The sequence below is a fragment of the Actinoplanes sp. NPDC049681 genome (genome assembly GCF_044465265.1).
Lineage (GTDB): Bacteria > Actinomycetota > Actinomycetes > Mycobacteriales > Micromonosporaceae > Actinoplanes.
The window spans coordinates 230,687-287,101 of sequence record NZ_JBITLP010000007.1 but is presented as its reverse complement, the minus strand read 5'-3'; the positions used below and the strand labels follow the sequence as shown (position 1 = coordinate 287,101).

Genomic DNA, 56,415 nt, shown 5'->3' with positions numbered 1-56,415 from the left:
CGGCTCGACCGCCTGGCGACCAGCCCGCTGCTGTCCGGCCGGCTCCTCGCGCGCGTCTCCGGCGGCCGTACGGCCGAAGCACTGCGTACCGTCGTCGAGGAGGCCGCGGCGACGCTGGCCGACTCGCCCCGGGACCGGTCGGCCTATCGCGCCTTGCACCACACGTATCTGCAACCGGCCGGGACGCAGCAGGCGGCCGCCGATCTGTTGCGCCTGCCGATGAGCACGTACCGCCGCCACCTCGCCGCGGGGGTGGACCGGCTGACCGAGATCCTCTGGCAGTGGGAGTCCACGGCCGAGCCCTGACCGCCGGCCCTGCGAGTTCGCAGGGCCGGCGACCGATTCAGCGACGGAACAGCTGCCCGCGGACCGCACCGCCGGGGAAGTCGGCGGTGTGCAGGTTGGCGTAGAAGGCGCTCGGCTGGTGCTTGATGTGCCGGACGATCACCGGGTCCACGCCGGTCGCGCGCCCCGAGACCGCGATGACCGTGCTGGGCATCGGGGTCGTGAACAGCGGGACGACCACGTCGCCGTTGACGCCGGCCCGGCCCTTGTGGATGTGGCCCAGGGTGGGCCGGATGCCGACCCAGGCGAAGGAGTAGCCGACGCTGGTGGCCCCGTACGGCTGGACGAAGGAGACCGCCCGGCCGGTCGGGTCGCCGACCGCGGGGCCCCCGCGCGTCGGCACCTCCTGGTCACCGGAGAGGAACGCCTTCAGCGTGCCGCCGTGCAGCAGCCCGAGCACGTCGGCGCGGCCGCGGAGGCTGTGCAGTTGCCCCCGCACCGCGCCGCCGGGGAACTCGGCCGTGTGCAGGTTCAGGTAGAAGCCGTCCGGCCGGGTACGGAGCGCGTCGGCGATCGCCGGGTCGCTCACCGTGGTGACGCCGGCGGCCGCGGTGACCGTCTTCGGCATCGCCGTGGTGAACAACGGGACCTTCACGTCGCCGTTGACGCCGCTCCTGCCCTGGTGGATGTGACCGAGCGTCGGCGCTCCGATGTGCTTCCACGAGAACGCGAAGGTGACGCGGTTGCCCTGGACCCGTACCAGGCCGGTGGCCCGGCCGTCCTTGTCCCCGACCGCGGGTCCACCGGCCACCGGCACCTCGTTGCCGCCGCGCAGGGCCGCCACGAAGTACCGCGGACGCTGGCGCGAGCGGCGTACCCCGGAGGCCAGGTCCTGGGTGGACGGCGACGCCGCGGCGGGCGCCGTGTGGTCCATGCCGGCCATCGCGGAATGGTCCATGCCGGCCATCGCGGTCGAGCCGGGGGCGGTGGACCCGCCCGTGGCGGCGGACGCCGGAACGGCCGCCGGGCCCAGCACGAGGCCGGCGATACCGAGCGCGAGCGCGGTGACGGTGACGGGCAGTTTCATGAGTTCTCCAAGAATTCGACGGCGTTTCCGGGCAGCACACGCGTCGTCGTCCCGAACGGTTCAGGGGAATTCACCGGAACATGAGCTGGATCACAAACGACGTCCGTACCTGAACCGCTTTCCCCGCGGCAGCCGTTCGGGCCACGTCACCATCGAGAGAGGAAACGTCATGCGCCGGAATACGGGAACCACCATCGCTCTGATTCTCTGTGGAGCGGTCCTCGTTGCGGGGACGGCGGCGTGCACCGGCGGTTCGGCGAAGAACGCACCGAAGTGGAACGCGGCCCCGGTCAGCGAGCAGGCCGGCCGGCCCACCGGCATTCAGGTCCAGAATTCCGCGGTGGGACCCATTCTCGCCGACCAGAACGGCCGTACCCTTTACGCGTTCACCAATGACAAGAACGGTACGAGCAGCTGCACCGGAACCTGCATCGCGACATGGCCCGCGCTGACCAGCGAAAAGGCGGTCGCCGCCGCGAGCGGTGCGAACGCGGCCCTGCTCACCACGATCTCCCGGGCCGAAGGCGCCGCCCAGGCCGTGTACGGAGGCTGGCCGCTGTACTACTACGCGGGCGACCTCGGCGCGGGTGACATCGACGGGCAGGGCGTGGACGGGGCATGGTTCGCGGTCGGCGCCGACGGCAAACTGATCAAGTCCGATCCGGCGGGCTGAGAACCCACGAAAAGGGCCGGCCCGGCGGGCCGGCCCTTTTCGTGAACGGATTCAGCGCAGGCTGTCGACGTCGATGACGAACCGGTAGCGGACGTCGGACTTGAGGACCCGCTCGTACGCCTCGTTCACCGCGTCGGCGCCGATGACCTCGACCTCGGGCGCGATGCCGCGTTCGGCGCAGAAGTCGAGCATCTCCTGGGTCTCGGCGATGCCGCCGATGCTCGAGCCGGCGAAGGACCGCCGGTTGCCGAACAGGGCGAACACCGGCACCGGCAGCGGCTGCGGCGGGGCGCCGACGCTGACCAGCGTGCCGTCCAGGCGCAGCAGGCCGAGGTACGCGGCCATGTCGATCGGGGCGCTCACGGTGTTGATGATCAGGTCGAAGCCGTTCCGGAGCGCCTCGAAGGTGGCGGGGTCGCTGGTGGCGTGATAGTCCCGGGCGCCGAACGCGAGCCCGTCGTCCTTCTTGCCCAGCGTCTGCGACAGCACGGTGACCTCCGCACCCATGGCAGCGGCGATCTTGACGGCCATGTGGCCGAGGCCACCCATGCCGACCACGGCGACCTTCGTGCCGGGTCCGGCTTTCCAGTGCGACAGCGGCGAGTACGTGGTGATACCCGCGCAGAGCAGAGGCGCCGCCTTCTCGTACGGGATGGAGACGGGCACCCGCAGCACGAAGTCCTCGTCGACGACGACGTGCGTGGAGTAGCCGCCCTGCGTGATCGTGCCGTCGGCGTCGACGCTCGCGTACGTCCCGGTGTTGCCGTTGAGACAGTACTGCTCCTGGCCGGCCTTGCAGTTGTCGCACTCGCGGCACGAGTTGACCATGCACCCGACGCCGACCCGGTCGCCGACCGCGTGCTTGCTCACCTCGGCGCCGACCTCGGTGACCTGCCCGACGATCTCGTGGCCGACGGTCAGCGGGTACGGCACCTCGCCCCACTCCCCCCGCACGGTGTGGATGTCGGAGTGGCAGATCCCGGCGTAACGAATTTCGATGAGAACATCCCGCGGCCCCAGATCACGCCGCTGAATCGTGGTGCGCACGAGCGGATCGGTGGCAGAAGTGGCGGCGATGGCGTTGACGGTAAGAATGACGTACTCCTCTTCAGCGTTTGATGGACGGTTCACGGGCGCGGCAGCGTTGGTCTTCGCAATACCCCTTCCTCACGCTCGGTAACGCGGGACCCGCGCGACGACGAGCAGGCCGATCATCGACAGTGCGGCCCCGCCGGTCATGAGCAGCGCCATCGGCAGGGCGGTCCGCTCGCCGCCCAGGCCGGCGATCGGAGCGATCGTTCCCGCCGCGAGCCACTGGACGAAGCCGAGCATCGCCGATCCCGTACCCGGATGCTGCGGCACCTCGGCGGAGGCCAGCGCACCGGCGTTGGGCCCGATGACGCCCTGCGCGGTCATCATCACCAGGAAGCAGATCATCGCGAGCAGGACCGGCGTGCCGCACCACACCGCGCCTGCGACCATCGCCACACCCGCCGCCAGCGCCGCTACCTGCCTGGTCAGGATGACCGTACGAGTGGCGACCCGCCCCGCCAGCCGGGCGGCGACCAGCGCGGCCACGGTCATCCCGGCGGCGTTGGCGGCGAAGTCGATCGAGTACGCGACCGGCGACATCCCGTTCATGGACTGCAGCACGAACGCCGAAGTGGCCACGTACGCGAACAGCGCCCCCATCGCCGAACCACTGACCAGCAGGTATCCCACGTAACCACGACTTGCCAGCACCTGCCGCCCGGCCACGGCGAACGTGCGCAGGCCGCCGCCGTGCCGGCGCTCCCTGGGCAAGGACTCCGGAACCGCGAGCACCGTGGCGAGAGTCATCGCCGCACCCATGGCCGCGACCACCCAGAACGACAGCCGCCAGTGCGACAACTGGAGAATGGCGGCGCCCAGCAGCGGGCCCACGATCGGCGCGATGCCGCCGACCCCGGCGATCACGTTCAGTACGCGGACCAGCCGGGCCCCGGTCGCCAGGTCCACGATCACCGCCCGGCCGATGACCATCGCCCAGCCACCGGCGAAGCCCTGCACGAACCGGGCCGCCATCATGACGCCGATCGACGCGGTTCCCGCGCACACGATCGAAGCACCGCTCATCAGCACGAGCGCGGCGATCAGCAGCCGGCGCCGGCCGTACCGGTCGGAGACCGGGCCGCCGACCAACTGCCCCAGCGCCATGCCGACGAAGAACGTGGTCAGCGTCACCTGCACCTGGGTAGCCGTCGCCGACAGGTCACCGGCCACGCGCGGGAACGCCGGCACGTACATGTCGGTGGCCAGCGGCGCGATCGCCGTCACGAGGATGACGGTCGCGATCAGGGTGCCGGTGAGCCCCGCCCGCCGACGGGCGGCGCGGTCCGGTGGCGCCTGCTCGGCGAGGACTGCGGTCATACGTCGAGCACACCGGACCGGCACACCGCGGAGAAGTCACGGACGATGGGTGTACCAGTAGTACATCCCAGTTCGCGGCCGCCCGTCGTACCGTCGAGGACGTGAACAACCGAGCCGAGGTACGCGATTTCCTCACCTCGCGCCGCGCCAAGATCACGCCGGAGCGTGCCGGGATTCCCACCGCCGGGCAGCGCCGCGTTCCCGGGTTGCGCCGCAGCGAGGTCGCGGCCCTGGCGGGGATGAGCGTCGAGTATTACGCCAAGCTCGAACGCGGCCAGCTGGCCGGCGTCTCCGCCGGCGTCCTCGAGGCGATCGCCCGCGCGCTGCAGCTCGACGATGCCGAGCGCGCCCACCTGATGCGCCTGGCCCAGGAGGCCAACGGCAGCAACGCGCTGCTGCGCCCGAGCCGCCGGCCCCGGCAGTGGACCGTACGCCCCAGCCTGCAATGGTCCCTGGACGCCATCACCGCGCCGGCGATCGTGGTGAACGGCCGCCAGGATCTGCTCGCCGCGAACCTGCTGGGCCGGGCCATGTACAGCGACATGTACGCCGACCCGTCGCGGCCGCCGAACTTCGGCCGGTTCACCTTCCTCGACAGCGCCGCCCGCCGGTTCTTCCCCGACTGGAACCTGTTCGCCGACATGACCGTCGCCAACCTGCGGACGGCCGCGGGCGTCGACCCGCACGACAAGGGCCTGCACGACCTGGTCGGCGAGCTGTCCACCCGCAGCGACGACTTCCGCCGCCGCTGGGGCGCGCACAACGTGCGCATCCACGGCACCGGCGTCAAGAACTTCCACCACGGCGTGGTCGGCGACCTCGACCTCGCGTACGAAAGTACGGCCCTGATCGCCGAGCCGGGACTGGTGCTGACCATCTACGCCGCCGAGCCCGGCTCCCCCACCGCGCACGCCCTCTCCCTGCTCGCCTCCTGGGCCGCCACCAGCGACACCGATACTCTCCGCGCGTCGTCGGTGAGGCAGCCCTAGCCGGGTGGGTCCGCCAGCCGTTCCAGCCGGGTCCAGCTGCCCCAGCCCCGCTCGCGCATCAGCTCCCGCAGCCGCCGTGCCCGTGGGTCGGACTCGTCGGCCAGGGCGTCGAGCAGGTCGAACGGCAGCTCGTCCTGCGTCTCCTCGGGCCGCATCACCGCGCCCGCGGCATAGGCCTCCCCGGCCAGGGCGGCCATGATGTCGGCGGCTTCCGCCAGCAGCGGTTCGTGGGCCGAGTCGCTGCCGAGGATCTCCGACAGGATCCGGTAGAGCCGCACGACCCGCGGATCCGCGAGCTGGGTGAGCTTGTCCGGTATCCACTCGCTGATGCGGTCGGGCCAGCGGGCCGCGATGAGGATCCACCCGTCCCGCTCGGCCTGCACCATCCGCTCCGACACCCCGATCTCCCGGAGCCGGTCGAGATAGGCGATCGCCGCCGCGGGAAGCGCCGCGCTGTCGCCCGCGGTGAGCTGGGCGATCTGCTTACGGCTGGCCTCCAGCCGCTGGATCTCCTCGGATATCCGCCGGTCGATCACGTCGATCGCCGCGTCGAACGCCGCCGGGTCGGCGGCGAGCATCGGACCGATCCGGGACAGCGGCACGCCGGCGTCGGCGAGGGTGCGGATCTTGATGAGGGCCACGACGGCCGTCGCGCCGTACCGTCGATATCCCGAGGCATCGCGTTCCGGTTCCGGCAGCAGCCCGACCTGGTGGTAGTGCCGCACGGCCCGCACCGTGACGCCGGCGTAAGCCGCCAGTTGACCGATCGTCAGCATGCTCACGACCTTCGCCGGTAGGTCATGGTGGCGAGCAGGTACGCGACCGCGAGGATGCCGACGCACCAGGCCAGAGCGGTCCAGATGTCCGCGCCGACCGGCTGCCGGGCGAACAGGTCCCGGATCGCGTCGACGATCGAGGTCACCGGCTGATTCTCCGCGAAAGCCCGCACCGGGCCGGGCATCGACGCGGTCGGCACGAAGGCCGAGCTGATGAACGGCAGGAAGACCAGCGGATAGGAGAACGCGCTCGCACCGTCCACGGACTTGGCGGTGAGGCCCGGAATCACGGCGATCCAGGTGAGGGCCAGCGTGAACAGCACCAGAATGCCGCCCACGGCCAGCCACGCCGGCAAGCCGGCGCCCGAGCGGAAACCCATCACCAGGGCGACGAGGACGACCACCACGAGCGAGATCACGTTGGCGACCACCGAGGTCAGGACGTGCGCCCACAGCACGGCGGGCCGGGCGATCGGCATGGATCGGAACCGCTCGAAAATACCGCCCCGCAGATCCAGGAACAGCCGGTAAGCGGTGTACGAGATACCCGATGCGATCGTGATGAGCAGAATTCCGGGCAGCAGATAATTCACGTACGAATCGGTACCCGTCTCGATCGCGCCCCCGAAGACGTACACGAACAGCAGCATGAACGCGATCGGCATCACCGCAGTGGTGATGATGGTGTCCGGGCTGCGCAGGATGTGCCGCAGGGAACGACCCAGCAGCACGGCGGTGTCGCCGACGACATGCCTGTTCATCGTTCTCCCCCGGTCGTCCGGGCACCGACGAGTGCGAGGAAGACGTCCTCCAGGGTCGGCTGCTTCTCGACGTACTCCACCTTGGCCGGCGGGAGGAGTTGCTTGAGCTCGCCCAGTGTGCCGTCGACGACGATCCGGCCCTCGTGCAGGATGGCGATCCGGTCGGCGAGCTGCTCCGCCTCGTCCAGATACTGGGTCGTCAGCAGCACCGTCGTACCGCCGGCGGCGAGTTCCTTGACGGCCTGCCACACCTCGAGGCGCGCCTCCGGGTCCAGACCGGTCGTCGGCTCGTCGAGGAAGATCACCGGCGGATCCCCGATGAGGCTCATCGCGATGTCCAGCCGCCGGCGCATGCCACCGGAGTACGTCGCCACCCGCCGGGCCCCCGCCTCGGTCAGCGAGAACCGCTTCAGCAGGCCATCGGCGATGGCGCGGGGATTCTTCAGGTGCCGCAACCGGGCGATCAGGACGAGATTTTCCCGCCCGGTGAGGACCTCGTCGACCGCCGCGAACTGCCCGGTGAGACTGACGGACTCCCGCACGTCGGCGGCCTGTGAGGCGACATCGAAGCCGTTCACCCGGGCGGCTCCGGCATCGGCCCGGAGCAGGGTGGCCAGAATCCGTACCAGGGTGGTCTTGCCCGCCCCGTTGGAGCCGAGCAGGGCGAAGATACTGCCCCGCGCCACCTCGAAGTCCACGCCGCGCAGCACGTCGAGGTCCTTGAACGATTTCGTCAGGCCTTGCACTCGGATCGGGATATTCATGGCAGCCAGCATGGAGGGTTGACGCAGCGTCAGGGTCAAGCCCTTCGCCTCAGGTCTTGAAGCGGCGGGCGAGGGCTCCATGCCGCCGATACCTCACACGCCGCGTGGCAGCGGATCAGCAGCTTGCCAGCTCAGTAGCGGTCGATCTCGGGGATCAGCGGGTCGTTCGGGTCGTACTTGCCGGCGGTGACCTTCCACGCCTTCATGTACGAGCCGTCGTGGAACGCCTCCTCGAGCGTGTCGTTGATGAAGTTCCGGAAGTCCTTGTCGCCCTTCTTCACGCCGATGCCGTACGGCTCCTCCGTGAAGGCGCTCCCGACCAGCGCGAACTGGTCCGGGTTGGTGGCGACGAAGCCGGTGAGGATGACGTTGTCCGTGGTGACCGCGTCGATCTTCCCGGCCTTGAGGGCCTCCACGCACTTGTCGTAGCTGTCGAAGAGCTCGAGCTGCTTCGCCTTGTTCTTCAGGTACTTCTCGATGTTGGCCGCCGGCGTCGAGTTGGTCACCGAGCAGACCTTCTTCGTGCCGTCCTTGAAGGAGTCCGGGCCGGTGACGTCGGTGTTGTCGCTCTTCACCATGAGCGTCTGGCCCGCGACGTAGTAGGGGCCGGCGAAGTCGACGACCTCTTTGCGCTTGTCGTTGATGGTGTACGTCGCCACGACCATGTCGACCTTGCCCTGCTGGAGCACCTGCTCGCGGATCGTCGACGGCGTCTCGGTGTATTCGATCGCGTAGTAGGGGATGCCCAGCTTCTTCGCGATGATCTTCGCGATCTCGACGTCGAAGCCCTTCGGCAGGCCGCCGGGCCCTTCGAGGCCGAAGCCCGGCTGGTCGAACTTCGTGCCGACCCGGATCTTGTGGGCCTCGACGAGCCGCTGCATGGTGGACCCGGCCGGGAAGCCCTGACCCTCGCCGGTGGAGCCGGTATCGTTCCCGCCGCACGCCGCCGAGGTCATCGCCAGGACCAGTACGCCGGCCGCCGCGGTCAATCGGGTGAAACGCATCTTCATGCTCCTCGTGCTGATACGGCGATCCGGCCCATCTCGTGGGTTCCACGACCATGGTCATTCCCCCGTGGGCGAGCCACGTCGTGATGTCGGGCAGCCCGCCGACCATCTCCGGGCCGAGCCCGCCGCTCCTTGGCCTCGCTGCGCCGAGCGGCGAAGGCACCGGCCGGAGGACGCTTCGGGCGCATGGATCTCCGTCCCGGGGATGGGTCAGCAGAGCGTATTCCCCAGGTCGGCGCCTCGCGTCCGCGTTTCGGCGATCCCATCGCCCCGATGATCTCCTGGTCAGCGGCGAACGGTCACCCGTCGGTTACCCGGAGGGCCATCTCCGGTCACCCAGCGGGCCACCTCAGGTTTACCACCCGGCCCATCGGCCGCCCATGGGAACGCTTATCACAAATAGCGCTATTCGGACTAAACGGTCCCACCGGTACGTCGTCACGGGGTCGAAAGTCGCGAAGCTCTGCGCTACCGTCCGTCCATCTCGAACAGAGGAGGGAACATGGCCAGGTACCTCCGGCGTGGTCTGGCGGCGGCCTGCGCAGCGATGGCGGGCTTCGTGTTCCTCCCGGGGCCGGCAGCGGCCGCACCGCCTCCTTCCCAGGTCGACCAGCGTCTGTTCCTCTACAACGAGAACGGCCAGGCGCCCGTGGCACCGGGCGGCAGCGTCACGTTCGTCATGACCGCGACCGGCGTCCCCGAGAAGGTGCCGCAACACCTCACCGTCGTGCTGGAGCTGCCGGAAGGCGTCACCTTCCGCTCCGCCGGCAACGAGCATGCCGCGGGCCCCTGCGTGCCGGACGACACCGAGCGCAAGGTCACCTGCACCACCGCCGCTCCGGTGGCCGACGCGGGCTGGCGCGTCACCACCGACTTCGCCGAGGATCTGCCGCTCGGCCGGTACGTCACCGCCGAAGCCAGGCTGACCACGGAGATTCCGGATCCCGAGCAGTCCAACAACGTCTCCTCCACCGACGTGTTCGTCACGACGAGCGGGGACATGTCCGTCACGATCAGCGCCCCGCCCGGGCCGTGGCAGGTCGGCTCGTCGTTCGACGCGAGGATCAGCGTGCACAACTCCGGGCCGTACCGCTCCCCTGCGGACATGCGTTCGGTCGTGTCTCCCTACAGCCTGAGCTACACCGGGTGGCCGGAGGGCTGCGTCGCCGACCCCGGCCTGATGTATTGCACGATTCCCGTGGTCGAGGCCGGGGACACGTACAGCTTCACCGTCCGTTTCAAGGTCACGGAGTTCGACGAGGAGCCGATCACCTTGAGCCCGGAGATCACTCCCCTTGCTCCGGACACCGATCCCGCCAACAACAAGGCCACGTACCGGGCGGACATCACCAAGCCGTCGCCCTCCCCCTCGCCGACCCACACCGGCGGCGGCAGCGGCACCGGTGGGGGCGAGCCCGGCCTGCCGATCACCGGCGCGCCCGCCTGGTCGCTCGCCCTGTTCGGGTTGGGCCTGCTCATCGCCGGTGCGGGTGCCCTCTTCGTGGCCCGCCGGCGCGGCGCCTGACCCCGTCAGCCGTCGCCGGCCTCGGGCCCGCGCCGCAGGAAAGCGGCAACGGTCTCGCGCAGGTCGGGCCGGGGTGCCCTGATGGCGTTCTCGATGGCGGCGATGTGCACCGCCATCGCGATCAGCAGCGAAGCGGCGGCCGCGGGCGGTTGCCAGCCCAGCAGGATGAGGTCCGGCTCGGCGACGGCGGTGAAGGCCGCGTTACGGGCCTCGACCTCGGGCGTGAGCGCGCCGTCGTGGCGTGCCTGGAACAGCAGGGCGCGGGCCTCCGGGGAGGCCAGGCACCCGTCCAGGTAGGCCGTCAAGCCGGCGGTCAGGCGCGGCAGCCCGGGGCTCAGGTCACGGACCGCGTCCATCACGGCGGCCTGCAGCTCGTCGTGGAAGCGACGATGCAGGGCGACCAGAAACGCACCGCGGTCCTTCCAGTGCTGGTAGAAGGCCCCTTTGCTCATGCCGGCCCGCGCCACCACCGCGTTGACGCTCATCCCGGCAAGGCTCGGACCGCCGGGGTCACCGAGGAGGGCGGCGCCGGCATCGAGGAGGGCGCGGCGTCCGGGTTCCGCGGGCCTAGCCATTTCCGTACGCCCCCTCGAGGAAAGGGACGACTGCGGCGAGCCAACGCTCCGGCACCTCGGCGTGCGGCAAGTGCCCCGACCAGAACCTGGCCACGGCGGCATGCGGCAGGAGTCCGGCGGCGCGCCGCCCGTCGCTGTACCAGGGCACCACGGGGTCGAGGCGCCCCCACGTGAGGAGCACCGGGACGGTGATGGCACCCGCACGGCCGCGCAGATCGTGGGCCGGGTCGAGGAATGACCGCCACACCGCGCTGTGCACCGCCGACCGGCAGGGACTGGTGCGAACCGACCGCGCTCGCCGTGACGCGGCCCGGCCCGCTGCGGTGCGCCGTACCGTATATGCCGCAGCCAGCGGTCCGGCCAGCCGGCCGCCCACGGAGGGGGAACCCATCCCCCGCACGACCATCCGGGTGGGACCGGTCAGGCGGGTGAAGCCGCCGGGAGCCACCAGCACCATGGCGGCGACGCGCTGGGGCCTGGTCAGCGCCTGGCACAGCGCGGCATACCCGCCGACGCTGTGACCGACGAGCACGACCTTCCGCCCGCCCTGATCGCTGATCTCAGCGATGTGGTCCAGAACCTCGTCCAGCACGGCGGCGAGCTCGGGCGCGCCCACCATGGCCCCTGCGGTGCAGGGCGAGCGGCCGTAGCCGGGCCAGTCGACCCGCACCACCGTGTGCCGCTGCGCCAAGGGGCCGACCACGGCGTCCCAGTCACGCGCATCGCCCGGATTGCCGTGCAGGAGCACGAGGACCGGCCCGCTGCCGGTCGCCGCGTACGCCACCTCGCCGAGAGATGTCGGGAACAGCCCTGTCCGCTCGGTCATGGCGGCAGTATAGGCACATTGACAGACCGACTGGTCGGTCATAGCCTTCGGTGCGCCTGCGGCTCGGCCGGCACACGGGGGCCGGCCGGGCAGGGCTACCAGTACATGATCTGGTCGGTGCGGGAAGGGATCCTTCCGGGGTTGTACGGCAGCAGGCGAATGATCTGCTGCGCCCGGGAGGAGTCCATCCAGGCCAGCACGAATCGCGCCTTCTTGGCCCAGTCCCGGTGGCTGAGGACTCCCGCGACCACCGCCGGAGTGGCGGTCTCCAACACCGAGATCGCGTACGCCGCCTCGTACTCCGACGTGCGGTTCAGGAGCTGCTTCCCCACGAACCGCAGAATGACAGGGTGCTCGGTCAGCCGGTCGAACCACACGAACTCCCGGAGAACGGCGTATTTCTGCACCGGCTCGAACCCGTGGAACACCTTCGCGAGCCACTCGTAACCGGGGTTGATGGCGAGCAGGATCACCGCGATGTTGTGCGGGCTGAATGCCTGGAGCCGCGCCCTCGCCTCGTCGGGTTCCAGACCGGAGATCTCGTCGGCGTACTGCCGCGCATCCCGCTCACCTCCCGGGGGCACCGGGGGTTCCCGTCGCTTCTGCAGCGGCGGTGTGTGCGCCGGGGGATTCTGCGGTGGGGAACCCGCCGGCCGCCGTTGCCGGGCAGTCCTGCGCAGCGCGTCGGCCTCGTCGCGGCGCCCGGACGCGTCGAGGAGGTCGGCGCCGATGGACTCGGCGTCGACGAGCAGCCGCGTCTTGACGGCGGCGGCCTCCTGGCCCGACCGCACCACCTCGATCGCCGCGCCGAGGGCGAGCAGGGCGTCGTCGTACCGGCGGCCCGCATCCCGGCAGATGCGGCCGAAATCGATCAGCGCCTGGGCGAAGCCCGTGCTGTAACGCCCGCCGTTGATGCCGCGGAGGCGCCGGAAGATCGAGACCGCCTTCTCCTGCGCGCCGATCGCGTCCGCCCACCGCCCGAGCCCGGCCAGGACCGACGCCTCGGTGCCGAGCGCTCCGGCCAGGTCCTCGTCGAAGGCGACATTCCGCCCGGCCAGCTGCTCGAGAATCCGGACCGCCGCCGACGCCGCCGCGGCCGCCCCGTTCAGCTGCCGCAGCGACCGCAAAGTACGCGCCCGGCCGAGCAGCGCGGCCGCGAAATCCGGCTCGAGCCACGTGCCCGCCTCGCCCGCGACCTCGCCGAGCAGCCGGGCCGCGTCCTCGATCGCCTCCAGGGAGTCGCGATACCGGTCCCGCTCGCGGAACTGTTCGGCCTGCTGCACGAGCACACGCGCGAGCATCAGCCGATGCCGCCGATTCGCGGCCACCAGGCGCCGGAGCTGCACGATCGCCCGGTGGCGGACCGCCAGGGACTCGCCGAAGCCCTCGTGCCAGAGCGCGAGACTCAGATCGGTCAGGCATCGGGCGATCTCGTCGGCCGGGGGCTGGACGCGGGCGCCGTGGTTGTTCCAGAGCCCGACCGCCTCGCCGAGCGCCGCGGCGGCCGCCGCCCAGTTCTCGGCCTGGACGTGTGCGCGGCCGAGCAGGCGCAACGCCCGTTCCAGCTCGGTGGGATGCTCCTCCACGCTCAGCAGCCGGGCGGTCGCGACGGCCGCGGTGAGCAGCCCGACGCCGTCCGCGATCCGTCCGGAGTTGATCAGACGCCAGCCGCGCTTCAGGAGCGCGGCGACGGCGCGTACCGGATCATCCGTCGGACGCGGGAGCTCGTCCGCCAGTCGCTCGCCGAGTGCCGCGATGCCGGCGTGCAGATCCGCCGGCGGGTCGACCGGCAGGACGGACTCGATCGCCGCCAGGATCTCCGGCGGCATCCACCGCGCCGCGGCGAGGGCCGACAAGGTGGGCGAGCCGGCCTGAACGGCGAGCTCGGGCCGCTCCCGCAGCAGGGGCAGGAGCTGGCTCTCCGGAAGATGCGGCCAGCGTCGGGCACCGTCGATCAGCAGCGGCAGCACCGTGGCCGGACTTCCCCCGCCGCGATCCAGCAACGCCCTCGGCGCCCCGGCGGCCCACGGGTCGGACCGGAATCCGCCGATCCGGTGGCCCGGCGTCTGCAGTCCCACGAAGTCCTCGGCGAGACGGTCGGGGTAGAGGGGCTCCAGCACGGTCGTCGGATCGTGCGGCGGGTAGCACATCGCGTGGTCGTCGAGCACCCGTCCCGCGGTGGCGACGCTGTCCGCCACGCCGGCCGCCTTCAGCGCCACGACCGCCGCCTCGTAGTCGAGCGACCGGGTCAGCGCGGCGACGTGGACCGCCCGGCCCATGACCTGCGGGGTGGACTCGACGCGGCGGTCGTTGTCGTACATCGACTGCCAGTGACTGCGCTCGCGGGAGAGAAGGTACGCCGACAATTCGCCGGGATCCGACGGCGGCGTGTCACCGACCCGCACGGCCAGGACGTGAGCGAGGGCGGCCATGTGGATGGTCAGGATCGAACCCTTGAGATCAGGCGTCGGGCCTTCGGGTACGGCTACCCGCAACGCCTCCGCGAAACAGGCGCGGGCCACTCCGAACGCGTTCTGCGAGTCGCTGCGGGTGGCGCCGAGCGCGGCCAGTTCGACACTGACCGCGTCGACGCCCAGATCCTGGGAGAGCCGGTGGGTCAGGGCGTGCCACCAGTTGCCGACCGGCCGGGCCAGCAGCAGCACCCGCAGGGCCCGGCTGTTGTGCAGCCGCCGATCGACGAGCAGGGCGAGCAGATCGGACAGCGGCCAGCGTTCGGCGTAGTCCACCACCACCAGCATCGGGCTCGCCGTGACGACCGAGGTGCCGGGGTGCACGTCGATGGGGCGGACCGCGATGTCGCGGCTGTGGCGGGCACGCAACGTGACCCACCCGGCCGCGGCGGAGAGCTCGGCGAACCGGTGGGACAGGCGGGTCTTGCCCTGACCGGCACCGCCGTGCATGAGGCGTACGGCCACCGGCGCCGGGTCGTCCCGCCAGGCCTCCAGCTCGGCGATCTCCCGCTTGCGGCCGGTGAAGCGCACCACGCGGTTCGCGGGGTTCAGCAGCCGGCTGGGCTGCTCGTCGGTCGGCGGCGCAACCGCGCCGAACGACAGCTCGTCGATGAGGTGCGTGCCGATCCGCTGGTGGACATCGACCCGGCCGCCGGCCTGCGCGGCGATGACGGTCGCGTTGTCGTACGCGAGGTTGATCTGACGGGATGGAACGCTGCCCGTCATTCCGGCCGCCCTCGATGCCGTGCCACGACACCAGTATCGGACGCGCGGCGGCGGCGGTCACGCTCCGGACGGAGGATCCCCCTTGTCCACGTTGATCGTTCCACCGCCCTGCGCCGCGTACAGCTCGGCGTTGTCGCGGGCGATGTTGGTCTGGACCCAGGTCTGCGCTTGGGGCGGCAGGTGCGCAGCAAGCTGCTCGACGAGCGACCGCAGGTCGCCGAGCGCGGACGGGTCGTCCTCGACCAGGTCGCTCAGCCGCACCAGCCATCGGTCGCACTCCTGCTCGCGGACGTCGGCACGCCGGTCCGGGTCGGACCGGTCCACGGTCGCGACCAGAGCGTCGAGGCGGCGCTCCGTCGCGGCCTCCCGTGCCGGCTCGCCGCGGCCGAACAGTCTCGAGAAGCCCTCGCGGGTCGCCTTCCACGCATCGGTGGCCACGGCGTTGACCAGAATCGTCGCGCCCGAAGCGAGAATCGCCTCGATCTCCGGAGTCATCTCCCCAGCTTGACGGGTCGCCCTGAGCAAAGCCCGCCTTCAGTCGGCAATCCGTATGACGAAGCTGGTATGACCTTGAGGATCGGCCGATCTTCCATACTGTGACGACCATCCGTAGGACCGGCGAGCGGAGTGCTGATGTCCGGACTTTCGTCGCACCGGCGCGCCGCGGCGCTCATGACGCCCGCACTGCTCGGGCTGTTCGCGCTGCTCGTCCCGGTGTTCCGCGGTCCGGCCGGGATGCGGCCCGCGGCCGCTGTCACGATGACCGTCGCCCAGGCGATCAGCACCCAGAGTGGCACCGGCAGTGTCCGGGGCTACGTCGTCGGCCAGCCGATCGGCACGAGCACGGTGCTCTCCAGCGGCTTCACCGGAGACACCGCGCTGGCGCTTGCCGACAGCGCCGGCGAGCGAAGCACCGGCAAGATGCTGTACGTCCAGGTCACCAGCGCCTATCGGGCGTCCTTCGGGCTGCAGAGCAACCCCGGCCGGATGGACGCGATGATCACGGTGACCGGGTCCCTCGCGGCGTACTTCTCCCACCCGGGCCTCAAGTCGCCGACCGCGATGACTGCCGGGACGAGCACCCCCGCGCCCACACCGACCGGCTCCACCGACGCCTACTACGCGGCCGCGGCGGGCAAGTCCGGTGCGAGCCTGAAGAGCGCGCTGCACGGGATCATCTCGAGCGGGGTGACCACTCTGTCGTACGACGCGGTGTGGAACGCACTCAAGGTCACCGACCAGGATCCGGCTAACCCGACGAACGTCATCCTGCTGTACTCGGGAATCAGCCGGTCGAAGGACCTCAACGGGGGCGACACGGGCGACTGGAACCGGGAGCACGTCTGGGCCAAGTCCCACGGTGGCTTCGGCACGGTCAACGGCCCCGGCACGGATCTGCACCACCTGCGCCCCGAGGACGTACACGTCAACAGCGAGCGCGACAACAAGGACTTCGACGCCGGCGGCGCCGCGGTCACCGACGCCCCGGGCAACAAGACGGACTCCGACTCGTGGGAGCCCCGGGCCGCGGTCAAGGGCGACGTGGCACGGATGATCTTCTACATGGCCGTCCGCTACGAGGGCGGCGACGGCTACCCCGACCTCGAGGTCGACGACGCCACGACCGGTGGCACGGCACCCCGGCTGGGCCGCGTGTCGGTCCTGCTGCAGTGGAGCGCGCAGGACCCGCCGGACGCCTTCGAGAAGCGGCGCAACGAAACGATCTACACCACCTACCAGCACAACCGGAACCCGTTCGTCGACCACCCGGAATGGGCCGCCTCGATCTTCGCCTCCTGAGCGCGCTCGTAGCCGCGGGCCGGCGACGTTGTCGATGCTCGCGGCCGGGCGGTTGCCGGTGGGCTGATCCCGGCTGCCGAGCCGGTACGCGGCCTGGCGCTGGTGCGGCGCATCGTCGACATCGCGGCGGTGTCGGGTGCCATCTTCGTGCGGGCGTGGCAATTCGTCCTGTGCCCGCAGGCTTTACCTCAAGTCGGGGCAGGTCCGGCCGATCAAAGCGCGGTGAGGTACGCCCGATGAGCGCAGTCAGCATGCTCGCCGGCTCACCCTCGGCGTCGCAGACGTCGATGCGCCGGCGCCGCCGTACCATCGACGGCTCCGCCTTCATCGCGCGCGGGCTGGGGCTCGCGGGCACTCTCACCGTGGCGCTGGTGCCCTCCGCGGACCGTGCTGCTGCGCCGCTGACCTCCGATCTGCTCGCCGCCTGCTATGCCGGCCTCGCGGTGATGACCCTGGCGAACATCCTCGCCGCCCTGGCATGGCTGCGGCCCTACGGCCGCGCATACCTTTGGTACAGCGCCGGCCAGGTCATGCTCGACACGCTGGTCTGCGTCGCCATGGTCATCGAGTTCAGCGCCCACAGCCAGCGCACCACGTGGCCGCTGCTGGCGGTGCCGATCGTCGCGGCCGCCATCAGGCACGGGCTGGTGGCGACGCTCGGCGTGTGGGCAATGACCTCCCTTTCGTACGCCGGCGAGATGGTCTTCCTCGGCGACCGCGCCGGCCAGCCGCAGGATGTCGCGTTCGCGATCGGACTGCACCTGCTGATCGCGTTGGTGGCGGGCTCGCAGTCGGCCGCCTTCACCCGCCAGCTGGCCGATCTCCGGGCCGCCCGCCACGCTCTGCAGGTGCAGGCGACGCACGACGGGCTCACGGGCCTCGCGAACCGGGCTCATCTCGCCGACTTCGCCGCCCGGCACGCGGGCGGGCCGATGGCGGTTCTGCTGCTCGATCTGGACAATTTCAAGCCGGTCAACGATGCGCTGGGGCACGCCGTGGGCGACGAGCTGCTGCGTACCGTCGCCGCTCGTATCACCGGCTGCCTGCCGGCCGGCGCCCTGGCGGGGCGGCTCGGCGGCGACGAGTTCCTCATCCTGCTGCCGGGCTGCGACGAGCAGACGGCGGAAGCGGTCACCGGCCAGGTCCGGGCGGCCCTCGAAGCCCCGGCGCTGATCGGCGAGCACGACCTGGTCATCGGAGCCAGCATCGGCGCCGCCGTGCGCCAGGAGGGCAGCGACGAGGACCTCGACGCGCTGACCGCTCGCGCCGACGGCCTCATGTACGCCGCCAAACGACGCCGCGGCACCGGCCGCCCCGACGCTCCCGAGGCTGCTCCCCTGGTCGTCTCCGGGTAGGGACCCGGCACGCCGGTGACGAGTTGCCGGGCCCGCACCCGTCATACCTACGACGGATACCGAAGAGGCGGGAGAATGACGTGATGGGCGTGAGCGATCTGCGCGAGGCCGACGAGCCGGCGTTCTCGGGGCTGGCGGAGCGCCACCGGCGAGAGCTGCCCGTGCACTGCTATCGGATGCTCGGAGCCTGCGACCGGTGGCGAGGTGCCCTGGCTGCAAGCCCTACCCGGACCGGCTGCTCGACGAGCTGCCCGCGGGCGCCGCGCCCCCGGGCCGTGCTGATCCTGCGCGATGTGCCCGGCCGGCCGGCGAAGGATGTCGCGGAGCTGCTCGGGGACTGGGTCAACTCCGTGAACAGCGCGCTGCAGCGCGCCGGAACGCCTGCCTGCTGACGGTACGCGGCGCTAGCAGCCCGCCGGTGCCGCGGCGCCGCTGACCCAGTTCGACAGGGCCTGCGGCACCGCCTCGGCCAGCGCCGCGTCACGCTGGCGGCGGAGGTCGTCGGTCGCGGCCTCGGACAGCGTCCAGGCCAGCGGGGCCGGCAGCCCGGGCGACGTCTTCGGGCTGATCCGCAGGTAGCGGCCGGCCAGCGGGTCCAGCTGACAGCTCGTTCCCGGGGCGGTGCCGACGAACGCCGCCTCGGCGCGGGCGCGCATGGTCAGGTCGTCGAGCTGGTCCGGGCGGTTCTTGGTCAGCGGCGGCACCAGCGTTTCCACCGTACGGTCGGGGGTGGCCGGGGCGGCGACCTCGGCGTAGTGGTTGTCCACCTCGAGGAACACCGGCACGATCCGGCCCTGGCCGGGACTCGCGTTGTGGGCGGCGATCATCCGCTCCAGCCGGGGCCACAGATCGAGCAGGAAACCCATCCCCGTGTTGTCGGCGTACCCGCCGTCGACCGCGGCGATCCGGGTGGCCGATTTCGTGCTGCCCGCGACCTGCGGTCCGCACCGGTAGAGCTGCCCGGACGGCGACACCCACGGGAACCGGGCCGACAGCAGCGCCGCGGTCGATCGCGACACGGCCGACGGGGTGTCGCCGCGGGCCGGCCCGCACAGGTAGTCGAGCAGGTCGGAGGCGGCCGGCGCGTCGGTCTGCCCGACGTTCTCGTGGATCGTGGTGCAGCTGCTCTCGCTCGCATGGAGGCGCTCGTCGGTCACGCGTACGGAACCGACGTTGAGCCGGCAGCCGGTCTCCACCTGGGTGGACGTCAGCAGGGTCACGGGCAGCCGGCCGCCCTGGCCCCAGCTACCGTCGAAGAAGTTCGACGTCAGCCCCGGCATCGTGTCCGACCAGCGGTTCTCCAGCCGGCGAGCGCGGTCCTGGCCCCGGAAGCCGAGGTAGCCCCGCGCCAGGTCGACCGTCAGCAGCCAGGCCAGCGGGTCGGTGAGGAAGTCGGGCCGGGCCAGGTCGGCGTCGTACCAGGTCCGGTCGGTGTCGTTCCCGGCCCGCCAGGCCATCCAGGTCAGCTCGCCGAGGCTGCCGCCGGAGGCGCCGCCGACCGCGAACACCCGATCCGCCGGCGCGGCCTGGGGGCAGCTCGATTTCTCTGCCGCGGCCGCGCCGAAGAGACCGGTCAGGGTCGAAGCCGTCCAGTACGCCGCCCGCAGACCACCACCCGGCGCGGACACCAGCACCATCGGTACGGTCGCGTCCGGGTGTTTGCTGTCGGCACAGTTCGCCGCGGCCCACTCGGTGAAGGCGGTGGCCAGTGACACGCCCGGCCGTTCGTTCCCGGCGACCATCCCGGCCGGCAGGGACCCGCTGCGGAAGACCGCGTGCCCGGATCCGTCGCTGAAGGCGAACCCGGCCACCAGCGAGGTCAGCACGATCAGGGTCACCGGCGGCACCCGGGTGAATCCGGCGAGCAGGAAGCTCGGCGGCGCCTCGTGCGTCTCCGCCCGCAGTTGTGCCTCCCCGAGCGCGATGATCACCACCGCCAGGAAGGCCGCCACGATGGATATCGGCCCGATTCCGGGCCAGTGCGCCGGGCCGCCGATCAGCCCGAGCGCCGCGCACAGCATGATCACCGGTACGAGCACCTTGTACCCGAGTTCCAGCGGTTCCGGCACGTCGGAGCCGTACTCGTCGAATGCCAGCATCACCGCGCGGCCGGTCACCGCGACGATCGCCGGCCCGGCCAGCAGGAGGACGGCGACGACCGTACCCCAGAAGAACCGCCGGCTCGAGGCACCGCCGGACAACCACAGCACCAGCGGCACCGGCGCGAACGCCCCTGCCGCGGCGACCAGCAGCGCGACGGGGCAGGCGACGGCGAGATACCGAGCGGTACGCCGGGCCGCCGCGAGCTTCCCGTCCCCGGCGGCCGCCACATCGGCGTCCCGGGCGGTGTTGGCCCGCTGCCGCAGCGCCGTCATGACGTCGGCCGGTGCGGCCTTCTTGGCCACTGCCTTGTCGGGTTTGCCGGGCGCAATCTCGTGTTCCGTCTGCTCGGCATCGGTGGCATCCCCCGACGGGGGCGCGCCCTCCCCCGGTGCGGTCTTGTCCCGCTTGCGATCTGCCGCCCAGCGACCGAGCGCCGCCAGCCCCTCCAGCGCCAGGATCACCGAGGCCACCAACGCCGGCGCCCGCAGCTCGGGCCAGCCGGCCGCGAAGGACACGACCCAGGCCGCGAGGACGGCCAGGCCGAGGATGGTCCGCCAGTCGGTGGCAACCTTGCCGAACGTGGTCGGCACCTCCGTCCCGGCCAGGAAGACCGCCGCGAGCAGCAGCACCACCGCCACCACGAGGATGCTCATCGTGTTGCGGTCGACGTGCCACCCCAGCGCCAGGATCGCCACCACCGCCGTCACCGCCAGGACACCCAGCCACAGCCCAGTCATGATCAGTTCCCGGTGCCGGCGGCTGGAGCCGGTGTCGCTCTGGTTGGCCAGGACGACCCGCCGGGTGACCAGCCACACCGTCAGGCCGAGCAGCATCGCCCCGGCAATCGCCGCGACCCCGGTCAGGGCGTTCCACCAGCTGTCGAGCCACCGGCGGATCAGGTCGTCGGCCTGCCCGGTCGGATCCCCCAGCACCAGCGCGACGAAGAACAGCACCGCGCCGACCGGCACCCGCAGCCGCCACAGCGCCCAGCGGGCCTGGCGCCAATTGACGAGCCGGCCGTGACCGAGCGCGACGACGACGAGGATCGACAATGCGATGAGGACGAACTTGGCGGTGGTGCAGAACCAGCTCAGGCCGACCACCCAGCCGGGTGCGGACCCGTCACCGTCGCCGAACGCATTGGCGATGAGCCAGTACCGCAGGCCGTCCTCCGCAAGATCGGCCGCCGCCGCGGCGATCGGCAACCAGAACGCGGCCGAGGACCCGGCGACCTGGCGGAGCACGGCGAACCGCTCGTCCGGCCCGGCCGGCCCCGGCGCGGTGACCGGCCGAAGGTACCGGATCAGGCCGGCGAGCAGCACCGTGTACAGGACGATGAGAATCAGATCGAGCACGGTGTAGAGGCGCGACGTATCGAGGATCGTGGCCTTCACCGGGTGGTACGCCACGTACGACTCGTGCCAGACCCGGAGCAGGGACTGCGTACGCTGAAAAGCCGGAGCCGGCAGCAACCCGCTGCCCAGGGTCTCCATCCCACCGAACAGATCGCTGCCGCTCTGCTGCACCTGCTGCAGCAGGCTGCCCACGGCCCGGATCATCGCGTGGACGGTGAGCACACCTACCGCGCACCCCCACCAGAGTGCGGGATGGGCGCTGAGCGTCTTGGTAGCTGGTGTGGTCATGACCGACCCCCATTGCCGAACCGTGTAGTAGCACGGTAACGACGCCAGGAGCTGGGCGGATCAGCTTGCCGTATCGGACGGTGTCGGCTTGCCGACGACCCGCGGCTCAGGCGTAACGGTGGTCGCGGACGGCATCGAGATGCTCGGCGTCCCCGGTCAGGACGATCAGCCGCTCCTCGTCGACCGACGGCACCGTGTAATGCCGCTCCCTGATGGTGGCGAGCAGATCCGACGGCAGAGTGACGTGGTGCCGCCTTACGTAACAGGCGAGATTCTCGCAGGTAGCCGTCGTCGCGGTACGGCGTGACGAGGTCAGCGTGGCCGTTTCACTTGAGGATGTTGACGACCAAGGAGCCCAGCGCTACCACCAGGGCGAGCGCGGCGATCCGCTCGCCGACGGCCCAGGTGGTCCAGCCGGGTTTCGGTATGGGCCCGTCGATCCACAGCACGATCCGATTGCGCCGCGCCCGGAGGCGGCCGATCAGGAAGCCGCTGATCGTGGCGACGGCGAGAATCAATGCGGCAGTCGCGACCGAGCCGGGACGGCCGTCGACGACCCCGGCCACGGCCAGCAGCGCCACGATCATCGCCGCGGCCATCGCGCCGGCCGCGGACAGCCGTGCCGCGCACCACCGGCGCAGAACGCGCGACCCGCCGGCGTACTGGAGGATCTTGCGGAACTGTTCACCCCGGCCGATGGCCCAGTCGCCGTCCGTCGACTCGATGGTGACCGTCGCGGCCTGCGCGCCGATCTCGACGACCACGCTGCGCGTCTCATCACCCGTACTGATTCGCAGGTTGTCGAGACGCCGCCAGTCACCCGGCTCCAGGCGGTTCTCGACCGCGGTGCGCAACCCGCTCAGCGAATCCGCGCGCAACCGGGCCCCGTTCCAGACCGTGGTGAGCTCCGCCGTGGGCGGTGTCACGCCTTCGGTCGAGGCCCGGATCAGCCGGTTGATCTTTTCCTGATCGAGCTGGGCACCGTATACCTTTATTTCTACGACCGTTGTCCCTGGCGCTGAAGGGCCAGGGGCCGGGGGGATCGCCACTGCGCTCTCCTCATGGTTGGGGCAGGGCTCGCCGGCGGACAAAGTCTTTGGTCGGACGCCGCCGGCGGCCCTGTGATCTCGTTATCGACCGCACCGATAAGTCGCTGAAATCTTCTCGACCTCACCGCAGCTCTCTGATGCGTTTTCTTGTTTCACCTTCGGTCCGCGCCGCTCCGCAGAGCTGCCGGTACCGTCCGAAGTGCCGCGTGGTCACAGCCTCGTCCTCGACGACCTCGTCCGTCGTCCCGGTCTCGCGATACATGACCGTGTTCGAGAACCCGCGGAGAGACGGACTCGCGCGGTCCTCGACCGTGAGATAGGTGAGCAACGGCCGCAGATCGTTGGGCGCGTTCGTGACGTCGCCGTTCTCGATGCGGACGACCTTGCCCAGGCACCATTCCATCTGCTCGGCGACGTCCAGCTGGGTGTACCCCGCGGCCTCCCGCGCCTCACGCAGCGCGAGACGCACGCGCCTCCGCGCGACCGTCGGCGAGTCACCCTCAGCCATGAATCCTTCAACGTCGAAGTCGGTGCGATGGAAACTCAAATTGCTACCTCGCTGCCTGCCAGACAGCACCCAGCGAGATCGCGCGCCAGCCTACTCACTGTCCTATCAGAACGAGAAAACAGCGAACGGAAGGTTCATCGAAACGAGACAGGTCACCCGTCCGGAACTCTCGGTGATCACCTGGCGCTAGCGAGGCGTGGCATTCCACGGCCCCGACGGGCGTCCTCAATGACCGAAGGAGAGCGCGCCCGACCTGGTTGAAGACGTAGGACCACATGAAGTGCTGGTCGGTCACGCGTGCGCCGGGCCCGCGGTAGTAGGCACGCCACGGTCGCGCTCGAGTGGACGAGAGGCATGAACGGCACCCGGTTGCCGCCGGGTGCCGTGATGTCGTCCCCTCCCTTGCCCTTGACTGCATGGCACCAGTAGAACACAGCCATCGCGCTGGTAGCTACCTATCAACCTGCCACCTTGCAGATTGCGATCGATCGAGCGTCGGAGGGCGACCGGCGATTCCCCGCGCTCCGACCGCGGAGATAATGCGTTGTGCGTGATCGACTCGCTTGGGATCCTTTACTCGGCCCCGGCGGACTCAGAAGAAAGCGCCTCCGCGGCGGATGCCCTGGCGATCACACCGCGCTTTTCCGCCGCCTTCACGGCGACCGATCCTTCCCATCGGATCCGCTACGGGGCCACCCTATTCTTTTCATTCTTTGTATTGAGGTGCTCCATGACGAATCGCCCAGAGGTGATCATTCGCAGCGGTTTCCGTGGTCTTCGCTATGTGGACGGCCGGTTCGACGAGGTGCTCGAGCCGGGCCGGTACGAGCTGCCCCGCCGGCGGTTCGGTGGCCGGCGGGTGCCGCGGGTCGAGGTCGTGCTCGTCGATGTGCGTGAGCGAGAGCTCAACATCAAGGGCCAGGAGATCCTGACCGCCGACAAGGTGGCCGTACGGGTCAACATCATCACGCACTTCCGGGTGGTCGACCCGGTCGCCGCGAAGGAGCGGGTCGCCGATTTCGACGACCGCATCTACAGCGACGTTCAGCTGGCCGCGCGGCGGTCGCTGGCGTCGATGACGCTCGAGGCCATCCTGACCAACCGCAACCAGCTCAGCGAAGACATCCTGCGTGACGTCGAGGGCGTCTCGGCCGGCTACGGCGTCGAGATCATCCGGGCGGACGTGAAGGACCTGGTCTTCCCGGGCAATCTTCAGGAGGTCATGAATCGCGTGCTCACCGCGCAGCGGATGGCCGAGGCGCAGATGGTCGAGGCGCGTACGCGAGCCGACCGGGAGACGCTCGAGGCCGCCGCACGCGCCGAGTCGACCCGGGTCGGCGCCGAGGCGGACGCCGAGGCCAAGCGCATCCGTGCCGACGCCGAGGTGGATGCGCTGCGCCGGCTGGCCGCGGCCGCCGAGGCGTACGCGCAGCACCCGGCCCTGCTCCGGCTCCGCGAGCTGGAGACGCTCGGCGCGCTGGGCGAGAACGCGGCGGCCCGCCTGTACATCGGCTTCGACAAGCACGTCGCCGAGTGACGTCGCGCTCTTACTGAGCGATGTCCATGACGCGCCGCGGGCCTCGGTCGGTGAGTGGCCACGACCGCTCGGAAGCGGCGGGAACGCCGAGGGAGTCCAGCCGGCGCAGGATCACTCCCTCGCGCAGCGCCCAGGGGCAGATCTGCAGTTCGCTGACGTCGAGCGCCCGCATCGCGGCCCCGGCCACCAGCGCACCGGCGACGAGCTGGTGCGCACGGCCGGGGCTGACGCCTTCCAGACTCGCCAGGTCGGGTGACGCCATGCGGCTGATGAAGCCGAACACCTGGCGCAACCCGGCGTCGGTGAGCGTGCGGCGAGCTCGCAGCCCGGCGGTCGACGGAGCCGCCCCGGCGAGCCTGGCCAGCGAGCGGAACGTCTTCGATGTGCCGACGGCGAGTTCGTACGGTCCCGCCTGCCGGATCTGCCGCGCGACCGGCGCCAGGGCGACCTCGAGGTCTTCGGCGAGGGACTTGAGGTCGCCTCGTGCGGGTGGGTCACCGGTCAGCCGCTGCCGGGTGAGCCGTCCCGCACCGAGCGGCAGCGAGAGCGCCACCTCGGGGTCCTCGTCGCGGCCCGCGGCCAGCTCCAGCGAGCCGCCCCCGATGTCCAGCACCAGCAGACGCCCGGCCGACCAGCCGTACCAGCGGCGGACTGCCAGGAAGGTGTACCGGGCCTCGTCCTCACCGGACAGGACCTGCAGCCCGACGCCGGTCTCGGCCCGCACGTGCGACAGAACCGCGGCAGAGTTGTCCGCATCGCGCAGCGCCGAGGTCGCGAAGGCGAGCAGTTCCTGGCATCCGGCGAGCGTCGCGGCCGCCTTCGCCCGCGTCACCGCACGTACCAGTCCTCGCACGCCGGCTGCGGTCAGCCGCCCCGCCTCGAGGTGTTCGGCAAGGCGCAGCAGGGATTTCTCCGAGTGCATCGGAGTGGGATGGCCACCGGGATGTGCGTCCACGACGAGGAGATGCACGGTGTTCGAGCCGACATCCAACACGCCAAGCCGCATACCATCGACGTTAAGGCCGGGCGCCCGAACCCACATGTGGGGCGCCACCGGATTCATCCGGCGTTCAGCGACCGTTCCTTCCCCGAACATGATCGATAGATCACGCCCGAGTTCTCGATGGCAGCTGACCATCGCCACGTCACCCGGTGTACGACTGGACTTCAGGCAGGTCGCCGAGGCTTCCCCAGCATGACTCTTAGTCGCCGCCAGATTCTCGCCGGTGGTACCGCAGGCGTCGGACTGACCGTCGCGGGTACGCTGCCCAGCCTCGCGGAACCCGCCGTCGCCGCTGCCCGGCCCGACCGCCCGCGCCCCGCCACGGGTCGCCCGTTCCCGCCCCTGCAGGACGACCCGGACGGGATCCTGGCCCTGCCCGCCGGCTTCTCGTACAAGATCGTCACGCGGGAGGGCGTCTCCGATCTCTCGGGTGGCCAGGGCAAGACTCCGGCCTACCACGACGGCACCGGCGTGGTGGGCGCCCGCCGGGACAGATTGACCGTCATCCAGAACCACGAGCTGACGCCGTACCTGTCGGCGCACGGCGTACCGCACATCGCCGGCACGGTCTACGACCCGGGCGCGGGCAATGCGGGCGGTTGCACGGTGATCACCACCGACCGCAGCGGCAACCGCGTCGCCGAGTGGGTCGGCATCGCCGGCACCGTACGCAACTGCGCCGGCGGCGTCACCCCCTGGGGCACCTGGCTCACCTGCGAGGAAACCTTCATCAACGCCGGCACGACCTGGACGGCCGGCGGCCAGAGCGGCACCTACGAGAAGGACCACGGGTACGTCTTCGAGGTCACGCCCGCCGAGTCGCGACTCCAGCAACCCCAGCCGATCAAGGCGTTCGGCCGCTTCGAGCACGAGGCCCTGGCGGTGGAACCGAACCTGCGGCACGTGTATCTGTCCGAGGACGCCGGCGGCCCGAACGGCCTGTTCTACCGGTGGACCGCCGCACAGGGCACACACCTGCGGGCCGGGCTGGCCGCTTCGCTCGGCGACAACGCGGGCAAGCTGGAGGCCATGCAGATCCGGCTCGACGACGCAAGCATCGTGCCGGACGTCGCCTACATCACGTCCGCTCAGCTCGGACGCCCGTTCAAGGTGACCTGGATCGAGGTGCCCGAACGGGACGCGCGGTCGACGCCGACCCGCAAGCAGTTCGCCGACGGCACGGTCACCCGCGGCAAGAAGTTCGAAGGTGTGTGGAGCACCGGCCGGGGAGCGTACATCGTGAACAGCTTCGCCTTCGGCGCCGCCGACCTGCCGGCCGACGCGGCCAAGCACAACGGCATGGTCTGGTTCTACGACTACGACGACGAGACCATCACGCTGGTCACCTACTTCCCCCACAACCCGGCGGCCGAGAGCGAAGGCACGTTCCCGAAGTACGCCGACCTGACCTTCGACGGCCCCGACAACGTGACCGTCACCCCGTGGGGCACCCTGGTCCTGGCGGAGGACGGGGTCCGCGCCTCACACGTGCTGAGCTCCGTGCCGGGCGGGCCCACGTACGCTGTCGCCCGCAACCAGCTCGCCAACGGCATCAGCAACGGCGCCCCGACGTACTCGGAGTTCACCGGCCCCACCTTCTCGCCGGACGGAAGGGTGCTGTTCGTCAACATCCAGGTTCCCGGCATCACCCTCGGCATCACCGGCCCGTGGGAGAAGTACCTCGGCTGAGCTTCGCCGGGCCGACCACTTCCGCTGACATTCATCGATCGGTCACGGTACGGTTGTTCCGGTACCGCCGTACCTGCGGCACGGTGAAGGCACTACATCGCCTGCTGAATGAGCAACCGCCATGATTGCCTTCATCGCCGCGGGGTTGGTCGCCTGCCTCGGCATTCTCATCGCCATGCTGGACGATCCGAACTGGAATCGCCGCGTCCACGTCGACCGGCTGAGCGTCGCCGTCCTCGTGGCGGGAGGCGCCCTGGTGGTAGCCGGATTGGCCCGCGCCCTCGGGATGCCTGACAGCATTCTTTGAGCTCGCCATCCGGCTACCACAGACCCGCGGGCACGGCTGGCCCCGGCCCGCCCACTGCACGAGTTCAGCCCTTGGTAGCACGGCGTAGCCGACGTTGCATCAGCCGCCAGCCCGAAATACTCGGGTCAGTCGTCGGCCATCGGCGGTCACACGGGCTTCTTGCCTGGTCAACGCCGTTTCAGTGGGCACATTGGGCGATAGTGCCGGCGCCCTGGCCAGGGTGAACATCGGCCGGGGACCTCGACCCGGCCCGGCGCAAAACCTAGCCTGACAACTCGGGACCACACCGGGTAACGGAAGGCAACGCGATGACCGCTGCAACGGTCGACGTCAACACCAGCCCCGACGGCACCTTGATCCTCCAGCCCCGCGGCGTCCTCGCCGCGGAGGACGCGATATGGCTGAGGCGCACGCTGGTCCGGGCCATCCGGCACACGCGACCTTTGCGCCTGACGTTGGAGTTGTCCTGCGTCCAAGGTCTCGACCCGGTCAACCTGGGCACCCTCGCCGCCGCCTATGCCATCGGCGACGACCATCAGGTTGCCGTGTTCTTCGACCATCCGTCCGCCTACGTGGCGGAGCTGCTGACGTCGGCCGGCGTGCCGCGGCACCGATTGCGCTACATCGCCCAACGCTTTCCCGTGGGCCTTGCTCGGGGCGACACCACCCGTCTGACGGCCGAGTGACACTTCCTCAGACCGGGAACCGGCCCGGACCACACCTCACCTGAGGTCAAGACCGCGCGGAAACTAGCCGGCCAGCGGCGTCTGCTCGGCGGCCGTAACAGTCCCGCTACGGCTCAGGGCCACAGCAGTGAATGCGCACAGCAACGAGGCGACCGCTGCTGCCATGACCATGTGGGACGGACCGAAGCTGAAGTACCAGAGCGGCTTGAGCGGGGCGTGCAGGACGTACACAGGGGCGGTGGAGTCGTCGAGGTTGGTGAGGAGTCGCCGGGTGTTGGCGCATACCGCGACCACCGGGAGCGCCGCGCCTGCCAGACCCGCGCCGGCCAGGATGCCGATCGTCGCGCGGCGCAGGGATGACAGGTTTCGCATTCGGTACGAGACACCGGCGGTCAGCAGCCAGCCGGCGAGGGCGCCGGCAAGGGCCCCGGCCACCGTCAAAGGCAGGTAGGCGCCGCTGCGTCGGGCGAAGACCGTGGTCTTGACCAGGAGGCCGTCCTCGGTGCGGCATTCGTCGCCGCGCAGCACGAGGCCGTCGGCGCGGGTGGCGACGAACTCGCCGGAACAGCCGAGCTCCTCGGCGTCGGCGGCCTTGTGGGAGCGTAGTTCCCATCCCTGTTCCGCGATCCGCGCCAGTGCCTGGTCGGCCGTCCATCCGGGCGTGGTGATCAGGCCGGTTCCGCCTCCGACGATCTCGGCGGTCGAGGCGCTGAGCACCGGGCCGGCGGGCAGCTTGTCGGGCGCGCCTTGAGGCTTGCCGGCGATGACGTCCGCGAGCCGGTCCATCTCTGCCGTGGACGGCAGGGCGGTGAACGTACGCTCGCCCCACCAGGAGCCGGCCGCCGCCCCGAACGCGCCTAGCGCCACCGTCGCCAGCACCGCCGCCAGCAGGACCGCCGGTCGCCGGCCCGACACCCGGAACCGTTGGCGCACGCCACCGACGATCAGGTCCGTCATGTCGGCGCGGCTGGGGCGCCGACGGCCCGGCTCGGTCGTCTCCATCAGGGTCGTGAGGATCTCGCCGCCGTGCCGACGCCGGTAGGGGCCCGGGTACGCCAGCAACAGCCGGCGGAACCAGTTCTCCAGGGAGCCGGACGGGGCGGGCGCGACAGTCCGGGTCATGCGGTCACCTCCGGCGCGTAAGCCGTGGTGGTGAACGACATGCCCGCCGCCGGCCGGCGGCGCAGGTTCGTCTCGGCTGCCGCGGCGTGCCGCCTGAGCCGCTCGGCCTGCTCGGCGAGTACGGCGGCGCCACGGTCGCTGAGCCGGTAGTAGCGTCGCAGGCGCCCGTCGACCTCCTCGCTGCGATCGATCTCGATGAGGCCTTGGTCGGTCAGGCGGTCGAGGGCGCCGTAGAGGGTGCCGGTACGTAGTCGCACGTCACCGTTCGACAGGTCGGCCACGGACCGGATGAGCCCGTACCCGTGCAGCGACTCGGCTGCCAACGCGGTGAGGATGAGGAAAGTCGGCTCTTGCATGATCGACAACCTACGCCGACCGTCATATGTCGTCAACCGTACTATCCCGAGCCGATCGTAAGGGCTACGGCACCGGTACGGTCGGGCCCGCCTGCCGGTAGTCGGCCGGGTGGTTCAGCAGCCGCTCAGCGGCGGTGCCCAGTCGCCGCAACAGCATGCGGGCCACCGCATGCGCCAGATCTCGGTCGTGGGTCAGCACGAAATCGCCGGCGCCGTGGGCGCCGGGCCGGATGCAGAGCGCGACGGCGCAATGGGGGCCGATCACGGCCAGCGCAGTCTCGGCTGACTCCGCTTCGTCGGCCGGTGCCGTCGCGATCCGTACCGAAGGCGGGTTACCGCCCGGCAGCGGGGGCCCGGCGACGCCGACGAACGCCGCTGCTTCCGCTACCTCCGCGAGCCTGGGCAGCCATCCTTGGCCGGTGTCCGGATCCGGGTACGCGCCCAGCACCACCGCGTACGAACCGCTACCGGCCGCCTGACGCCACATGTACTCGATCAGGCCGTCGAGCATCGGCCGGTCCCCGGACCGGCTGTGGTGACGTGCGGTAACCATGCTGAACGGGGTGCCGCCCGGCAGATGCAGGTCCGGCCGCGACGGACGGAGCCGGGCGGAGTGGTGGACCGGCCGGCCGGCCATGGCGCTGAGCGGGCCGGGCCGGCCGAACAGCCAGCCCTGCCCCCACCGGGCGCCGAGAGTCTTCGCCGTCGCCAGGTCCGCCTCGGTCTCGATGCCCTCGGCGAGCACGACCGCGCCGGTGCGATCGGCGTAGGCACCTGCCATCGCGGCGGTTTCGATGGTGTACGGCGAGTGGGGGTTGCGCAGCAGATGCATGTCGAGTTTGACCACCTCCGGCTCGAGCAGCGGGAGGAACGCCATCGACAGCCGGTCGGCGCCGACGTCGTCCAAGGCCAGGGCGCCACCACTGTGATGGACCGTGCCGGCGATGTTCAGCAGCGACGCCGGGAAGGTTCCGAGAGCCCGCTCGGTCAGCTCCATCACGATCCGGAAGGACCGCTCGGCGCTCACCTCAGCCGCCAGCTCGGGTGTGACGGCGTTGTTCAGGACGCCCGGCTCGGCATTGATGAACACCAGCGGCGGCGTGACACCCTCCGCTGCCCGGGCCAGCTGCACCGCCCGCGCGAAACAGAGCTGGTCGAGCTGGGACATCAACCCGGCCCGCTCGGCGGCGCCGAACAGCATGTCGGGGTACTCCACCGGAGAGCCGGCCGGCCCCCGGGCCAGCGCCTCGACGCCCACCAGCGCACCGCTGGCGAGGTCGACGATCGGCTGGTAGAGGGGATGGATCGAGCGTTCGGCCAGCACCTGGGAGATGAGCGCGGCGTCTTGGCACGGCTGTCGGCCGGTCTCCCGATCTGCGGGGCTCATGCCACTCCAACCATCGGGTAGGTCGTCTTACCTGCCCCCTATCGGCAGATCACGGCAGGACCTGAGACCTGTCGAACTTCGGGTCCGCACCGCCGCCGGTTCACCTTCCGGCCCCACGCTGTTCATCACTTTCCTGCAGCGTTCCGGTCCATGGCATTCCGCACCTCCGTGGCACGCACCGTCGCCGCATTCGCCCCGGCATTTGCCCTGATGGCGGTCGCGCCGACGCCGGCCACCGCCCACGACGTGGACCTCTCGGCCGAGGTGGTCACGACGGCCACCTTACCGCCGGTCCCGCTCAGCGCCTTCGGCGTGGCCGACGATCGCGGCATCAAGCTCGGCGGCATCGGCAGCGACATCTTCCCCGCCGACCGGCCCGGTGAGTTCTGGACGGTCACCGACCGCGGCCCGAATGGGCAGATCAAGGTCGGCAAGGAGAAGCGCCGCACGTTCCCGGCACCCGACTTCAACCCGATGATCGTCAAGGTACGCGCAGACCATGGCGCGCTGTGCGTCCTCGAGACGATCCCCCTCACCATCCGGTCCGGCAAGCCCGTCACCGGGCTGCCCAACCAGTTGCCGCACGACGAGCAGCCGTACACCTATGACGCCTCCACCCCGCTCGCGCTCAACCCGGACGGCCTGGACACCGAAGGCGTCGTGCGCGCGCACGACGGCACGTTCTGGCTGGTCGACGAGTACGGTCCCTCGCTCGTCCACGTCTCGGCGACAGGCCAGGTGCTGGCCCGCTACGTGCCTCAGGGGCTGCACCTCACCGGCACCGACTACCCGATCATCGAGGCATTGCCCGCCATCTACGCCCAGCGCAAGGTCAACCGCGGGTTCGAGGGCCTGGGCCTGCTGCCCGGCGGCGACCTCGTGATCGCCTTGCAGAGCCCGCTGCTGGTCCCGGACAAGGCGGCCGGCGAGGCGTCAGGCAACAGCAGGCTGCTGCGCTTCTCGCCGCGTACCGGTCAGGTCGTCGGTGAATACGCCTACCGCTTCGATCCCGTGCCCGTCGTGGACCCCGGCGAGGACGACCCGAGCGAGCTCAAAATCTCCTCGATCGTCGGCGTCGGCCCGCACACGGTGATCGTCGAGGAGCGCACCGATCGGGCCGGCCGGCTCTACGTCGCCGACCTGCGCGGCGCCACGGACCTGCATGGCGGGGCCTACGACAGTCCCGCGACGAGCCCGTCGCTCGAGCAGCTCACCGACCCCGCCACGGCCGGCGTGCAGGTCGCGCCGAAGCGGTTGCTGATCGACTTCAACAAGGTCGACGGCGTACCGAACAAGATCGAAGGCGTCGCGGTGCTCAACGCCCGCACCATCGCACTCATCAACGACAACGACTTCGGTATGACCGACGGCGCGGAGGCGTTCGATGCCGACGGCCGCCTCATCGACAGCGGCATTCCCACGACCTTGATCACGCTGCGCCTGTCGCGGCCGGCGGTCCGCTGAAAGGTACGCAGCGCATGCCCGGCTGGTCTCCAGCCGGGCATGCGCCGCTTCTCACACGCCCAGTGCGCGCTTCATCGTGAAGAAGAGGTCGGTCTGGTTGGTCACGCCGAGGACGTTGGCAGCCTGTGGGCCACCGGCGGCGATCCGCACCTGAGTGCCGGTGTGCTGCTGGGAGCCGGTGATCGGTGCGGTGGCGTAGCTGATCGTCATGTTGGCGCCGTCGTAGGTGGTCAGCGTCGCGGTGTAACCCAGTGTCGCGGACTCCACGATCTGGCTGGTGTGACCGTGATCGGCGGTCACGACCACCAGCGTGTCCGGGTGGGACCTCTGGTAGTCGAGCGCCTTGCGGACCGCCGCGTCGAAGGCGACCGTCTCACCGATCTGCCCGCACGGGTTCGCGGCGTGGTCCTGCTTGTCGATCGAGGCGCCCTCGATCTGCAGGAAGAAGCCACGGCGGGAGTGGCGGGTCTGCTTGTCGAGCACCTGCAACGCCTTGCCCGCCATGTCCGCGAGGTGGGGCTGGGCGGCGGTACGGGCGGCGTTGACCACGCACTTCGCGGGCGCCGTACCGGTCAGCGTCGGGGTCGGACCGGTCCATTCCAGGTCCATGTTGTTCTTCGCGAACGCGCCCAGGATCGGCTTGTCGCCCGAAGCGGCGGCGAGCCCGGCCGCATCCGTGACGATCTGGAAGTCGCCGGCCTGCGCCTGTTGCAGTACGGTCATGCCCTGGTACTGCCCGGCCTTCACGGTCTGGTCGAAGTACTGCTTCCCACCGCCGAGCAGGACGTCCGGCCGGGTCTGCACGAGTTGTTCGGCGATGGAGCCCGCGCCACCGTTGCGCTTGTCGTTGACGGCACAGGCGGCCATGGCGTCGGGACCCTTGCAGTCGCGGCTGACCACGTGTGAACCCAGAACGGCCGGGGTGGCGTCCTGCAGCTCCGCGGTGGTGACGTCGCCGGTCCGGAACCCTGCCTTCTCGGCGAGCTCCAGGATCGTCGGCACCGGCTTGCCGTCGGGCAGCACCGAGATCGCACCGTTGTACGTCTTGTGCCCGGTCGACCAGCCTGAGCCCGACGCGGCCGAATCGGTCACGTAGTCGGGCAGACTGGGGTTCGCCTTCTGTACGGCGTACGTGGTGTAGGCGCCGGAGAGCGGGAGGGTGTCCATCGCGAGCCGACCGGCAGCGCCGACCTGGTAGTTGCGGGCGATGGTGATCTCGCTGTCGCCCATGCCGTCGCCGATGAGCAGGATGACGTTGCGCGCCTTGCCACCCTTGATGGCGTGCTTGGCGGCCCGGGTCTTGTCCGGGTGGGAATCGCCGGCCACAGCCACGGCGGGCACCGCGACCACCGAGAGGGCGGCCAGGACCACCGCCACCTGCCGCCTGCGGGAACGCAGAACACTCATGAAGCGCACTCCAAAATCGGTTACTGATGTCAAGGAACAACCGATCAGCCGGAGGTGACCGGGAAGCGTCGCCGGGGTGACCGGCGGTCCAAGAGACGCGGTCAGCAGCCCTGCGCCACGATGTTTTCTTGTGAGGGGTCACCTCGCATTTCCGAACACCGGAGACAGGATGTCCGGCCGCCGCACGCGTACCGTCGGCAGTGCGGTGAGCCGCAGCCCCGGTCCCGGCCCACCCGGAGGAGGAACGGTGACCACGTCATCCGCGGCCGCGGCCGTCCTGGCCGGCCTGGAAGGTATCCGCGCTGAGCAGGAGGAGCTCTACCGCTCCTTGCACCGGCACCCGGAGTTGTCGCACCAGGAACAGCGGACGGCGGCGGTGGTCACCGAGGGCCTGCATCGCGCGGGCTTCCAGGTGCACGAGAAGGTCGGCGGCACGGGCGTGGTCGGCGTGCTGCGCAACGGCGACGGACCGTCGGTGCTGCTGCGGGCGGACATGGATGCCCTGCCGGTGCGGGAGGACACCGGTCTGCCGTACGCGAGCACGGAGACAGCGACCGACGGTGACGGCAACGAGGTCCCGGTCATGCACGCATGCGGGCATGACGTCCATGTGGCCTGCCTGCTGGGCGCGGCGCGGCTGTTCGCGAGCACCCGTGACGCCTGGAACGGGACCGTCGTCGCCCTGTTCCAGCCGGCGGAGGAGACCGGTGACGGCGCCCAAGGCATGATCGACGACGACCTGACCGGGATCGTCCCGGGTGTCGACGTGGCTCTCGCGCAGCACGTCCTGCCCTTCCCCGCCGGCCGGGTGGGGACGCACGCCGGTCCCATCCTGTCCGCGGCGGACAGCATGCGGGTCACGGTCCACGGCCGCGGCGCGCACGGGTCGATGCCGCAGGCGGCCGTCGACCCGGTGGTGCTCGCCGCCATGATCGTGGTGCGGCTGCAGACGGTCGTGGCCCGCGAGGTGCCACCCACAGAAACCGCCGTGCTGACCGTGGGCAGCATCCAGGCGGGTACGAAAAGCAACGTCATCCCCGAATCCGCGCAGCTGCAGCTCAACCTGCGCACCTACAGCGACACCACCCGCGACACCATGCTCGCCGCCGTCCGCCGCATCGTGACCGCGGAATGTGAGGCGTCGGCATCCCCGCGCGCGCCCGAGTTCGAGCTGTTCGACCGGTTCCCGCTGACCGACAACGACACCTCCACCACCGAACGGGTCAGCGCGGCGTTCGCCGACTTCTTCGGCGACCGCGCCGCGACCATCGCGCAGCAGTCGGCGAGTGAGGACTTCAGCGACATCCCCCGCGCGCTGGGCGTTCCCTACACCTACTGGTGCATCGGAGGTGCCGACGCCGATGCCTACCGCCGCGCCGAGCAGGGCGGCCGGGTCGCCCAGGACATCCCGGTCAACCACTCGGCCGCCTTCGCGCCCGTCCTGCAGCCCACGTTGCGTACGGGAACCGAGGCGCTCGTCGTCGCCGCCCTCGCCTGGCTCGCCGCTGAGCCTGCGCCGCGTACCGTCTGACCTTGCGTTGCCCTCCGCCGCCGCCGGCGAGACCGCGTGCGGCCCGCATGATCGGCGACGCCCGGTTCCCGGTCGAACCGTGACAGGTCCGGCGACCGCGACCTGGTCGTCGGCGCCCGGTGGAGCGCATTGCTCGGCTCGCCCCGCTCCGCCTGCTGTTCTTCCCGCACGCCCACACCGACCGCCGCGAGCGATTTCCCGTCGGACAGCCACCGGCGTAGCGGTGGCCGGGGTGCAGCGGGGCGCTTACGCTACAGGCCGATGGACGTTCCCGAGGGTTTCAACCCCACGCTGATCCTCGTCCTGAACCTGGCGGGGACGTTCGTGTTCGGCCTCAGCGGCGGACTGGCGGCCGTGCGGGCCCGCCTCGATCTCCTCGGCGTCGTCGTGCTCGCGGCGGTCGTAGGTCTCGCCGGAGGAATCACCAGGGACCTCCTGATCGGCACGGCACCGGCGACATTCCGGGACTGGCGCTACCTCGCGGCCGCCGCAGCTGCCGGCCTGGTCTGCTTCTTCGCCGGGCGTACGCTCGAGCGCGCCGAGCGCAGCATCATGGTCTTCGACGCCCTGGGGCTGGGCCTGTTCGCGGTGACGGGCGCGACCAAGGCGCTCCAGTTCGGGCTGGGCCCCGTGCCGGCGATCCTGCTCGGGGCGATCACCGGCGTCGGCGGGGGGATGCTCCGCGATGTGCTGCTGCGGCAGATTCCGACCGTTCTGCGAGAAGGCCTGTACGCGATACCGGCACTGCTCGGAGCCACGGTGCTGGTCGTCGCCCAGCACGCCGGCAGCACGAACCCCGCCTTTCCCGTGCTCGGTGCCCTGGTGTGCATAGTCGTACGGCTTTCCGGCTGGCGATTCGGGATCAACGTGCCTACCGCGTCCGGCGACCGCCGGGACGGCGCTCCGTAAAGCCGAAGCCGGCCACCCTGGCTGTCGGTTCGTTGCCAGGCCTGCGTAGTCACCAGGGAATGGCGCCCTCGTCGTTGAAGAATGAGCCGGTCGGGCCGCCTTCGGGCAGAGTGGCGAGGCGAACCGCGATGGCGGCGCCCTCCCCGGGCGGCCGCCCCCGCAAGCCGGTGAAGTCGGTCGCGACCAGGCCGGGGCAGGCGGCGTTGATGAGGATGTCCGTTCCGGCGAACTGCCGCGCGTACTGCACCGTGACGGCGTTGAGGTATGACTTCGTCGGCGCGTAGGCGGCCATGATCGGGCCGACGTCGATGGTGGGGTCAGCCTGCAGGGCTATCGACCCCACGCTGCTGGAGACGTTGACGATGCGTGGCGAGGATGCGCGCCGGAGCAACGGCAGCATCGCGTTCGTCACCCGGATCACCCCGTACACGTTGGTCTCCACGACCGTGCGGACGTTGTCGAGGTCGAGCGTGGTCGGATCCTGCCCCCAATCGGGCCCCATCTCCCCGGAGACGCCGGCGTTGTTGACGAGTACGTCCAAGCGCTCGACCTGACGGCCGATCAGATCTGCGGCCTCGGCAACGCTGCGGTCACTGGTGACGTCCAGGGAAACCGCGAACGCGTCCACCCCGGCGGCGTGCAGCGTCTTGACGGCCGCCTCCCCCCGGGCGTTGTCGCGTGCACCCACCGCCACCCGGTAGCCCTTAGCACCGAGCCCTGCCGCGATCTCGTACCCGATTCCCCTGTTCGCGCCGGTCACCAGCACGGTCTTCGTGTCGCTCATGGATTTGATGGTGGCCCGGCGGCTATCGGTGTCCCAACACCGATCGGGTGCGCTGTGATACCCGACCGGTATCACCGCCCGTATCGTGGGGCCGTGGCCATGCTGGAAACCCGAGAACTCAGGTACTTCGTCACCGTCGCCGAGGAACTGCACTTCAGCCGGGCAGCCGAACGGCTCGGTATAGCTCAGCCGCCTCTGTCCCGGGCGATCCAGCAGCTCGAACGGCGACTCGGCGTCACCTTGTTCGACCGCAACCGCCGCGGCGTCACCCTCACCTGCTCAGGTCAGGTACTGCTCGGCGAGGCCCGTACCATCCTCGACGGAGCCGCTGCCGCCGCACGCCGCGCCCGCCGCGCCGCGTCCTCCCCGAGAAGCCTGACACTGGTGACCAAGGCCGGCACGAACCACGAACTGCTGCGCAAGCTCCTCGACGCCAACGCCGCCGAACCCGACCCGGCCGCGATCGAGGTGCTGCTCTGCGGCATGGGAGAGCAGGCGCAGATGCTTCGCGACGGCCGCGCCGACGTGGCACTCATGCACCGCCCCTTCGACGACCTCGCCGGGTTCGACACCGAAGACCTGCTGACCGAGCAGCTGATCGCCATCCTGCCCGCCGGACATCCCCTCGCCTCACGCACGTCACTGACGATGGCCGAGATCAACGACGTACCGGATCTGCCGATCGCGCGGTGGCCCCGCCAAGACGCCACCTACGAACCCGGACCAGGACCCGAGATCCACGACCAGCTGCAAATGGCCCAGCTGATCGCCCTGGGCCGCGCCGTAGGCGTGAACTGCGCCTCTGCCCGATCGGCACTGTGGAGCGCACACGCTGCCATCCCGCTGACCGACTCGCCGGACGTCACCACCGTTCTCGCCTGGCCGCCGCACAGCCGGTCCCTGGCCGTCGCCGGGCTCATCCGTACCGCTGCCCAGATGTAACCGCGATCGACCAAGGCCCCGAGGCGGCGACACAACACCACCGAGCCATGACGTCACGGGCCGGGCAGGCTTTCGCGGCGCCTACTTCCGGCTACCTATCCGGGAACGACGTGCGCCTGCTACGCGTGCGGGAAGGGACCACCGGCTGCGGCGACAGTGAGGGCTTGTACGGGCCTGACGGCGGCCGTGGCCGGGGTTGCCGGTCCAGACCCCGACAGGAATTGTGGTGGCTTTGGGTGGCCATAATGAGTCCGTTGGGGGGTGCCTGTATTGGACGACGCGGCGTTGGATGCGGCGGACCAGTGGGTTGACGACTGGCAGGCGAAGATCGAGGCGCGGCTTGCTCGCACCCGCGCACTCGCGTCGAAGGCCTGAGCAGGAAGCCGAAAGTGGCGACATTCGATCAATGGCTTGATGCGTACAGCGCGGCCTACGACATGGTTCCCGGTCCGCTTGTTGACTCGTGTCCGAACTGCGGGCACCGATGCCTACGTCTGGTCTTCACCGGTGATCTCCAGCGAATGGTGGGTTACGCACACTTCTGGTGTGACAACTGCCTGCAGGGCATTGGCATATCCCGCACCGCAATACCCGATAATGCCGTCATTCAGGACATCCACGTGCCACGGGAAGAGCGCGAACCGCAGATTCCCAACTACCAGCTGGTCCAATGACACCTACGGCGGCCGCCGCTCGCAGCCAAGGCCACGCCTCACCCCGGGTGGCGCGGTGATAACCAGTTACCGCGAGGTGTCGGTCGCAAGGGCCGGTGCTCCTGCGCGAGGCCACGAGCGTACGACCCCTGTTCTGGATCGCAGACACAGCCTGATGCGGCAGTCAGAGCGGTCCCCGACCCTGCGGTGCTTGCAACGAGTGCCGGGGCGCATGAGGTAACCGTTGCGGACGCTAGGTGCTATCGGCGGGCAGATGAGGATGCGCGGGCCGCGCGGCAGGTGTGGAGGGTTGGTGGTGAGCTTCAGCCGGCCGCGAGCGCGCTCGTGCTGCCGGTTGTCCCGCGTCTTGCGGGCGCATCACCCTGGAGGGCCCGTGAAAGTGCTGCCACGGTTCAGGAGGCGAAGGGCGTAATGGTCTCGAACGGGCCCTGGAAGCGGACGGTCCAACCGTCTCGAGTGCTCTTACGCTCGAGGAAGCGTTTGGTGTCGGTGAGCCTGTCCATGAACGCCGGCATCGGGCGCAGCTTCTCGGTGAGCGGGTGCATGAAGTTGTCCCAGTGCACCGGGATGATGAGCTTGGGGCGAATGGCTTCGACAACGTGATGCCAGTAACCCTCGCGGAAGTGCTCCGGCTGCGCCCCCAGGGCACCGATCCCGAGGTAGAGCACGTCGGCCCGCACGCCTTCGAACTTGTCGGGGACGAAGTTGGCGCTGGGGTGGATAAAGATCGACCCGGTGGGATGGGTGATGTGGAAGGAGTAGCAGCCGCCGTCGCGGTAGCTGCTCGCTCTGGCCGGTGTGGTGAGAGGCTCATCAATCGTGCCCGGGTACCGGTTGCCGGGGCTGTGCAGACCCTCGAAGACCCGTACGCCGAAGTCGCCGACGGGGTGCTCATCTCCGTCGGCAATGAGCTGCAGGCTGTCCTCGCCCAAGCCGGCGCCGCGTCCGACGTTGAGGGTCGACTCGGACCCGTACAGCGTGCCGCCGAGCTGCCTGATCACCTCTGGTGCGTCCATGACGTGGTCGTGGTGTGAGTGGGCGACGAAGATGCCGTCCAGACGCTGCACTCCTCCCCAGGCCAGCGCCTGGCTGATACGGCCACGATCTGGCGCGATGCGTCCCAGTGCGACGCGCAGCAGCGATGGTCTGCTCAAGAACGCGTCGGTGAAGATGCTCGCCGTCCCGTCGCTCACGAACACCGACGTCGTGCCGAAGTATGTGCACTGGACCGGGCGGTCGTCGTCTGCCATCTCTCGGGCGTCCTCTCCGATGCCGGCCGGCCAGTCGGGACCGGTTCACGCTCGCCGTCTGGGAATGATCTATCAGGTCGGACGTTCTGCAGCACGGGCCACAGAAGCGCGGCTGAGATCTCGCGTAGTGCGTCAAGCTCGGTCGGATCGGCGAGCCGCGCTTGGCGAGCAGACGGAACCGCTTGCCACGGTGGCCGGTGAGTTGTACCACGAAGACACGCTCGGCCTCGAGGACCTGATCCGTCGCAGGCCAGCCGATCGGGCCCGAGAACGTGATCGCCACCTGGCCGCTGCTCATGTCGACGACGAGACCATTGGTGCCGATGCCGGCCGCCAGCCAGGTCCACGTGTGACTTGATGCTGTGGTCAGGGCAGGCGGGTGCGTGCGTCGGTGAGCGCAGGTTCGACTGTCTTCGATGGGCTGGCGAACCTGGCGCGGGCGAGCAGGAGCGCCGCGGCGGCCATCATGGCGAAACCGAGCCAGTACGGCGCGGAGTGCGCGACTGAGCTGTAGAGCAGGCCGGCGACCAGTGGGGCGACGACGCCGATGCCCGAGGTGATTGATTGGATCGCGCCGGCGAGCCAGCCCTGCTCGTCAGGTCCGACGGCGCTGGAGGCGACGCCGTCCATGGTGGCTTGGGCTGCGCCTTGGCCTGCCGCGAGCACAAGCGTGCCGACGATGAACAGCCAGGGTTGGGCGAGCAGCGAGGCGATGATCGCGAGAGCGAGGATTCCGCCGGCTTGCGTGACGATGCCGGCGATCAGCACGCCCCGCTCTCCGAGCCGGCGCAGCAGGAATCCCAGCAGAGCGCCCTGGATGGCGATGTCGATGATGCCGACGAATGCGGTGAGCAGGCCGATCTTCGTCGCGGTCCAGGCGATCGCATCGAGCGCCAGCACGCTGAAGTTGTTGATGAAGAACGAGAACGGGATGGTCACGAGGATGATCCCGACCAGCAGGACGCGCAGCTCGGGGCGGGCGAAGGCGTCCTTGAGGAGCCGCAGGGGCCGCAGGTCGTTGAGCATCACGCCGCCGCGGGTGCGCTTATCGGCGGGCAGGCTTTCCGGCAGCAGGAAGATGCTGAGAACGCCGATGGTGGCGGCGATTGCGGCAGTGACGAACACGGGAAAGTCGATGTTCACCGCGGCCAGCAAGCCGCCGAGCGCGGGACCGACCATCGTGCCGATCCCGGAAAGCGCCCCGAGCAGTCCGAATCGCTTGGCCCGCTGTTCAGGTGGAGTGATGTCGGCCAGGTAGGCGAACAGGGCGGGCAGGTCGCCGGCTGTGGCGCCCTGGATGATCCGGCCGAGCAGCAGCACCCAGATGGCGCCCCCGATGCCGAAGAGCAGATAGCCCAGGGCAGCGCCGAACGCCGCGAGGATGATGATCGGCCTTCGGCCGATGCGGTCGGACAGCGCGCCGAGCACCGGTGCGACGAGGAACGCGCACAGGCCGTTGACGGCTTCGAGGATGCCGACCCAGAGGGCGAGGCTGCTCTGGTGGGGTGCATAGCGCAGCACGACGAACGGCAGCACGGGCAGGACGACGGTCATGCCCGCCGTCGTGAGCATCGTCAGGACGATGAGCATGATCCACGCTCGGCGAGCGTGGGGTGGCGTCGACACCACCTCCGTTGCTTGAGTCATGCCATAACTGTACCCGTACCAGTTTTGAAGTCAATCCTGTTGTGAGATGAGTACGCTAAGATGGGGCTCATGGCGGATGCGACGACAGGCCGGCGGGAGCGCAAGAAGGCCGCGACCCGCAAGGCGATCTCAGACGCGGCGACCGAGCTGTTCCTGGAGCGCGGCTTCGACGACGTGAGCATCCGCGAGATCGCCGACAAGGCCGACGTCTCCCCGACCACGGTGTTCGCGCACTTCCCGCAGAAGGAAGCGCTCGTCTTCGATGAGGACGAGCAGCAGCGCGCCGAGCTGGTCGCCGTCGTGACAGACCGGCCGAAGGGCACCTCGCTGACGCAGGCCTTCCACGATCACCTGCGCGACGACCTGAACGCCAACCTCGTCGGCCATGCCGACTTCGACGACCGCGTCCGCCGGTTCTGGGAGCTCGTCAACTCGACGCCGGCCCTGAAGGAGTACGGGCAGCGCATGTGGCTGCGCCACGAGGACGCCATCGCCGCCGCGATCGCCGAGGAGTTCGGCCTGCACGAGCCCGACGACAAGATCCGTGTGTTCACCCGCTTCGTGCTCCAGCTGTCCCTACTCGCCGGGACGGCCAGCGACCGCTTGCGGATGCTCGACGCGGGCTTCGAGGTCCTCGACCGCGGCTGGTCGACCTTCGAAGCGCAGCACACCCCCCGCTGAACGCCTGCCGGGCCCCGGCTGAGCACCTGAGAAACCGGTTCGCGTCAAGCCGGCCAGACCGACCGCAGCCGGGCGAATTCGTACGGCCTCGCCGCGATCTACGTGGAGGACTGACCTCGGCGGCCTCCCCCGTGGTGATCGCCGGCAAAGAGGTCTCACCCCCGCCCCCGGCTTGACGCTCATCATCCCGGGTTCCAAAGGGTCAATCATCGATCGGGCCCACGTAGTCCTGGATCTGAGATGAATGCGTCGGCCACCTCGAGCAGTTTGTCTCCGGCGTTGAGCAGGTGCTGAACCAACAGATCTGATCATTTCGCTCAACCGAGGCTGGCGCCCGCCGATACCGAAGCCGCAAGGACAGCGTCGACACACAGCGTGGGGGCCAGCGATGCGGGGCATTCGAACCGGTCGCCCAACGAGCGCAGACACCTATGCGACGTGGGTCGCCACCCTTCCCCGGGTCAGCACCGGTGCCGTCGTCGGCCGTGAGAGCATCGTGCAGTCCCCTTCGCATGTCCGCCCCGGCGATCTGATCATCTCCGGGGCGGAACGCTACCGAGTCGCCAGCGTCGACGCGCCCGTACGTGACGTCGTCCAGGTGCACTTGGCTCTCAGCGAGAGACGCCGCAGCCTCTACCTGCAAGCTTCCACCCCGGTTCGAGTCGTACGCACCAGACGGCGCAAGCAGAAGGCACCGAACCCGGCACCCTGAACACCTCCACCGACCGCGACCGACCGCCCCCCGATCAGCGAGATTTCCGTTCTACCGATCGGGTCGGAGGTGCCCTTTCCACGGACGTTCGAGGTCTCTACCGATCGCTGCTGTGTCCGTAACGATCGTTGCCGCGCTGCCGTACCGGGGGGCGACAACGGTGACGGCATGCACAAGGACCGCAAGGTGTACAGCGCGACGTCAACCGGCACGCCGGCGAGGTGGTCGCGCGCGACCTCGACGACACCATCGACTCGGGCACCGCATCGAACCAGACCTTCCCGGTGAGCTACGGCGGTGTCACCCGGGATCGATGGATCACGAACGCCACCCCGTCGCGCAAGCCGACCGCCGTCGGCAGCGGATGCTCTCGGTCTGGATGCCGCTGTCGGCCGCCGGCTTCGCGCTCTCGGTGATCAACCCGTTCGAGCCCGACCCGCCGCAACAACGAGGGCACGACGGGCAACTTGGCCAACGGCCGCCCTGTCTTCTATCGGACGCTCGCACGATTGATCGCCCGCGGGCCGGTCTGCGAGCATGGCATTGCCCTCTCCGTCCACCTGGTACGGAAGCGTGGGAGGCACGCATGACCCTGCCCTTGCGGGTGACGGTCGCCCCGGAGCGCGCCGACGCGGCTCCCGGCGACAATCTGACCTTCGACGTGTCCGTGCGCAACGCCAGCGACATCGTCGAGCACTACGGCGTGGAACTGCTCGGCCTGCCGGACGGCGCCACCGTCCGGACCGAACCCGATGTGGCCAAGCTGCGGCCGTCCGAGGCCGGGACGCTCACGGTACGGGTGACCCTGCCCGTCCAACCGCCGGCTCCGGCCGGCACCTATGTCGTCGGCGCGCTCGTCCGCTCCAAGTATCGCCATGACGTGTCCCGCTGCGTCGAGATCCCCGTCGAGCTGGCGGCGGTGGAGCGCATCACCGTGCAGGCCACGCCCGAGGTGGTCACCGGCGGGCGGGCGGCCCAGTACACCATCGAGATCACCAATGGCGGCAACGCCCCGGTGCGGCTCTACCTCGCCGCCACCGACCCCGAGCGCCGGGTCAGCGCCACCTTCCGGCCGCCTAGTGTGGACCTGCCGCCCGGCACGTCCGCGCGCGCTCTGCTCACCGTGCAGGCGCCGCTCCCGTGGAACCGGGAGAAGCAGCGGCAGTTGTCCATCACGGCGACGCCTGACCTGCCCGGCGCCGCGGCCGGCAGCGGCACCGCGTCCTTCGTGCAGAAGCCGAGGTTCGCGTCGAAGTTCGCCAAGGTGGCCGGGATCGGCGCTGCCGTGCTGATCCTGGCCGCCGCGGTAGCGGTGCCGACGCTGCTGGCCTCTCGCGACAAGGACAAGGATCCCGGTCCCGTCGCCGCGAACACGGCGGCCGTCGTCGTACCGACCCTGCCGAGTGCCGCCGGGCCGTCGGCCGTCGCCTCCTCGGCAGCGAGCACCCCGGCCTCGCAGGCAGCTTCCCCGCCCGCAGCTTCCGCCGAAGCGTCCACGGCGGCGCCGACCGGCTCGACGAACGGCAGCGGTACGGCCCGGGATGTCGACCTCACCGGGCCGAAAGACGGCGTGATACCCGGCGACGCCTTCCGCGCCAACGGCTTCCTGGTCAGCGCGGACCCCGGTGCGATCGAGGTATCGGGCTGCGAGGACGCCCGCGGCGCCGCGGTCGTGACGGACCCTGACGGCACCCGCTTCCTCACGTCGTCCACCGCCGACGATCCGACCGTGTGCCACACCGTACCGTTGATGATCGACTTCCTGGTGGACGCGCCCGCCGGCGCGATCGCCGTGACGCCGGTGGACCCGGACGCCCTCGAGATGGATGTCGTCTATCGCGACCTGAGGCGCACGACCGAACCGACGCTGGCGGTGACGGCGGCGAAGGCCGCCGCCCACCAGGGGATCGACTTCGTCTTGATCCGCCCCCGCTCGGCGGACGGCGCCGCCACCGCGCCGGTGGCCCTGAAGGCGATCCGCGTCGCCCCGCTGGGTGGCTGAGCAAGAGCGCTCAGGTCAGGGTTGCGCGCAGAAGCAGGAACACCAGAACCAGCAGAGCCAGCGTCGCGAAGACGATCAGGGCGATGAGCCAACCCCAGCGGCGCGACGCCGCGCGCGGCGCCGGGGGACCCAGCGTCACCGCTCTCGGGCGGGCCTCGCGTAGTTCGAACCCACATCGTTCGCAGCGGATCCGGACCGGCTCGTTGCCGTAGCCGCACTGCGGGCATTGCGCCTGGCCGTACGCGACGGCCGGAACCGGCTGAACGCGCGCCGGACGCTGCTCGGTGGCCGGCATCACGCCGGTGGCGTCGTTACGTTCGCCGGGGGCCCGCGGGATGGCACGGGCGTCCTCCGTGGCCGGACGGCGCAGGAACATCAGCGGATAGCCGCAGTTCGGGCAGAGTTGATCGCGGTCCATCTGGACCGGGGAACCGCAGTCCGGGCAGGGCAGTTGCCGGAACGCCCCGGAACGCTCAGCCATCGGAGTCCCCGCTGACCGGCCGGGCGCGGCCGCGAGCCACCTTCGGCTGGAAACGGACCTCGAGCCGCACCTGGGCACCGAGGGGCAGCTCGCTCTGCAGGAAGCCGAGGACCTGCCGCTCGGTGAGGTGGCCGGTGTGGTCCATCTGCACGACCACCACCGGGTCCTCCGGTGGCACCGCGTCGTTGCGGCCGTACACGCCCCCGACGTCGGTCACCGTGACCCGCGCGCCGGTGGCGGCCTCCAGCAACGCCTCCACGCCGTACCGGGTACCGCGCCAGCCGAGCAGGCGGGCGACCTCCCGGACCATCGAGCGGCGGTACTCGGCCGGGTCGGTCGGTTCCAGCTCGATGCCCAGCCAGAACCCGAGGAACTGCAGCATCTCGGGACTGGCCAGCCCCGGGTCCATCTGGTGCTCGACGCTGTCGATGCGCTCGCGGACGGTGTCGGCGAGCTCCTCGAACGCTGACACGAAGGTGCGGAGCACCGGGTCCGCCGCCATGGTCCGCGGCAGCTGGCCCACCAGCCAGCCCGTCGTGACGGTCATTGCTGCACCACCACCCGGTGCTCGTAGGACATGAAGAGGGCCTCCGGCAGCAGCCGCAGTCGCTGCTGCACCTGGTCGAGCGTCCGGCGGCGGCGCAGGTCGGCGGAGAAGAAGTGCACGGCCTCGACGCCCTGGACCCCGAACGAACCATGGAGGACGCCGTACACGTCGCCGAGGCGCAGGTCGACGTCGAACGGCCAGCCCTGTCCGCCCGGGCCGCCGGTGAGCGGGTTCAGGTACTCGTACAGGGCTCGTTCGGCGCGCTCGCGCACCGTCTCGGTGCGTACCGCCGGACCCGCCCGCACCTCGGCGACCACCTTGACGCCCTGGTAGCGCGGGGCCTCGATGCGCAGCCGCATGGTCAGCATCCGCCGCGGCTCGAGGTACGCCTTGATCTGCTCCTCCAGCTCGGCGGGGATGGCGAGGTCGTCCAGAGTCAGCTTCTCCGGCGCCACGTCGACGCGCGGCACCACCAGCAGCCGGGCGGGCTCGCCGGGAGACGCCGGCGGCAGGCAGCGAGCCCGGGCCACGCTGGGCGCCGCGTCCAGCGTCAGCCGTTCGACGTCCTCGGCGGTGACGGCGCGCCGCCCGCCACGCAGCAACAGCGGACCGCGGAGCTTGGCGTTCTCCACGGTCTCCGGGTCGACCCCGCCGGAACTGGGGTCGAGGTTGGTCACCGAAGCCACGAACGGGATCGACGTGTGCAGCACGGTGAGCCGGTCGGCGGCCACGTTGCCGAGCCGGCCGCCGCCGAACCGGTAACCCGTCACGAAGATCTGGGCGTCGATCGGCGGGATGGCACCGTGCTGCCGGACCTCGCCCCGGCTGTCCAGTACGCGAGGACCGAAGCGGATCTCACCGGTGGCGCCGGACCAGGTGTAGACACGGTCGTCCGCGGTCGCGTCGGCGAAGTCGCCCACTTCCGTCCACTCCTGCTCCCCTGGATCGCCGGTGCGCTCGTGGCGGGGCAGCACGACCCGGACGTTCTCGTTGTGCCGGCGGGGCAGCACCGGCACCCGGCGGACCTGGAACATCTGCCCGGGCCGGCCGTTGCTGACGCCGAGCAGTTCGGCCGGTGCCGGCTCGGCGTGGTGCGCGGGCACCGCACCGCCGAGCGCCACGGCCGACAGCGACTCCAGTTCGGGCGGGTTGGCGTACTCGGGTTGTCCTTCGGCGGGGCGGATCAGCCGGCACCGCAACCAGTGCGCACGCCGCGACCCGATCGCCAGAGCCTCGTGCCGGGCGGGCAGCAGCAGGATCACCTGGCCGGGACTGTTGAACCCGGCGCTGGTGTCCTCGAGGATCCGCACGTCGCACCACTGCTGGCCGTCCCATGCCTCCCAGACCCGCGGCGGCCGGCGCGGGTCCACTCCGGCGCCTTCCGGACCGGTGCTCACGTCCAGGCGCAGGAGGTTTCCCGCGGCGGAGTCGGCGAGCCCGATGTACACCGCCTCGTCCGGGCGCAGGCTGGGGAACAGCCGCACCGACGAGGCCTCGCGGCGCAGGTCCTCCCAGTGGTCGACGTACCGTTCATCGGTGTGGGTGAGGCACGCGACCAGCTTCGGCGGCGTGATCGTCAGCTCCGAGTCGGTGAGGAAGACGACGGGCTCCTCGTCCTCGCGGCGCTCGGTGCTGACCTGGGTGCCACCCGGCACCCGGACCGGTTCGTCGCGCGGCGCCGTGAGCCGGAACAGCAGGTCGGCTCGTGCCGGCACCGCGGAGAACAGTTCGACGCCGACGAGTTCGAGGAACTTCACGTACAGCCGGTCCGGGACCTGGTTGAGCCGGTACAAGGTCATCTCGGTCATCCAGGCGAACAGTTCGACCAGTGCGACGCCGGGGTCGGAGACGTTGTGGTCGGTCCATTCGGGGCACAGCCGGTTGATGCGCCGTTTCGCCTCGTCGACGATGTCCTGGAAGCGGCGGTCGTCGAGGTCGGGTGCGGGGAGGCTCATGGCGCCGGCTCCTCGGTGGGGATCGTGTAGAACGGGAAGACCAGGTTGCGCACGTCGTTGGTCGCCCGGATCCGGTACGCGACCGTGATGGTGACCGTGCCGGTGGCCTGCTCGCCGGTGGCGATCACGGACTCCGCCGTGATCCGCGGCTCCCAGCGTTCGAGAGCCTCACGGACGGCCTGCTCCACGAGGCCGAGGGTGCCCGCGGTGAGGGGGGCGAAGACCAACTCCCACATGGCGCACCCGAAGTCCGGCCGCATGACCCGCTCGCCCGGCACCGTGGACAGGATCATCCGGATCGCCGCGTCCAGCTCCTCGACGCCGTTGACGAGCCGTACCGATCCGGTCCGCGAGATGGCGGCCGGGAACGCCCAGCCGCTGCCGATGAAGTCGTCGCGCCGCATGCTCATCCCGCCAGCACGTCCGGCGAGCCCCCGCTGATCGTTCCGGCGGGCAGGTCCGCGGGGTCGTTGCAGGTGGCCACGGGGTCCCCCGCACGCGCCAGCGGCTTGCCGTTGACCAGCACGGTGGCCGAGCCGAGCACCACCCGGCCCTGGTTGGTGGGCGGCTTGCTGAACGTCGCCGGCGGCGGGGCGACGTGCGGCGGCATGTTCTGCGCCACGCTGCCCTGCACCGCGGCCGGCAAGCCGTTGATCAGGACGTCGGTGGAGAGGCCGGTCATCAGCCGGCCGGCGAACGGCATCGGGGTGGGCGTCGGCACCGGCCCGCCGGGCGAGGGCACCAGGAGGATGTGCAGGTCGGTGCCGGTGACCGGGTCGTTCTGCCGCGCGGCGGGCTGGGGCATCGTCTCTCCTCAGTTCAGCTGGATCGGCTTGCCCGAGGCGGCCAGGGGTCCGGACGAGGTGATCTCGACCTGCGCGCCGCTCAACGTCAGCTTCTGCGTCGCCTTGATCTCCACCTGGGCGGCGGACAGGACGAGCTTCTGGTCTCCGGTCAGCGACGACTCGGATTTCTCCAGCTTCACGATGCAGGGGCTGCCCCCGAGCGACAGGGCGACGGAGGGCTGGTCGTCGTCGAGGACGAGCCGGGAGTCCGTGCGGCTGACCAGCAGGCGCTGTGTGATCGATCCGTTGGCTGCGGCCTCGGGTCGCGGCGGGTTGTCCTGGCGGTTCCACAGCCCGCCCAGCACGACCGGCCGGGAATGGTCGTCCAGCTCGAAGCCGACCAGCACCTCGTCGTCCACCTCGGGCAGCCACTGCAGGCCGCGGCGGTCGCCGGCGCCGGGCGCCGTCACCCGCGCCCATGCGCTCTCGTCATCGGCGGACAGCGTCGGGAACTGTACGCGGACCCGGCCCAGCTTCTCCGGATCGTCGTTGTTGGTGACGATGCCGACCACCAGGCCGCTCCAGCCGTGCCGGTCGCCGGTTCCGGGCGGCGTACCGGTGAGGTCGGCGAGCCCGGCCGGTTCCTTGCCGCCGCACACGAACCGGGTGACGTACGGTTTCCCGGCGCCGTACGTGTGCTCGACGCTGGTGACCCGCCAGTCGCCCGTCATCCGGGAACCGATGCCCTCGATGTGCACCTTCGCGCCCGCGCCGATCAGCGGATCACCGGCCGCCTCTCCCCGCAGCACCGCCTCCTCGCCGGACGCGCGCAGCAGCAACGATGAGGCGAGCGCGTCCGCCTCGGCCTGATCGACCACCGGGAACTGACCCGCATTCCGCTTCACCCGGCCGAACGCGCGGCGCGCCGCGTCGGCCATCTCCCGCGCGGCGGGTGCGTCGGTGCCCGGATCGGTCTCGGTGGCGCGGCCCTTGATGGCTTCCTTGCCGAGCTGGTCCCAGCCCCGGATCTGTACCTCGTCGCAGCGCTCCGCGGCGGAGAACCGTACGGTGAAGCGGGACAGGTTCTGCCCGTAGCGCAGCTTGGGAGGGGTCGCACTCGAGCGCGGCGCCTTCTTGAAGTGGAACGTACGCTCGCTGATCCACACGTCGTAGCCGATCCGGGCCGCGCGGCGGCGCAGGAACGCGTAGTCGGTCTCACCTGCCTGGAGGACGTACTCGTGGACGCCTGCGGTGCCGTCGACGTCCGCGTCGAGGCCGTACTCGCCGGCGATGCGGGCAGCGATGTCGGCATCGGTGACGCGCTGGAAGCTGCGCGACTTCGGCTCGCGGGCCATCCGGTGCGTCAGGTCGAAACCGGTCAGCACCAGTTCGTGCCGGCCGGACGCGCCCGGCTCCACCACCACGGCGGTGATCTCGCCGGAGGTCACCACGACCGGGTCGCCCTCGGCCCGGAACGCGATCTCCATGCGGGTACCGATGGTGAACGTGCCACGGTCGAACAGCTCGAAATGCGGGTCGTCGAAGTGCACGGAGAAGAAGTCGGGCAGGTGCACGGACTCCTCGACGCGGACCAGCGCGACGCGCGGATACAGCTCCGGGGCGAGCGGCCGCCCGTCCACCGTGAGCACCACGCCGTCGAGGCGCCGGGTCGCCTCAGCCACGGCGGCGCACCGGCAGCTCGGGAATGACCAGCAGGGCGCCCGGCTCGAGCGCGAGGGGGTCGACGACGCCGTTCGCCTCCGCGATGAGCCGCCACCGGGTCGAGTCGGCGTAGTACTTGGCCGCAACCCGATCCAGCGTCTCGCCGTGGCCCAGCCGGTGCACGGTGTCCAGCGTGGGCGTGTGCGAGGTCGGGTTCTGCAGCGGCAGTTCGGCCTCGTCCTTGTACTGCTTCAGCGCCAGGTCGGCCTTGGCCCGCAGCGGCATGCCGTCGCTGGCGAAGTAGGTGAACTTGATCTGCAGCCGTTCCACTATCGCCTTGAACGAATGCAGCTTGCCCCAGTGGAACTCGACCCACGGCGGCCTCGCCTTGTTGCGCTGCCGGTCCGAGCCGGCCAGGCCCGGGTCGACCTTGAGCAGGTCGAGCAGCTTGTTGGTGTGCACGGTGACGTCCGTACCGTCGGCCGTGGTGTCCAGCGTCAGACTCAGCGTCAGCGTGCCCGACTGACCGGCCTGGAACCGCAGCTCGGGCGCGTTGACGCCCTTGTTCTCGGACGCCTGCCAGCTGTTCGACTTGGTGATGGTCAGCTCGGCGGGGTTGAACAGGCAGTTGATCTGTGTCCCCTGCTCGGTGCGCAGGAACGCTTTCACCGGCGCGCTCGGAGCCGTCATCAGAACACACCCGCCCATCGGCCGCCGCGGCGTTCGATCTCGCGCAGCAGCCGCTGCTCGACGATCTCCACGATCTTGTCCGGGTCGAGCGCGGTCCTGGCCGCGGACGCGAGCCCCCCGGCCGCTCCGGGCACCGCCGACGCGGCCTGCGAGGCAGGGCCGCTCACGATGTCTCCGGCCCCGGACACCAGACCCTCAGCGCTCTCCGTGGCACCGGACGCCGCAGCCACCACATCTGACGCCGTCCTGCGGACATCGGCGGCCGCGCCGGATGCGGAGGCCAGCGGTCCGGCGGTGGCCTCCATCACGGCGGCCCGTGCGGCACGTGTCGCGACGTCGCCGACGGCTCCCAAGCCGCCCCCGACGGGCAGCTGATCCACGATGCCGGCCGCGTTCTCCGCTCCTTGCGTCAGCCGTCGGCGCCCGGCCGCGAGGGCCTGCCTTTCGTCGTCGTCGAGCATGCCCGACATGCCTTCGAGCAGGAACCGGGGCCGGAGCACCGGGCTGCGGGTGTGCGCCAGTTCGTGCGCGAGGACGGCCGAGACCGCGGGGGCGCTGGTGGGCGGTGCAGGCAGGTGCACCACGGTCCCGGTGGTCGCTCCCAGCGCACCCGCCGCGCCCAGTGCATGGCGCGTTGCCGGGCCGGTGGTGAACAGCGGCGGCCGTGAACGCCCGGTGATGGCCGAGGCCATGGCGTGAAATGCCGACGGCAGCGGCCTCGGTGCTTCCAGCGGCCGTGCGGCCACGGCCGCTTCCCACCGCTCGCGCGGAGACCTTTTCGGTACGGGCACAGCGAAGTCACCGATCGACCGGCGGCGGTCCGCACCCGGTCCCGGCCGTTGCCCGGCTGCCGGGCTGAGGTGGACGGCACCCGACGGATCCGGCTCGTTGCCGGGCGGCAGCGCCGCAGACCCGAGCACGCGCAGGTCGCCGACCGGGTGCGGAGTGTGCACGGACGGCCCGGGGTTCGTACGGGCCGCCGATGACGAGTTCGTCCCGGCAGACGCCGGTGTACGGGTGGTCCGGGTAGTCCGTGCCCGCAGAGCATCGCCGAGCCCTGACTGCCGATAGGACACCGCCGTCCGGGGGACGATCGACCGCCGGGGGGCCGGAACGCGGGCGACCGGGGCGAACGGGGCCGTGCCGGGCAGGGCCGACGCCGCGCTGGCCAGGGGTCCGTCCAGCAGGCCACCTTCGGGTTGCGATCCGCTGTCCCGCGCGGCCGATCGCCGGGCCGCCCGCGACGTCAGTGCCTCACGCCCGGAGCCCGCGAGTTCAAGCGCAAGCTGCGCGGCCTCGGCGACGGGCGAGGAGGGCCCGGGACCGGCGGACCCGGGCGCCACCGGCCGGGTGGTTGCGAACCACGCTGCGAAGGCTCGTCCGACGGATCCGGGGCCCATGACGAGGTCGTGGCCAGGCCTGACGTCGGGACCGGCCGGCGGGGTCGAAGGGGGCGATGCGCCGGCGGAGGCCGTCAGCGCGAGCCATTCGCCGGCAGGCGGTGTGGTGGCATCCGGTGTGCGAGCGGTGCCCGGCAGGAGCGGCGCGTCCCCGGTTGACGGCGCCGCGGAGCGGCCCACGAGCCGGCGCGGACCGGGGTGCAGCATCGCGTGCGGACGCGGGCCGGATTGCAGCATCGCGTGCGGACGCGGGCCGGATTGCAGCATCGCATGCGGACGCGGGCCGGATTGCAGCATCGCATGCGGACGCGGACCGGATTGCAGCATCGCATGCGGACGCGGACCGGATTGCAGCATCGCATGCAGGCGCGGACCGGGGTGCAGCATCGCGGGTGCCGTGGCACCGATGGGCCGCGGTGCCGCCGCCGTCGAAACCGGGGCGGCCGTGACCACGGGCCGCGACTGCGCCCCGCCGTGGAGCCGCCGCCACCACCAGCGCAGGACCAGCAGCGACGCGCGGACCGGAAGCGTACCCGCTGTCCCGGCCGACACGGACCGCCCTCCGGCGGCCGGGCCGGCGATCGAGGGGCGGCGCAGGCCGATGGGCCGCCCGCGCATCGGCAGCAGCCGGGCGGCGAGCCGGCGGACGACGCGGCGCAGCGTACGGGGACGGCCGTCACTTGCCGGAGCGGAAGCCACTGTGGCACACCTCCAGCTCCTCGACGGCGAGGTCGCGCGACGACGCCGCCAGGCGCGGACCGGTCCACTTCACGGGCTTGGCCTCGAGGATGGTCCAGGTACGCATCGACGTGCCGGCGGCGTGGAGCACGCTGATCCTGCCGTTGCGGGGCTTGACCTTGTTGCCCGCCTTGCTGAGGCCCTCGCCGGAGCACTCCATGACCCACTCGAACAACGCGTCGGTGTCGGTGAGCCCACGCTTGAGGACCAGGTTCGGCCACTTCATCCGGCCCAGCAGCTTGTGCGTGTAGGAATTCTGGCCGCCCTCGGCGATCTCTTCCACGTCGAGCTGCACCGACAGGCCCGACACCTCGGTGAACGCACCGATGACCGTGTCACCGATCTCGAACTTGAACCTGCCGACGAACGGCGGGTCGACGGTGTACGCCTCAGCCACCCTGCACTCCTTGCCATGCGCGTTCGTTCAGGCCGCCGACCTCCTGGAGCAGCCGGATGCGGTCCCCGTGCTCCAGGTCGAGCAGCCGGTCGAGGTCCCAGTGCAGGTGGTACGCCAGGAAGGCGATCTCCTGCCACAGTTCGTCGTGGGCGTAGTGCCCTAACCCACCTCCACGGATGTCCGCGGGAAAGGGGCGCCCGGCTCCAGCGCGTCCAGAATGCTCGGGTCCTGGAAGTTGACGATGCGGTACAGGTCCTGCAGGTAACCGAAGTCGCTGACGAACAGCGACTCGATCGTCTTCGTGGTGACCCGCTGGACGGTTCCCAGTTCGGTGACGACCCGGGCCAGCACGATCACCGTCGCGTACGCCTCGTTCTCCTTGACCCGCCCGTCGCGCAGCGGCTCGATCTCGTCGCGGGCACAGGCCAGCCGCATGATGCCGGTACGGTGCAGCGTGCCGTGCTCGTCCACGTACCCCTTCGGAAGGGTGAAGGGGAATTCGGTCTGGAGGCTCATGCGCGGTGCAGCCCTTCGTGGGTGATGACCACCTTCTCGGTCGCCACCTCGTTACTGCCGGCGTCGAGCTCCGCGCCGGTCCACTTGGAGACCCATCCGCGCTCGAAGTTCCAGCGGGCCACCTCCTTCTTCATCGAGTCCTTGATGACGATCGAACCGTTGCGGCGGGCCTGGTCGACGTCGCCGTCCTCGACCTGCTTGCGCCATTCCCAGAGCGCCTTGGACTCGTCGATCCGGCGTTCCAGGGTGATGTCGCTCCACTTCATCGCCCCCGGGACCTTACGGATGATCATCTTTCCGTCCTTGGTGGCTTCCTTGTACTCGATCGTCTCGGTCTCCGACTCGACCCCGGAGCACTTGCGGAAGCTGGCCATCTCCACGCCGCCGATCTCCAGGACGAAGTTGAAGGTGGTCATCAGGTCGGGCATCGCCGCCTCCTTATGTCTGCGCGACTTCTACGGTGGGTGGCGCCGGATCACTCGGAAGTGGCGCCGCCGCCCTGCCACTGGCTGATCCGGAAGATGACGTACTCGGCGGGCTTCACCGGGGCGATGCCGATCTCGACGATGAGCTTGCCCTCGTCGACCGAGGACGCCGGGTTGTTGCTCTCGTCGCACAGGACGTAGAACGCCTGCTCGGGGGTCGCGCCGACGAGCGCCCCCTGCATCCAGAGGCCCCGCAGGAACGACGTGATGTTGCGCTTGACGCGCTGCCACAAGTCGTAGTCGTTGGGCTCGAAGACCGCCCACTGGGTGCCGCGCTGGATCGACTCCTCGATGAAGTTGAACAACCGCCGCACGTTGATGTAGCGCCAGCTCGGGTCGGTCTTGGCGAGCGTACGGGCGCCCCAGATCTTGGTGCCGTAGCTGCCGAACGACCGGATGCAGTTCACCCCTTCGGGGTTCAGCAGATCCTGCTCACCGTTCGTCACGTCGTTCTCGAGCCGGACGATGCCGCGCACCGCCTCGTTGGCCGGCGCCTTCCACACCCCGCGGGCGCCATCGGTACGGGCCCAGACACCCGCGACATGACCGGCGGTGGGCACGCTCAGGTACAACTCGCCGTTGGTGGCGCCGGGACGGGCGAGCGGGTTGCTGACGACCACGTTCGGGTAGTAGAGCGCGGCGAACGCGGAGTCGCGGGCGAGCCGGGAGCGCCACTCGAGCGCACGGGTGGCGTTGAGGCCGGGCGGCGTGTCCAGGATCGCCATCTTGTTGTGGCTCGCTTCGCAGAAGTCGATCAGCTGCTTCTGCGCGCCCAGGAACATCTCCTCGTCGACGGAACCGTCGTCCCTCGTGGCGACGGTGACCAGATCGGGGATGGCCACCATGGTGACGTTCTCGGCGATGGCGAGGCCCTGGTAGCCGGTGCGTTCGCTCTCGCTGCCCACCAGGTCGGCCGGGGTGACCGAGACGGCCGAGACGGGCGGCGCCTCGAGCGTGTAACGGCCGGCGGCCGGGCTCCGCTCGGCAAGCGACGCGCCCTGCAGCGGGTTCATCTCGAGCCTGACGAACTTCGACCGTTCGTTGACCGTCTTCTCGACGGTACGGGCGCTGCGGCCGCTGAACTGGATGCCGCCCAGTTCCTCGCGGAGCTGACCATCCTCGTACACCCGCAGGGTGTAGTCGCCGGCACCGTTGGTGCGGGAGGCGTTGTCCGCGCCGTCGCCCTCGGCCGGCGCGGGTGGCGGCGCCGGCGCGACGACCTCGATCTCCAGATGCGCGTCGCGGTCCACCGCGGACAGCTGCATGCTCGGCGTCTGCGGATCGTCCGCCGCCGGCAGGGTGAGCGTCGGCAGGCCCGCGTCGCCGTCGCCGTCGGC

At 70.4% G+C, this 56,415-nt stretch carries 51 protein-coding genes and 1 pseudogene (2 of these 52 only partly in view); 17 read left to right on the top strand and 35 right to left on the bottom strand.

Annotation, left to right across the window (positions count from 1 at the left end; genetic code table 11):
• Positions 1-306, top strand: partial view of a hypothetical protein gene (locus ACIBO8_RS26375; RefSeq protein WP_396117974.1) — the final stretch only. Its footprint begins 1,617 nt before the window's first position; the window shows 306 of its 1,923 coding nt (coding positions 1,618-1,923); its start codon lies beyond the left edge, outside the window; its stop codon occupies positions 304-306.
• 37 nt (positions 307-343) lie between these two features.
• On the opposite strand, the gene ACIBO8_RS26370 is transcribed toward ACIBO8_RS26375, so the two are convergent.
• Positions 344-1,372: a CHRD domain-containing protein gene (locus ACIBO8_RS26370; protein WP_396117973.1), complete on the bottom strand. Its 1,029-nt coding sequence runs from the start codon at positions 1,370-1,372 to the stop codon at positions 344-346.
• A gap of 169 nt (positions 1,373-1,541) precedes the next feature.
• Between ACIBO8_RS26370 and ACIBO8_RS26365 the strand changes: the two genes are divergently transcribed.
• Positions 1,542-2,045: a hypothetical protein gene (locus ACIBO8_RS26365; RefSeq protein WP_396117972.1), complete on the top strand. Its 504-nt coding sequence runs from the start codon at positions 1,542-1,544 to the stop codon at positions 2,043-2,045.
• 51 nt (positions 2,046-2,096) lie between these two features.
• Here ACIBO8_RS26365 and ACIBO8_RS26360 read toward each other — a convergent pair whose 3' ends face one another.
• Positions 2,097-3,140 (bottom strand): NAD(P)-dependent alcohol dehydrogenase, encoded by a 1,044-nt coding sequence (locus ACIBO8_RS26360; RefSeq protein WP_396118220.1) that lies wholly within the window; start codon positions 3,138-3,140, stop codon positions 2,097-2,099.
• 72 nt (positions 3,141-3,212) lie between these two features.
• Positions 3,213-4,454: a multidrug effflux MFS transporter gene (locus ACIBO8_RS26355; RefSeq protein ID WP_396117971.1), complete on the bottom strand. Its 1,242-nt coding sequence runs from the start codon at positions 4,452-4,454 to the stop codon at positions 3,213-3,215.
• Positions 4,455-4,555: 101 nt separating this feature from the next.
• Between ACIBO8_RS26355 and ACIBO8_RS26350 the strand changes: the two genes are divergently transcribed.
• Positions 4,556-5,443: a helix-turn-helix transcriptional regulator gene (locus ACIBO8_RS26350; RefSeq protein WP_396117970.1), complete on the top strand. Its 888-nt coding sequence runs from the start codon at positions 4,556-4,558 to the stop codon at positions 5,441-5,443.
• Here the strand turns inward: ACIBO8_RS26350 and ACIBO8_RS26345 are convergent.
• The 4 genes from ACIBO8_RS26345 to ACIBO8_RS26330 all read right to left on the bottom strand — a co-directional run bounded on the left by ACIBO8_RS26345 (position 5,440) and on the right by ACIBO8_RS26330 (position 8,748).
• Positions 5,440-6,219 carry a MerR family transcriptional regulator gene (locus ACIBO8_RS26345; protein ID WP_396117969.1) on the bottom strand — a complete coding sequence of 260 codons (780 nt, stop codon included), beginning with the start codon at positions 6,217-6,219 and terminating at the stop codon, positions 5,440-5,442. The two genes, ACIBO8_RS26350 and ACIBO8_RS26345, sit on opposite strands and share 4 nt — an antisense overlap.
• Before the next feature lie 2 nt (positions 6,220-6,221).
• The gene (locus ACIBO8_RS26340) at positions 6,222-6,980 is read right to left on the bottom strand and encodes an ABC transporter permease (protein WP_396117968.1); all 759 of its coding nucleotides are present in this window, start codon (positions 6,978-6,980) and stop codon (positions 6,222-6,224) included.
• Positions 6,977-7,756, bottom strand: coding sequence for an ABC transporter ATP-binding protein (locus ACIBO8_RS26335; RefSeq protein WP_396118219.1), 780 nt, complete (start codon positions 7,754-7,756; stop codon positions 6,977-6,979). The genes ACIBO8_RS26340 and ACIBO8_RS26335 overlap by 4 nt, the downstream gene beginning before the upstream one ends.
• Before the next feature lie 119 nt (positions 7,757-7,875).
• Positions 7,876-8,748, bottom strand: a complete 873-nt coding sequence (locus ACIBO8_RS26330; RefSeq protein ID WP_396117967.1) for a glutamate ABC transporter substrate-binding protein — start codon at positions 8,746-8,748, stop codon at positions 7,876-7,878.
• 505 nt (positions 8,749-9,253) lie between these two features.
• On the opposite strand from ACIBO8_RS26330, the gene ACIBO8_RS26325 reads away from it, so the two are divergent.
• Positions 9,254-10,276, top strand: coding sequence for an LPXTG cell wall anchor domain-containing protein (locus ACIBO8_RS26325; protein WP_396117966.1), 1,023 nt, complete (start codon positions 9,254-9,256; stop codon positions 10,274-10,276).
• Positions 10,277-10,281: 5 nt separating this feature from the next.
• On the opposite strand, the gene ACIBO8_RS26320 is transcribed toward ACIBO8_RS26325, so the two are convergent.
• The 4 genes from ACIBO8_RS26320 to ACIBO8_RS26305 form a co-directional block, all read right to left on the bottom strand.
• On the bottom strand, positions 10,282-10,851 hold the full coding sequence (locus ACIBO8_RS26320) for a TetR/AcrR family transcriptional regulator (protein WP_396117965.1): 570 nt from the start codon (positions 10,849-10,851) through the stop codon (positions 10,282-10,284).
• The gene (locus tag ACIBO8_RS26315; protein ID WP_396117964.1) at positions 10,844-11,677 is read right to left on the bottom strand and encodes an alpha/beta fold hydrolase; all 834 of its coding nucleotides are present in this window, start codon (positions 11,675-11,677) and stop codon (positions 10,844-10,846) included. Before ACIBO8_RS26315 ends, ACIBO8_RS26320 begins: the two co-directional genes overlap by 8 nt.
• Positions 11,678-11,772: 95 nt before the next feature.
• On the bottom strand, positions 11,773-14,874 hold the full coding sequence (locus tag ACIBO8_RS26310; RefSeq protein ID WP_396117963.1) for a hypothetical protein: 3,102 nt from the start codon (positions 14,872-14,874) through the stop codon (positions 11,773-11,775).
• Positions 14,875-14,931: 57 nt separating this feature from the next.
• Positions 14,932-15,369, bottom strand: coding sequence for a hypothetical protein (locus ACIBO8_RS26305; RefSeq protein ID WP_396117962.1), 438 nt, complete (start codon positions 15,367-15,369; stop codon positions 14,932-14,934).
• 138 nt (positions 15,370-15,507) lie between these two features.
• On the opposite strand from ACIBO8_RS26305, the gene ACIBO8_RS26300 reads away from it, so the two are divergent.
• From ACIBO8_RS26300 to ACIBO8_RS26290, 3 genes and pseudogenes are all read left to right on the top strand, one after another.
• Positions 15,508-16,674, top strand: coding sequence for an endonuclease (locus ACIBO8_RS26300; protein WP_396117961.1), 1,167 nt, complete (start codon positions 15,508-15,510; stop codon positions 16,672-16,674).
• A gap of 236 nt (positions 16,675-16,910) precedes the next feature.
• Complete coding sequence (locus tag ACIBO8_RS26295) at positions 16,911-18,029, top strand: diguanylate cyclase domain-containing protein (protein ID WP_396117960.1); 1,119 nt, start codon at positions 16,911-16,913, stop codon at positions 18,027-18,029.
• Between the two features lie 83 nt (positions 18,030-18,112).
• A pseudogene (locus ACIBO8_RS26290) lies at positions 18,113-18,403 on the top strand (sigma factor-like helix-turn-helix DNA-binding protein); the annotation flags it as partial.
• A 30-nt stretch (positions 18,404-18,433) separates the two neighbouring features.
• Here the strand turns inward: ACIBO8_RS26290 and ACIBO8_RS26285 are convergent.
• From ACIBO8_RS26285 to ACIBO8_RS26275, 3 genes are all read right to left on the bottom strand, one after another.
• Positions 18,434-21,775 carry a hypothetical protein gene (locus tag ACIBO8_RS26285; RefSeq protein ID WP_396117959.1) on the bottom strand — a complete coding sequence of 1,114 codons (3,342 nt, stop codon included), beginning with the start codon at positions 21,773-21,775 and terminating at the stop codon, positions 18,434-18,436.
• A gap of 326 nt (positions 21,776-22,101) precedes the next feature.
• The gene (locus ACIBO8_RS26280; protein WP_396117958.1) at positions 22,102-22,824 is read right to left on the bottom strand and encodes a hypothetical protein; all 723 of its coding nucleotides are present in this window, start codon (positions 22,822-22,824) and stop codon (positions 22,102-22,104) included.
• 121 nt (positions 22,825-22,945) lie between these two features.
• Positions 22,946-23,332, bottom strand: a complete 387-nt coding sequence (locus ACIBO8_RS26275) for a helix-turn-helix domain-containing protein (RefSeq protein ID WP_396117957.1) — start codon at positions 23,330-23,332, stop codon at positions 22,946-22,948.
• A gap of 730 nt (positions 23,333-24,062) precedes the next feature.
• Here ACIBO8_RS26275 and ACIBO8_RS26270 point away from each other — a divergent pair.
• Positions 24,063-24,869, top strand: a complete 807-nt coding sequence (locus ACIBO8_RS26270) for a slipin family protein (protein ID WP_396117956.1) — start codon at positions 24,063-24,065, stop codon at positions 24,867-24,869.
• Positions 24,870-24,879: 10 nt separating this feature from the next.
• Here the strand turns inward: ACIBO8_RS26270 and ACIBO8_RS26265 are convergent, their stop codons facing one another.
• The gene (locus ACIBO8_RS26265; RefSeq protein ID WP_396117955.1) at positions 24,880-25,875 is read right to left on the bottom strand and encodes a hypothetical protein; all 996 of its coding nucleotides are present in this window, start codon (positions 25,873-25,875) and stop codon (positions 24,880-24,882) included.
• Between the two features lie 189 nt (positions 25,876-26,064).
• Here ACIBO8_RS26265 and ACIBO8_RS26260 point away from each other — a divergent pair, with 189 nt between their 5' ends.
• The 3 genes from ACIBO8_RS26260 (at position 26,065) to ACIBO8_RS26250 (ending at position 28,554) form a co-directional block, all read left to right on the top strand.
• Positions 26,065-27,561, top strand: coding sequence for an alkaline phosphatase PhoX (locus tag ACIBO8_RS26260; RefSeq protein ID WP_396117954.1), 1,497 nt, complete (start codon positions 26,065-26,067; stop codon positions 27,559-27,561).
• A gap of 121 nt (positions 27,562-27,682) precedes the next feature.
• Positions 27,683-27,868, top strand: coding sequence for a hypothetical protein (locus ACIBO8_RS26255; RefSeq protein WP_396117953.1), 186 nt, complete (start codon positions 27,683-27,685; stop codon positions 27,866-27,868).
• 308 nt (positions 27,869-28,176) lie between these two features.
• Entirely contained in the window at positions 28,177-28,554 is a 378-nt protein-coding gene (locus ACIBO8_RS26250; RefSeq protein ID WP_396117952.1) for an STAS domain-containing protein, read from the top strand.
• A gap of 63 nt (positions 28,555-28,617) precedes the next feature.
• Here ACIBO8_RS26250 and ACIBO8_RS26245 read toward each other — a convergent pair whose 3' ends face one another.
• The 3 genes from ACIBO8_RS26245 to ACIBO8_RS26235 form a co-directional block, all read right to left on the bottom strand.
• Complete coding sequence (locus ACIBO8_RS26245) at positions 28,618-29,676, bottom strand: hypothetical protein (RefSeq protein ID WP_396117951.1); 1,059 nt, start codon at positions 29,674-29,676, stop codon at positions 28,618-28,620.
• Positions 29,673-30,032, bottom strand: coding sequence for a PadR family transcriptional regulator (locus ACIBO8_RS26240; RefSeq protein WP_396117950.1), 360 nt, complete (start codon positions 30,030-30,032; stop codon positions 29,673-29,675). Before ACIBO8_RS26240 ends, ACIBO8_RS26245 begins: the two co-directional genes overlap by 4 nt.
• 64 nt (positions 30,033-30,096) lie before the next feature.
• The gene (locus ACIBO8_RS26235) at positions 30,097-31,419 is read right to left on the bottom strand and encodes an EAL domain-containing protein (RefSeq protein ID WP_396117949.1); all 1,323 of its coding nucleotides are present in this window, start codon (positions 31,417-31,419) and stop codon (positions 30,097-30,099) included.
• A 150-nt stretch (positions 31,420-31,569) separates the two neighbouring features.
• Between ACIBO8_RS26235 and ACIBO8_RS26230 the strand changes: the two genes are divergently transcribed.
• A complete protein-coding gene (locus ACIBO8_RS26230; RefSeq protein WP_396117948.1) occupies positions 31,570-32,883 on the top strand; it encodes an esterase-like activity of phytase family protein in 1,314 nt (437 codons plus the stop codon).
• Positions 32,884-32,934: 51 nt separating this feature from the next.
• Here ACIBO8_RS26230 and phoA read toward each other — a convergent pair whose 3' ends face one another.
• A complete protein-coding gene (phoA, locus tag ACIBO8_RS26225) occupies positions 32,935-34,290 on the bottom strand; it encodes an alkaline phosphatase (RefSeq protein ID WP_396117947.1) in 1,356 nt (451 codons plus the stop codon).
• A gap of 247 nt (positions 34,291-34,537) precedes the next feature.
• Between phoA and ACIBO8_RS26220 the strand changes: the two genes are divergently transcribed.
• Together ACIBO8_RS26220 and ACIBO8_RS26215 are read left to right on the top strand one after the other, a co-directional pair.
• Positions 34,538-35,821, top strand: coding sequence for an amidohydrolase (locus ACIBO8_RS26220; RefSeq protein WP_396117946.1), 1,284 nt, complete (start codon positions 34,538-34,540; stop codon positions 35,819-35,821).
• Between the two features lie 261 nt (positions 35,822-36,082).
• Positions 36,083-36,730, top strand: a complete 648-nt coding sequence (locus ACIBO8_RS26215; RefSeq protein ID WP_396117945.1) for a trimeric intracellular cation channel family protein — start codon at positions 36,083-36,085, stop codon at positions 36,728-36,730.
• 49 nt (positions 36,731-36,779) lie between these two features.
• On the opposite strand, the gene ACIBO8_RS26210 is transcribed toward ACIBO8_RS26215, so the two are convergent.
• Positions 36,780-37,514: an SDR family oxidoreductase gene (locus ACIBO8_RS26210; protein WP_396117944.1), complete on the bottom strand. Its 735-nt coding sequence runs from the start codon at positions 37,512-37,514 to the stop codon at positions 36,780-36,782.
• A gap of 99 nt (positions 37,515-37,613) precedes the next feature.
• Between ACIBO8_RS26210 and ACIBO8_RS26205 the strand changes: the two genes are divergently transcribed.
• On the top strand, positions 37,614-38,456 hold the full coding sequence (locus ACIBO8_RS26205) for a LysR family transcriptional regulator (RefSeq protein ID WP_396118218.1): 843 nt from the start codon (positions 37,614-37,616) through the stop codon (positions 38,454-38,456).
• Between the two features lie 1,066 nt (positions 38,457-39,522).
• Here ACIBO8_RS26205 and ACIBO8_RS26200 read toward each other — a convergent pair.
• Together ACIBO8_RS26200 and ACIBO8_RS26195 are read right to left on the bottom strand one after the other, a co-directional pair.
• Entirely contained in the window at positions 39,523-40,380 is an 858-nt protein-coding gene (locus ACIBO8_RS26200; protein WP_396117943.1) for an MBL fold metallo-hydrolase, read from the bottom strand.
• A gap of 366 nt (positions 40,381-40,746) precedes the next feature.
• The gene (locus ACIBO8_RS26195; RefSeq protein WP_396117942.1) at positions 40,747-41,970 is read right to left on the bottom strand and encodes an MFS transporter; all 1,224 of its coding nucleotides are present in this window, start codon (positions 41,968-41,970) and stop codon (positions 40,747-40,749) included.
• 126 nt (positions 41,971-42,096) lie between these two features.
• On the opposite strand from ACIBO8_RS26195, the gene ACIBO8_RS26190 reads away from it, so the two are divergent.
• Both ACIBO8_RS26190 and ACIBO8_RS26185 read left to right on the top strand, forming a co-directional pair.
• Positions 42,097-42,708: a TetR/AcrR family transcriptional regulator gene (locus ACIBO8_RS26190; protein ID WP_396117941.1), complete on the top strand. Its 612-nt coding sequence runs from the start codon at positions 42,097-42,099 to the stop codon at positions 42,706-42,708.
• 1,298 nt (positions 42,709-44,006) lie between these two features.
• Positions 44,007-45,422: a hypothetical protein gene (locus ACIBO8_RS26185; protein WP_396117940.1), complete on the top strand. Its 1,416-nt coding sequence runs from the start codon at positions 44,007-44,009 to the stop codon at positions 45,420-45,422.
• 10 nt (positions 45,423-45,432) lie between these two features.
• Here the strand turns inward: ACIBO8_RS26185 and ACIBO8_RS26180 are convergent, their stop codons facing one another.
• From ACIBO8_RS26180 to ACIBO8_RS26120, 13 genes are all read right to left on the bottom strand, one after another.
• Positions 45,433-45,903 carry a hypothetical protein gene (locus ACIBO8_RS26180; RefSeq protein WP_396117939.1) on the bottom strand — a complete coding sequence of 157 codons (471 nt, stop codon included), beginning with the start codon at positions 45,901-45,903 and terminating at the stop codon, positions 45,433-45,435.
• Positions 45,896-46,450, bottom strand: a complete 555-nt coding sequence (locus ACIBO8_RS26175) for a phage tail protein (RefSeq protein WP_396117938.1) — start codon at positions 46,448-46,450, stop codon at positions 45,896-45,898. The genes ACIBO8_RS26180 and ACIBO8_RS26175 overlap by 8 nt, the downstream gene beginning before the upstream one ends.
• Entirely contained in the window at positions 46,447-48,405 is a 1,959-nt protein-coding gene (locus ACIBO8_RS26170; RefSeq protein ID WP_396117937.1) for a putative baseplate assembly protein, read from the bottom strand. Before ACIBO8_RS26170 ends, ACIBO8_RS26175 begins: the two co-directional genes overlap by 4 nt.
• Positions 48,402-48,815, bottom strand: coding sequence for a GPW/gp25 family protein (locus ACIBO8_RS26165; protein ID WP_396117936.1), 414 nt, complete (start codon positions 48,813-48,815; stop codon positions 48,402-48,404). The genes ACIBO8_RS26170 and ACIBO8_RS26165 overlap by 4 nt, the downstream gene beginning before the upstream one ends.
• Positions 48,812-49,210 carry a PAAR domain-containing protein gene (locus ACIBO8_RS26160; protein ID WP_396117935.1) on the bottom strand — a complete coding sequence of 133 codons (399 nt, stop codon included), beginning with the start codon at positions 49,208-49,210 and terminating at the stop codon, positions 48,812-48,814. The genes ACIBO8_RS26165 and ACIBO8_RS26160 overlap by 4 nt, the downstream gene beginning before the upstream one ends.
• Before the next feature lie 9 nt (positions 49,211-49,219).
• Entirely contained in the window at positions 49,220-50,872 is a 1,653-nt protein-coding gene (locus ACIBO8_RS26155) for a VgrG-related protein (RefSeq protein ID WP_396117934.1), read from the bottom strand.
• On the bottom strand, positions 50,865-51,542 hold the full coding sequence (locus tag ACIBO8_RS26150) for a LysM peptidoglycan-binding domain-containing protein (RefSeq protein WP_396117933.1): 678 nt from the start codon (positions 51,540-51,542) through the stop codon (positions 50,865-50,867). Before ACIBO8_RS26150 ends, ACIBO8_RS26155 begins: the two co-directional genes overlap by 8 nt.
• Positions 51,542-52,495 carry a DUF4157 domain-containing protein gene (locus ACIBO8_RS26145; protein ID WP_396117932.1) on the bottom strand — a complete coding sequence of 318 codons (954 nt, stop codon included), beginning with the start codon at positions 52,493-52,495 and terminating at the stop codon, positions 51,542-51,544. The genes ACIBO8_RS26150 and ACIBO8_RS26145 overlap by 1 nt, the downstream gene beginning before the upstream one ends.
• Positions 52,496-53,618: 1,123 nt before the next feature.
• Complete coding sequence (locus ACIBO8_RS26140) at positions 53,619-54,077, bottom strand: phage tail protein (protein WP_396117931.1); 459 nt, start codon at positions 54,075-54,077, stop codon at positions 53,619-53,621.
• Positions 54,070-54,255 (bottom strand): DUF6760 family protein, encoded by a 186-nt coding sequence (locus ACIBO8_RS26135; RefSeq protein ID WP_364154272.1) that lies wholly within the window; start codon positions 54,253-54,255, stop codon positions 54,070-54,072. The genes ACIBO8_RS26140 and ACIBO8_RS26135 overlap by 8 nt, the downstream gene beginning before the upstream one ends.
• Entirely contained in the window at positions 54,237-54,593 is a 357-nt protein-coding gene (locus ACIBO8_RS26130; protein ID WP_396117930.1) for a hypothetical protein, read from the bottom strand. The genes ACIBO8_RS26135 and ACIBO8_RS26130 overlap by 19 nt, the downstream gene beginning before the upstream one ends.
• The gene (locus ACIBO8_RS26125) at positions 54,590-55,021 is read right to left on the bottom strand and encodes a phage tail protein (protein WP_396117929.1); all 432 of its coding nucleotides are present in this window, start codon (positions 55,019-55,021) and stop codon (positions 54,590-54,592) included. The genes ACIBO8_RS26130 and ACIBO8_RS26125 overlap by 4 nt, the downstream gene beginning before the upstream one ends.
• Before the next feature lie 47 nt (positions 55,022-55,068).
• Positions 55,069-56,415 carry the 3' portion of a phage tail sheath family protein gene (locus ACIBO8_RS26120; RefSeq protein ID WP_396117928.1) on the bottom strand. 297 nt of this gene lie beyond the right edge of the window, so 1,347 of the gene's 1,644 nt are visible here — the last part of the coding sequence; its start codon lies beyond the right edge, outside the window — the gene reads right to left on this strand; it ends in the stop codon at positions 55,069-55,071.

Coding starts and splice junctions, on each gene's coding strand:
- ACIBO8_RS26365 (WP_396117972.1), top strand. CDS start 1,542: ATGCGCCGGAATACGGGAACCACCATCGCTCTGATTCTCTGTGGAGCG.
- phoA (WP_396117947.1), bottom strand. CDS start 34,290: ATGAGTGTTCTGCGTTCCCGCAGGCGGCAGGTGGCGGTGGTCCTGGCC.
- ACIBO8_RS26300 (WP_396117961.1), top strand. CDS start 15,508: ATGTCCGGACTTTCGTCGCACCGGCGCGCCGCGGCGCTCATGACGCCC.
- ACIBO8_RS26215 (WP_396117945.1), top strand. CDS start 36,083: ATGGACGTTCCCGAGGGTTTCAACCCCACGCTGATCCTCGTCCTGAAC.
- ACIBO8_RS26295 (WP_396117960.1), top strand. CDS start 16,911: ATGAGCGCAGTCAGCATGCTCGCCGGCTCACCCTCGGCGTCGCAGACG.
- ACIBO8_RS26345 (WP_396117969.1), bottom strand. CDS start 6,219: ATGCTGACGATCGGTCAACTGGCGGCTTACGCCGGCGTCACGGTGCGG.
- ACIBO8_RS26175 (WP_396117938.1), bottom strand. CDS start 46,450: ATGACCGTCACGACGGGCTGGCTGGTGGGCCAGCTGCCGCGGACCATG.
- ACIBO8_RS26200 (WP_396117943.1), bottom strand. CDS start 40,380: ATGGCAGACGACGACCGCCCGGTCCAGTGCACATACTTCGGCACGACG.
- ACIBO8_RS26245 (WP_396117951.1), bottom strand. CDS start 29,676: ATGACCCGGACTGTCGCGCCCGCCCCGTCCGGCTCCCTGGAGAACTGG.
- ACIBO8_RS26370 (WP_396117973.1), bottom strand. CDS start 1,372: ATGAAACTGCCCGTCACCGTCACCGCGCTCGCGCTCGGTATCGCCGGC.
- ACIBO8_RS26315 (WP_396117964.1), bottom strand. CDS start 11,677: ATGACCGAGCGGACAGGGCTGTTCCCGACATCTCTCGGCGAGGTGGCG.
- ACIBO8_RS26265 (WP_396117955.1), bottom strand. CDS start 25,875: ATGCGGCTTGGCGTGTTGGATGTCGGCTCGAACACCGTGCATCTCCTC.
- ACIBO8_RS26310 (WP_396117963.1), bottom strand. CDS start 14,874: ATGACGGGCAGCGTTCCATCCCGTCAGATCAACCTCGCGTACGACAAC.
- ACIBO8_RS26325 (WP_396117966.1), top strand. CDS start 9,254: ATGGCCAGGTACCTCCGGCGTGGTCTGGCGGCGGCCTGCGCAGCGATG.
- ACIBO8_RS26340 (WP_396117968.1), bottom strand. CDS start 6,980: ATGAACAGGCATGTCGTCGGCGACACCGCCGTGCTGCTGGGTCGTTCC.
- ACIBO8_RS26320 (WP_396117965.1), bottom strand. CDS start 10,851: ATGGCTAGGCCCGCGGAACCCGGACGCCGCGCCCTCCTCGATGCCGGC.
- ACIBO8_RS26190 (WP_396117941.1), top strand. CDS start 42,097: ATGGCGGATGCGACGACAGGCCGGCGGGAGCGCAAGAAGGCCGCGACC.
- ACIBO8_RS26285 (WP_396117959.1), bottom strand. CDS start 21,775: ATGACCACACCAGCTACCAAGACGCTCAGCGCCCATCCCGCACTCTGG.
- ACIBO8_RS26335 (WP_396118219.1), bottom strand. CDS start 7,756: ATGCTGGCTGCCATGAATATCCCGATCCGAGTGCAAGGCCTGACGAAA.
- ACIBO8_RS26260 (WP_396117954.1), top strand. CDS start 26,065: ATGACTCTTAGTCGCCGCCAGATTCTCGCCGGTGGTACCGCAGGCGTC.
- ACIBO8_RS26240 (WP_396117950.1), bottom strand. CDS start 30,032: ATGCAAGAGCCGACTTTCCTCATCCTCACCGCGTTGGCAGCCGAGTCG.
- ACIBO8_RS26170 (WP_396117937.1), bottom strand. CDS start 48,405: ATGAGCCTCCCCGCACCCGACCTCGACGACCGCCGCTTCCAGGACATC.
- ACIBO8_RS26355 (WP_396117971.1), bottom strand. CDS start 4,454: ATGACCGCAGTCCTCGCCGAGCAGGCGCCACCGGACCGCGCCGCCCGT.
- ACIBO8_RS26205 (WP_396118218.1), top strand. CDS start 37,614: ATGCTGGAAACCCGAGAACTCAGGTACTTCGTCACCGTCGCCGAGGAA.
- ACIBO8_RS26125 (WP_396117929.1), bottom strand. CDS start 55,021: ATGCCCGACCTGATGACCACCTTCAACTTCGTCCTGGAGATCGGCGGC.
- ACIBO8_RS26330 (WP_396117967.1), bottom strand. CDS start 8,748: ATGCGTTTCACCCGATTGACCGCGGCGGCCGGCGTACTGGTCCTGGCG.
- ACIBO8_RS26160 (WP_396117935.1), bottom strand. CDS start 49,210: ATGCCCCAGCCCGCCGCGCGGCAGAACGACCCGGTCACCGGCACCGAC.
- ACIBO8_RS26230 (WP_396117948.1), top strand. CDS start 31,570: ATGGCATTCCGCACCTCCGTGGCACGCACCGTCGCCGCATTCGCCCCG.
- ACIBO8_RS26165 (WP_396117936.1), bottom strand. CDS start 48,815: ATGAGCATGCGGCGCGACGACTTCATCGGCAGCGGCTGGGCGTTCCCG.
- ACIBO8_RS26195 (WP_396117942.1), bottom strand. CDS start 41,970: ATGCTCATCGTCCTGACGATGCTCACGACGGCGGGCATGACCGTCGTC.
- ACIBO8_RS26130 (WP_396117930.1), bottom strand. CDS start 54,593: ATGAGCCTCCAGACCGAATTCCCCTTCACCCTTCCGAAGGGGTACGTG.
- ACIBO8_RS26255 (WP_396117953.1), top strand. CDS start 27,683: ATGATTGCCTTCATCGCCGCGGGGTTGGTCGCCTGCCTCGGCATTCTC.
- ACIBO8_RS26185 (WP_396117940.1), top strand. CDS start 44,007: ATGACCCTGCCCTTGCGGGTGACGGTCGCCCCGGAGCGCGCCGACGCG.
- ACIBO8_RS26275 (WP_396117957.1), bottom strand. CDS start 23,332: ATGGCTGAGGGTGACTCGCCGACGGTCGCGCGGAGGCGCGTGCGTCTC.
- ACIBO8_RS26180 (WP_396117939.1), bottom strand. CDS start 45,903: ATGGCTGAGCGTTCCGGGGCGTTCCGGCAACTGCCCTGCCCGGACTGC.
- ACIBO8_RS26150 (WP_396117933.1), bottom strand. CDS start 51,542: ATGACGGCTCCGAGCGCGCCGGTGAAAGCGTTCCTGCGCACCGAGCAG.
- ACIBO8_RS26235 (WP_396117949.1), bottom strand. CDS start 31,419: ATGAGCCCCGCAGATCGGGAGACCGGCCGACAGCCGTGCCAAGACGCC.
- ACIBO8_RS26270 (WP_396117956.1), top strand. CDS start 24,063: ATGACGAATCGCCCAGAGGTGATCATTCGCAGCGGTTTCCGTGGTCTT.
- ACIBO8_RS26305 (WP_396117962.1), bottom strand. CDS start 15,369: ATGACTCCGGAGATCGAGGCGATTCTCGCTTCGGGCGCGACGATTCTG.
- ACIBO8_RS26250 (WP_396117952.1), top strand. CDS start 28,177: ATGACCGCTGCAACGGTCGACGTCAACACCAGCCCCGACGGCACCTTG.
- ACIBO8_RS26210 (WP_396117944.1), bottom strand. CDS start 37,514: ATGAGCGACACGAAGACCGTGCTGGTGACCGGCGCGAACAGGGGAATC.